The organism is Sphingobium sp. VMM (assembly GCF_056790315.1).
The window spans coordinates 1-56,872 of the sequence record NZ_JBXGSI010000022.1 but is presented as its reverse complement, the minus strand read 5'-3'; the positions used below and the strand labels follow the sequence as shown (position 1 = coordinate 56,872).

Below are 56,872 nucleotides of genomic sequence, written 5' to 3'. Positions count from 1 at the left end.
ATCGGCAAGCGCGAGCGCGGCCGAGGGGCCGGCCAGGACGCGGGTGAAATCCAGCACCCGCACCCCGGCCAGCGGCCCTGCCCATATACTCTTGTCGTGGCTGTCCATCATGCATCTTTCGGTGGGCCGTCCCATCCCAAATCCTCCCCAGGGGGAAGGAACGGCCCGCCGCGCCCGGATCAGGCCGGGCGGCTGGGCAGTTCGGCAATCGAGGTGCCGAAGGCCGAGACTTCGCCGCGATGGGTTTCCGCGCGCTGCTGGATCTCGACATATTTCTTGCCGTTCTCCTCGAACTTGCGGATCACGCTGCCGTCGATGAAGATCACGTCGCCATCGGGATTGTGGCGGCGGATCTGGCACTTGCTCTTGTGCAGGAAACCGTCGTCGCCGATCCAGTTGGTGACCTGATGGGTCAGCCAGCTGCAGCGTTCCGGACCATAGTCATAAGCGCCGGGCGCGCCGACTTCGAGCGCGAACGCTTCGTCCCAATGGACGCGTTCCGGGCAGTCGGGCACGTTGAAGCGGTTCTTGATGCCGGTGCCGGGATGCTTCTGCTGCATCTTCCACGCCAGCTTGTTGGCGCGGATATAGAGGCCGCCCCAGCCCTGCGCGTAGCAGATGAAGCCGGTGACGGTCATCGGCCCCTTCATCATGCGCGGCAGCTCGTCGCCGACCTGCACATCTTCCCAATAACGGGGCGTGGCGCCGCGAATTTCTTCCTTCTCGTACAGCTTGTACATCTCGGCCAGCTGTTCGTCGGTGAAGGGCTCCACCCGGCCACGGGCTTCGGTATATTTGGTGCCACGCTCGCGCGCTTCGTCGCGATCGGTGCGGAACACCCAGCTGTCGCCTTCGGCGACCTTGTCGCCATGCTGGTTGAAGAAATCGACATGATAGATCTGCTGGAAGCTGCGGCCGGCAAACTTGGTCTGATGCTCGATCAGATCCTTCAAATAGGCCTCGGTGCGGATGGTGTCGTTGCGCAGCACCGGCTTGTGCCAGGTCCAGTCGGCGCCCGCCCACATCGCATGGACGCCCGACAGGCCACCGCAATAGCCCGAGATGATACGACTGGTGGTGAACAGGAAACTCGGCAGCGCGACCAGCGAACCATGCTTGGTCTTTTCGGCATAGGCCGGATCGCACCACAGCGGATTATCGTCACCGATACCATGCGCATAGTGGCGGATCGCGTCGCGCGTGGCTTCGTAATTCCACGGTTCGACGGTATTCTCGATCTTGACGCCGATGCGCTTGCGCAGGTCGTCCAGCCCCTCCTCGGTGATCTTGGGGAATTTGTTCACGGGCGCGTCGGCCAATGTTGCCATCTCTCTTCTCCTGACTTCAGTTGGCGAGTTCGACCGCCTTGGCGGCCTCACGATCTCTCAAAATCTTGCGGTGGACCTTGCCGGCCGGCGTCTTGGGCAGGTCGGTCACGAATTCGACGATGCGGGGAAATTCATGCTGGGCGAGCTTTTCGCGGGTGAAGTCCTGCAGTTCGCGGACCAGCGCGTCGCTGCCGTCCCGATTGAGGATGATGAAGGCCTTCACCACCTGGCCGCGCTTGTCATCGGGCACGCCGATCACCGCGCATTCCAGCACCGCCTCATGCTTGAGCAGCGTATTCTCGATCTCGACCGCGCTCATCGTCCAGCCGGCCGAGATGATGACGTCGTCGGCGCGGCCACAATGGTAGAAATAGCCGTCAGCGTCGATCTTCGCCCGGTCCTTGGTGGTTTCCCACCGGTCGCGGCGCCACAGCATCAGCTCGCCAATCTCGCCGGGATCGCAGGCGCTGCCGTCGGGGCGCTGCACTTCCAGCCTCTGGCCCGGCACCGCCTTGCCCAGCGAACCCGGCTTCACCATGAAATCCTGTGCGCCGGGATAGTTGACCAGCACCACGCCAATCTCGGTCGTGCCGTACATGGAACAGGCCGGCACCTTGAAATGGGCGTCGATAAACTCCAGCGTCGCCGGGTCGATCGGCTCGCCGGTGTAGGACAGCTTGTCGAAATGGAAGGCGAAATCGGCGGCCCGGCCGCTATTCTTCATCATCCGATAATGGGTCGCGGCGGCCGACATGTTGGTGATGCCATAAGCGTCCAGCGCCTGCATCAGCCGCACCGGATCGAACCGGCCGGCAAAGGTGCCCGTCGTCACGCCCAGCCCCAGCGGCGCCAGCGTGCCGTGCCACAGGCCATGGCCCCAGGCCGGCGAGGAGGGGCAGAAAAACTCGTCGCCCGGCCGGATGCCGGTGCCGTAGAGGGCGGCGAACATCAACGTCACCAGCGCGCGGTGGCTGTGCTTGACCGCCTCCGGCAGTTCGCGGGTCGTGCCCGACGTATATTGGAAGACGGCCAGGTCATTGGCCTTGGTCTTCGGGCTGTAAGTCGCCGGGAAGCGGGCGAGATCGGCCAGCAATGCGTCGTCGGCGACGATCACGCGCGGCCCGTCCATGCTGCGCGCCAGCTCCGCCTTTTCGGCATTGGTGATGAGGATGGTCGGCTTGCAGTCATCGACCCGCAGCCGCAGCGCATCCGGGCCGAACAGGGTGAAGAGCGGTACCGAGATCGCGCCGGTCTGCATCGCCCCGAACAGGCAGACATAGAAGGGCAGCGAAGGCTCCAGCATGAAGGCGATGCGTTCGCCCGGCTGAATACCCTCGGCATCGAGCCAATGGGCGAAGCGCGCGGCGCCCGCCGCGATCGCGTCGAAGCTCAATATCTCGTCCCGGCCGCCATCATCACCATTGGCGGCATGAGCGATGCGCACGGCGGCGCGGCCCGATCCGTCGGCATGGCGGGTGATGCATTCATGGGCGATGTTGAGGTCTTCGCGGTCGCCGTCGAACAGACCCCACAGCGCGGCTGAGGTCGCATGTGCCTGTGCATCGGCATAGCTGCGATAGTCGGTTAGCTTCGCCATCATCCCATCCCATCGGTCCGGCATTCAACCGGGCGAACGGGTCAAACCCCCGTCGCTGCTTGCCACAAGCGATGTCACAGCGACTCATTTGTTGTAAATGGTGAATGATGTTCTATATTTCGAATGACAGCCCATCGGTGGCGCGATAGGATGACGCCATGACCGACAGCCGCACCACGCCCCGCCCGCCCTCCACCGTCCGCAAGGTCGCCAAGGCCGTGCAGGAGAGCAAGGCGCCCGCCATCGCCCGCGCCGCCGCGATCCTGCGCCTGCTGGGCAAGAGCGACCGGCCGCTCGGCGTACAGGCGATCGCCAAGGAACTGGGGCTGGTGCCCAGCACCTGCCTCTATGTGCTGCGCGCGCTGGTGGAGGAGGAACTGGTCGCCTTCGATCCCGATACCAAACGCTATGCGCTGCAGGCCGGCGTGCTGACCCTGGCCCGCAACTGGCTGCGCCGTGACGCCTTCAACGACCTTGCCCAGCCGGTGCTCGACCGGCTGGCGCAGCGCTTCGGCCTCACCATGCTGGGGGTGCAGGCGGTGGGCCTCGATCATATGATCGTCGTCGCCATGGCGCAGTCGGGCAGCGGCTTCCAACTGAGCGCTCAGGTCGGCAGCCGCTTTCCTGCCCTCATCAGCGCCACCGGCCGCTGCATCGCCGCCTTTGGCGATTATGGCGAGAAGGAACTGAAGGCGCGGTTCGACACATTGCGCTGGGACGATCCGCCGCCCTTCGCCGACTGGATGGAGCAACTGCGCCAGACCCGCGCGCAGGGCTTCGCGGTGGACGAAGGCCAATATATTGCGGGCGTCACCGTCGTCTCCGCGCCCGTATGGAAAGGCGCGGGCCGCCCGGTCCATGCGCTGGTGGCGATCGGCATCGGCGCCGCGCTGCAACGCGAGGGGCTGGGCGCATTGCAGCAGGCGCTGGTCGAGGCGGCCGCCGCGCTCAGCGAGCAGCTCAGCGGCGACCGTCCCCTACCGGCGGCGTAGCGCCAGCACACTGCCTTCGGCGTCGCCCGACACATAGAGCGTGCCGTCCGGTGCCGCCGTCACATCGGCGAAATTGATCATCGGCCCGGCCATGTCACCGATCGGTCCCAGAAATTTGGGCGTGACGCCAGCCGGCGCGCCGACCGGCAGGGCGCTGGCGATCGTCGCGCGCGCGCCGCCCGACAGGTCGGTGGCGACCAATGTCTTGGTCCGCGTATCGACGACGAACAGCTCCCCGTCATGGATCGCCAGCCCTTCCGGCCGACCGAGGCCATCGACGATCGCCTCGCTGCGACCGCCCGCGATGCGCAGCACGCGCCCCGCCCCGGCCTCGGCAACATAGGCTGTCCCGTCTGGCGCCAGCGCCACGCCCATCGGCTTGTCGAGGTCGGTGGCCAGTTCGCTGACCGCGCCATTCTCGATCGAGAGCAGCCGGCCGGTGCCATATTCGGCAATCACCACCGCGCCGCCCGGCGCGACCGCCACACCCATCAACTGGTCGAGGCCGGTGGCGAGGAAATCGCTTTCCCCTTGCCCCGGCCGATAGCGCGCCACCGCGCCAAGGCCGGTGCTGATGATCCACTCCCCCGCCTGCGCGCCCGCTGCGACACCACGCATATAGCCGGGGCAGCCGGGGTAGAAGATCATGCCGGCCAGGGTCAGCGCCTCGCCGGACCGCAGCGTATATCCGAATGTGCCGTCAGCAACGAACAACGCGCCGTCGGCGCCCATGGCGAGACCCAGCGGCCATTGCAGTGCGCGCGGCACCACCGATCGCACCTTGCCGTCGCCCAGCAATTCGGTGATCTCGCCCGGAATGCTCGACACGAAGATGCGGTCGCCGATGAAGCTGACATTGTCGAGGCCGGGGCCAAGATCGGCCAGCACTTCGCGTGTGCCGTTCACCAGGTCGAGCCGCAGCACCTGCCCGCTGGCCACCTGGGTCGTGACGATCCGCCCCTTGCTGTCGAACTTCACCGAATCCGGCACGCCCAGATCGCCGGCCACCACCTCGGGTGCGCCGCCATTCAGATCCACCCGCCATATCTCGTTGGCGCCCATCACGGGAAAATAGAGCTTGCCGTCCGGGCCTACCTGAAAGGCGTTCGCCATCGGCACATTGTCGAGGATGACGCGCGGTTCGCCGCCATCCAGATCCAGTTCCATGATCCGCGCGCCGATCCGGCATTCGCCCGCGATCAGCCGGCCCTGATGCCAGGTGATCGGGTTGGCGACCGGAATGTCGCCGCGCACCACCCGCACGTCGCCCGATGGCGTGCGCATCGCGACCCGGCCCTCGGTAATCTCGGTCAGATAGAGGTTGCCGGCATCGTCGAACACCAGATCGTCGGGGGCGACGATGGCGCCGCCCATCGCGCTGATCGTCTCGATCGCGCCGCTGTCGACATCGATCGCGCTGACCTGACTGCCACCAACCTGCGCGACATAGAGGCGCCCGTCCGGCCCGGTCGCCAGGCCATTGGCGCCGTGCAGGCGGCTGGGCGGGGTCAGCCGCGCGAGGGACCAGCCCTCGGCAGCGATAGCAGCACTGGCGGCGCCATAACGCCCGGACTGGACCGCCATCTCAGGCGTAGCCCAACAGCGACTTCACTTCGAGATATTCGAGGAAGCCATGCTCGCCCCATTCGCGGCCATTGCCGCTGCGCTTGTAGCCGCCAAAGGGGGCATGGAAATCGAACCCGCCATTGATGCTGATCCAGCCGGTGCGCATCCGTCGGGCGACGGCACGGCACTGGTCCACATCCGTGCCGCTGACATAGCCGGCAAGGCCGAAATTGCTGTCATTGGCGATATCGACCGCATGATCGATATCCTCATAGCCGATGATGACCAGCACCGGGCCGAAGATTTCCTCGCGCGCGATCACCATGTCGTTGGTGCCGACGAAGACGGTGGGCTTGACGAACCAGCCCTTGTCGATCCCGTCCGGACGACCCGCGCCACCGGCGATCAGGGTCGCGCCCTCGTCCACGCCTTTGCGGATATAATCCTGAATGATGTTGTACTGGCTCTTCGACACGACCGGGCCCATCGCGACATTGCCGGTCGGATCGCCGACCGTCACCGCGTCCGCCGCCGCCTTGGCAGCGGCCACCACTTCATCCATGCGCGATGCAGGCACCAGCAGGCGCGATCCCGCGCTGCAGGTCTGACCCGAATTGCCCATCATGCCACCGGTCGCGCCGGCGACATTGGCGGCCAGCGCATCATCGTCCAGCACGATGAAGGCGCTCTTGCCCCCCAGTTCCAGCCCGACCCGCTTGATCGTGGTCGCCGCGTCCTTCTGGATCTGGACGCCGACCGGCTCCGACCCGGTGAAGGACACCATGTCGACATCCTCATGGGTGGAAAGCACCGTGCCGATCACGCTGCCGCTGCCCTGGACCATGTTGAACACGCCCGCCGGCACGCCCGCCGTATCGAGGATTTCAGCCAGGATCTGGGCCGAGAAGGGCGCGAGTTGTGGCGGCTTCAGGATCATGGTGCAGCCAGTGGCCAGCGCCGGGAAAATCTTGACGCAGGTCTGGTTCATCGGCCAGTTCCACGGCGTGATGAGCGCGCAGACGCCGATCGGCTCGCGCGCGATCATCGTCGCGCCATGCTGTTCGTCGAACTTGAAGTCGCGCAGCACCTCGATCGCGGTCTGCAGATGCCCGGCGCCCAGCCCGACATGGAAGCCATGGGCGAGCGAGGACGGCGCGCCCATTTCCTCGATGATCGCGTCGCCCAGCTCGGCCTGACGCCGCGCATATTCGGCCTGGATGGCGAGCAGCAGGTCGAGCCGCTGTTCGCGCGTGGTCTGCGACCAGCCGGCAAAGGCCTTGCGCGCGGCGGCGACCGCCTTGTTCACGTCGGCCACGCCGCCGAGCGAGATGGTGCCGGCCACCGCCTCGGTCGCGGGGTTGATGACATCCGCGGTCTTCGGTTCGACCGGGGCGACCCACTGGCCGTCGATATAGAAGTTCCGATAGTCGCGCATGTCGATGTCCCATCCTCTCCAAAATCCTGGCCAAAGGCCAGACGGAGGGGTGTGTCCGCCGGGGTGACACCCCTCCACCGCCCGCGGCGGTCCCCCTCCCCTTATCCGGGGAGGAAGGGCGTTTTACTGGGTGCCTTCGGCATACCAGGTGCGGAATTCGGCATATTTCGGCATTTCTTCCGAATTGGCCTTGGGGTCGATCACGACATGGACGACGCCCGGCTTGCCGCTGGCATAGGCGCGCGCGATCGCCGGCTTGATGTCCTCTGCCCTGGTCACATATTCGCCGTGGCAGCCAAAGCCCTCGCCGATCTTGTCGAAGCGGACTTCCTTGCTCCAATGGGTGCCGGTCTCTTCCGTGCCCTGGCCGAAGGTGCGCTTGTAGACGCCCACTTCCAGGCCCCACTGGTTGTCCACGCCAACGACGCAGACCAGCGGCAGCTTGGTGCGCACCGCCACTTCCAGTTCGGCAATGTGGAACATGAAGCTGCTGTCGGAGGTCAGCAACAGGCCCGGACGGCTGACGCCGGTGGCCGCCTTGTCCGCCAGCATCGCGCCGGTCGCATAGGGAATGCCGGTGCCGATATGACCGAAATTCTGATTCCAGATGACGTCGTTCGGCTTGCACTGCGAATAGGTCCACTGGAAGATCACGCCGGCACCGCCGTCGCGGATCAGGATGCCGTCCTTGGGGAAGGCCTCGGTCGCTTCCACCGCCAGACGGGCGGGATGGATCGGCAGGTCGCCGGTGCCGTCGCTCTTGGTGCGCGATTCCGCCGCCAGCTCGTCCAGCTCGGCCTGGCCGTCGCGCATGAAGGCTTCCAGCATCGGCGCAGGGGCGCGCGGCGTGTCCTTCAGCGCCTCGACCAGCTGCGGCACGACGCCGCGCAGGTCGCCGACCAGCGGCACGTCGATCGGCCGGTTGACGCCGATCGCGGTGGGGTCCTGCTCGACATAGATCCACTTGCGGATCGCTTCATTCTTCATCCAGTAGCGCCACTTGCCGAAATGGACCGGCTCGCCCAGTTCAGTGCCCAGCGCCAGCACCAGATCCGATTCCGTGACTGCCTCGATCGACGCCTTGGAGAAGACGTACTGGAAAGTGCGATCTTCCAGCCCCTTGATATAGCTGGTGCCGCCCGAGGTCTGGATCACCGGGCAGTTCATCAGGTCCGCCAGTTCCTTCACCGCCGCGCCCGAGCGCGAGGTGTGGACGGCATGGCCGACCAGCAGGATCGGGTTCTTGGCCGCGCGGATCAGGTCGGCCGCTTCCTTGACCCGGTCGATGTCGGCGCCCTGGTTGACCAGGCGATAGCGGTCCGGTGCCAGTGGCGCGGGAAGGTCCAGTTCCTCCAGGATGATGTGGCTGGGATATTCGATATAGACCGGGCCGGGGGTGCCGCCCATCGCCTTGCGAATGCCCTCGCGCACGACCTCGTCGGTCTGGTCGGCATATTCGATCGAGGCGGCATATTTGACGCTATTTTCGAACAAGGGCATCTGCTTGACGAACTGGATGCGGCCGCGACGGACGCGCTGTTCGGTGACGCGGGCGCGCTGGCCCGACAGGAAGATGACCGGCGAATTTTCGACCAGCGCGCACTGGATGGCGGGCGCCATATTGGCGATGCCCGGCCCCAGCGTGCCGATCGCGACGGCGGGCTTGCCGGTGATGCGCGACGCGGCCTCGGCCATGAAGCCGGCTGCGGCTTCATGATGGGGCGCAACCACGGTCCAGCCGCGACGCTCGGCCTCCAGGAACATGTGGACGAAATTCGGGTCGGGAATGCCGAACAGCGTGTTGATGCCTTCGGCCTCGAACAGGTCCAGCATCCGCTTGTAGACCGGAGTGCCCTTCTTGTCGGTGGCGTTCACGTTGACGGCGGGCTTGGGATCGTCATAGCTCATTTGAGTAACCTCGGTGCGCCCGTACCCATGTACGTGGCTAGGTTGCGGTGGAAATTGGTGATCTTGCGTTCCTGGTGGGGGTTGGGCAGCGGCCCGCGGAAGCCGCGCGACTTCATGCCCTTCTGCACCCACTCCATGTTCGAGAAGTCCTGGGCGAGGACGGCGCCCCAGCCCTCGGCCGTGGCTTCCGTCTCTTCCCATTCGGTGACCGGCACTTCACCTTCGGGAAAGCGCTCGATCGCGTAGGATTCGAAGATGCACATGTCGGGATCGTCGCCATAGGGACGGGTGCGGTAGCAAAGGGCGAAGGTGATCCCCTGCAGCACCGACATGTTGGGAAAGACGTGCCAGGCAAGCCCCGCCTCGGCCATCACCTCGGGCGGGATTTCCGGCCAGATGACGCCGCGCGCGGCATCGTCCGCCTTGGCCGATTTCAGCCAATGGGCGATGACGTCGCCGGCCGCCGTGCCCTCGGGCAGTTCGTCGACCAGCCGGCTCGCCGCATTGACCAAAGTCTCGGTCGAGGCGGCATAGTTCAATGTCTCGTAATTTTCGCGGATCAGCTCATAGGTGGAGCGGCGCGGATCGTCGCCCTTGCCGGCGCGGGTGACGCTGCTGCTCTGGCTCATCTGGAAGGCCGGGTCGCGCTGGTCGAAACCGCTCACCCCATGCAGGCCATAAGCCGCGCTGTATGCGTAATAATCGCCATAATCGAGCAGCTGGGTATGGGTGCCCGCGACATGATAAGGCTCCATGAAAGCCTCCAGCGCGGTCTTCCAATTGGCCGGATAGACCACCCATTTGCGCCATTTGTAGCGCATCTTGTCCATTTCGAAGTGGGACAGGATGCGGCCGGCATCGCCCAGGAAATCGATCAGCGGCTCGGCATTGAGGTCCATATGGATCCAGATCCAGCCGCCCCATGTGTCGATCTTCACATCCGACAGGCGGGTGCATTCGGCATTGAGCGCGCCCTGCCAGTCCTGCGGGTCGAGGATGTAGGTGTTGTTGCCCTCGGTATCGAAGGTCCAGCCATGGAAGCCGCAGACGAAGCTGCGCCGGTTCTTGCCGCGCACCGAATGCACGTCCTTGGGCACGTCGACCAGTTGGCGGCCGCGATGCGGACAGACATTGAAGAAGGCGCGCAACGTGTCGGGCGCGGTCCGCACGATGATGATCGACTCATCGCAAATGTCGTAGGTCATCCAGTCGCCGACATCGGGCAGTTCCTCGACCCGCGCCGCCATCTGCCAGACATGGGGCCACAGCTTTTCCTTCTCCGCCAGGGCATAGTCCTTCGACAGGAATGCCTCGGTCGGGTAGGTCAGCGGCTTGGCCAGTGCCTCCACATCGATATTGTCGATCTTGCTCATGGCATCCTCCTGCAACGTCCGCGTTGCCCGATGGGTACGGCCCGCGAGTCTGCTCGCCGGGTCCGCAAGGACAATATTTTCAACCTGCCTATCGCAACTGGCGGGAGCGTCCCAAGGGAAGAGCGGCGAGCGCCACGAACCATCCCCGGGGCGATCCGGCCCATGGCTCAGGACCGCAATTCCATGCCGTCGAGATCACCCTTCGCGCGCCAGTCCTGCACCAGTTTCTGGAATGCGCCCCAGCCCGGTCCATAGCTGCGGAACAGTGCCCAGGGCGCCTTCACCTGGCCTTCATTGGTGAAATAGCTGGGGGTGCATTCCTGCTGGAAGGCGGTCATGTCGATTTCCATTTCCTCGAAATGGCGGACATAATCCTCCTGCCCCTGCAGGGTGGTCTCGACCACCTTGGCGCCCTTATCCATCACCGCATGGATGATATGGGCGATATGCTCCGCCTGGCGGCCGAACTGTTCGGTCACGCTGGCGTTGAGGCCGCCTTGGATATAGCCGATGAAGAACTGGTTGGGGAAACCATGGGTCATGGTGCCGTGCAGGGTGCGCGGGCCATTGGCCCAATGATCGTAGATGGACAGGCCATCGCGTCCCTCGACCGCATCGATGCCCCAGCGGCGCTTCAGCTCGCTCGTCACCTCGAAGCCGCTGGCGAAGATGATGCAGTCGACCTCATATTCGACGCCGCCCGACACGAAGCCCTTATCCGTGATCTTCTCCAGCCCCTTGCTGTCGGCAACGTCGATCAGCGTGACATTGGGCCGGTTGAAGGTCGGGTAGAACTCGTTGCTCGACAGCGGCCGCTTGCACAGGAAGCGATACCAGGGCTTCAGGGCCTCGGCCGTCGCCTTATCCTCGACCATCTCGTCGACGCGGGCGCGCAGCCGCTCCATCACGCGATAATCGACCACCTCGCGCTTGGCCATGAACTGCTCGATCGACATTTCCGGCCAGCCTTCGGCTTCCAGTTCGGCCGACAGGTTGCGGGCGATCTCGGTCCAGATGTCGCAGATCAGGTCCGGCTCGCCCGGTGCGAAGGATTCCATCGCGGCGCGGTGGAAATTGGCCTGGCGATCGGCCTGCCAGCCGGGTTGGAGCGACGCCGCCCAGTCGGTATCGGTTGCCGGATTGGGCCTCTCGTCCACGGTCGATGGCGTGCGCTGGATGACATAGAGCTGCTTGGCGTAGCGGCCGAGATAGGGCACCGCCTGGATCGCGGTCGCGCCGGTGCCGATGATGGCAACCCGCTTGTCGGCCAGTTTGTCGAGCACCGGATTGGCGTAGCTGCCGCCGCTATACTCATAGTCCCAGCGGGCAGTGTGGAAGATCTTGCCCTTGAAGCTGTTGATGCCGGCGATGCCGGGCAGCTTGGGCATGTTGAGCACGCCGCAACCCATCACCACGAAGCGGGCCAGCAGTTCGTCGCCCCGACTGGTGCCGACGCGCCAGCGCTGGATCGACTCGTCCCATTTCAGCGAGGTGATGAGGGTGTGGAACAGCGCCTTGTCGGCGAAACCGAAGCTTTCGGCGATCTGGCGGCAATAGGCCTGGATCTCCGCGCCGTCGGCGAATTTCTTCGACGGCATGAAGCCGGTTTCTTCCAGCAGCGGCAGATAGCAATAGGCGTCATTGTCGCACTGGATGCCGGGATAGCGATTCCAGTACCAGACGCCGCCGAAATCGCCGCCATGGTCGATATTGCGGAAATTGGTGACGCCCTGCCTGGTCAGGTGATATCCGGCAAGCAGGCCGGCAAAGCCCGCGCCCAGCACGACGACATCCAGTTCCTCGACGATCGGATCGCGTGCGACGACCGGCATATGCGGGTCGACGTCATAGCTGTGCGTCGTGTCGTCGGTGGTCGGCTGATATTGGCCTTCCCGGTCGGCGCGCATCCGCTTGTCGCGCTCGGCGCGATATTTCTCGCGCAGGGTCGGGATATCGAATGTGTCAGCCGCAGGCGTCTGCGTCGGCTTGCAGGTCATGACCTCTCCTGGGGATCGCTGTTCTCGCCATTTTGTTAATCAACACATATGTTGACTTGCAATGGCGGAGCGGCGGGCCGGCGCTGTTAGCGCTGTGGCGATCCCTTGGCGGCCTTCTGGCCGCGACGCTGCCCCGAAAATGGGCAGTCAGCGGGAGAGGTAGTCAGTCGTCAGCTGGCGCGCCGATCAGGCGGCGCGGGCCAGCTTTTCTTCCTTGGCGACCGGGAAGGTCACGACGTCGGCCGAAACCGGCTCGGCAGCGGGGGTCAGCGCGGCGATATAACGCTCGGCGGTGACGACGTCCCGGCGATAGGCGAAATAGAGCGAGATGAGCGAAAACATAAGAACCTCAGACAAGAATATTGCTGCGTCGCAGCATCGAGGTTCATCTGGTCCTCCCCGGCTTTTTTCGCAAATGCAAAGGCGCCAAGGCCAGTTGCACGAAACGCCATCGACCGGTTGCGCGCCTTGCAACGGCAACCGGTCGATCGCGATCAGACCCGGCCAGTGATCGGGATCAGCGCGCCGGTGATCGGCGCAGCGGCGGGCGACAGCAGGAAGGCGATCACCCCTCCCAACGCCTCGGGCGAGACCCAGCGGCTGGCATCCGCGTCGGGCATGTCGGCGCGGTTGGCCGGCGTGTCGATGATGCTGGGCAGCACCGCATTCACGCGCACGCCCGCATCCTTCAGTTCTTCGGCCAGCGCTTCGGTCAGGCGCGCCACGCCGGCCTTGGACGCGGCATAGGCGCCCATGCCGGCCGCCGCCTTAACCGAGGCCGCCGCGCCGATATTGACGATCGCCCCGCCGCCATCGCGCAGCAGCGGCAACAGCGCGCGAGTCGCGATCAGCGTGGTGCGGACATTCATGCCATAGAGCCGGTCCCAGGTGGCGACAGAGCCATCCTCCACCGTCTCCCAGCTGAAACCGCCGGCAATATTAACCAGCGCGTCGAGGCCGCCCAGCGCTTCGCCGATCTTGTCCGCCGCGCCGGCCACCGCCTGCTCGTCGGACAGGTCAACGCCGCCCAGCGCCAGGTCGACGCCATCGGCCGGCACATCGCCCAGATCGATACCCGCCACCGTCCAGCCGGCCGCGCGCAGCACCTGCACCGCCGCCCGGCCCAGCGCACCGGCCGCGCCGGTTACCGCCACCACTCCCGCCATCATCATCCCCTTTCGATAGTCTGCGTCAGATCCCGGACATGCACAGATATTTGATCTCGACATAGTCCTCGATGCCATGGCGCGATCCTTCGCGGCCCATGCCCGATTCCTTGATGCCGCCGAACGGCGCCACTTCGGTCGAGATAAGGCCGGTGTTGATGCCGACCATGCCGACCTCCAGCGCCTCGCCCACGCGCCAGGCGCGCGACAGGTCGCGGGTGTAGAAATAGCCCGACAGGCCGACCTCGGTGGCGTTGGCCAGCGCCACCGCTTCCTCTTCCGTGTCGAACAGGAAGAGCGCGGCGAGCGGCCCGAACGTCTCCTCGTCGGCCAGCTTCATCTCCGGCGTGCAGCCGCTGATGATGGTCGGCTCGAAGAAGCTGTGGCCCAGCGCGTGGCGATGCCCGCCACTCACCAGCGTGCCGCCCTTGGCTAGCGCGTCGGCGACATGTTCCTCGACCTTCTCCACCGCCTTCTCGTCGATCAGCGGCCCCTGGGTCACGCCGGCTTGCGTGCCCGGCCCGACCTTCAGCTTCGCGACGGCGGCCTTCAGCTTCTCGGCAAAGGCCGGCGCGACATCGCGCTGGACCAGGATGCGGTTGACGCAGACGCAGGTCTGGCCGCTGTTGCGATATTTGGACGCGATCGCGCCGTCGACCGCCGCATCCAGATCGGCGTCGGCAAAGACGATGAAGGGCGCATTACCGCCCAGTTCCATCGACAGCTTCTTCATCGTCGGCGCGCATTGCGCCATCAGCGTCTTGCCGACCTCGGTCGATCCGGTGAAGCTCAGCTTGCGCACCAGCGGGTTGCCGGTCAGTTCCGCGCCGATCACCCGCGACGATCCGGTGACGACGTTTAACACGCCCCTGGGCACGCCCGCCCGTTCGGCCAGAACGGCGAGCGCCAGCGCGGTCAGCGGCGTCTGGGTGGCGGGCTTCAAGACCATGGTGCAGCCTGCCGCCAGCGCCGGTGCCGCCTTGCGCGTGATCATCGCGGCGGGGAAATTCCACGGCGTGATCGCGGCGACCACGCCGACCGGCTGCTTGATGACGACGATGCGGCTGTCGGCGCGATGGCTGGGAATGATCTCGCCATAGATGCGCTTGGCCTCTTCGCCGAACCATTCGATGAAGCTGGCCGCATAGGCGATCTCGCCCTTGGCCTCGGTCAGCGCCTTGCCCTGTTCGCGGGTCAGGATCATCGCCAGATCATCCTGATGTTCGATCAGCAGTTCGAACCAGCGGCGTAATATGCGCGAGCGTTCGGCCGCCGTCTTCGCCTTCCACTCTGGCAGTGCCGCCTCGGCCGCCTCGATCGCCGCGCGCGTGCCCGCCTCGTCGATCGCGGGAATGCCGGCCAGCCGCTCATCCGTCGCGGGATCGGTCACGTCGATGCTGGCGGCGCCGATCCACTGGCCGTCGACATAGCATTGTTCGCGCAGCAGGCTGGGGTCGGCAAGGGCTATGGTCATCGGATCACCTTCTTCGGCAGGATGTAGGGCAGCGGGCGCAGGGCGCACCCGTCGCTGCGTCCAACGCAGCATGGCCCCATTTCGATGCGAAGGTGGGATGCGCGGCAGGCGGCGTCAACGTGGACAGAATGTCCCCGCCCAAGGATCGACACCGCGATGCGCGCTATTGGGGAATATGCGGCGCCCGCCGGTTGACCAGCGGCCGCTGATAGGAAGGATCGCTCTTGTCCCGTGCCGGCGCACCATTGGCATGCAGGTCCGCTATGTCGCCAAAAGGTAGCGGCAGCGTCGGCACCAGCCCGGACCATTCGATCATGTTGGTGCGCAGCACAATCTTCCACTGGCCATCGCGCCGTTCCAGCCGGTCGAGATAGCGGCCCCCGGCGATCCAGTTGCTCTCGTCCCGGTTGCGGCCGACGAACAGATAATAGGTTTCGGCATGGGCGCTGTCGCCATCGATATCGATCGTCATGTTGAGCAGATTATGATGGGTCGCCACCTGCCCGCCCTCGTGCAGGGCGCTGGCCCAGGCATAGAGCGCATCGGGCGCGCCGACGAAGCTGCCCGCCGCGACGGTGGCATCGTCATGAAAGGCCGACAGGAACAGGCTGCGGTCGAACCGGTCCATGCCCCGGCTGAACCGGGTCAGGCAGTCGACAACATCCTGCCGGTCGAGCAGCGCATCCATCCGCGCCTGGCGATCCGCGGCCATCCTATGCCTCCGTCCGCGGAGCGATCGGCTGCCAGATCGGCGCGCCGCGCTCGGCCCGCAGCGACGGGATGGTCTTCCCGTCGACATCGGTGATGCCATAATCCTGTGCCAGCTCGGCGGTGATGAAGGTGCCGCCCGATCGCGCCATGATCGCCGAATCGGCCAGCAGCGCGGCAATCACCCGGCCGGGAAATTCAGGCGAGCAGCCGACCAGCGGATTGGTGACGGTCAGCGCCTTCATCGCCGGATTGGCGGCGATGTTGCGCCGGGCCCGCTCGGTCATGGTCAGCCCCTGCCATAGCGAGAGCGAGGCGACGCCATGGGGCTGCAGCTCGATCGCCATGTCCCGCGCCATCCGGTCGACCGCCGACTTGGCAGTGCCGAACACGACGCCATAGGTGTAGGTGACCCCGACATAGCCCGATATCGCCACGATCAGCCCCGATCCCTGCGGCACCATCATCTGCGCGGCATGGCGCGCCGCGACGAAGTTGGAGCGCACGCCGACATCGACCATGTCCCAGTTGGACAAAGGCTTTTCCCAGAAGCTGCCCGGCACGGTCAGATCCTCAGGGATCGCAAAGGCATTGTTGACCAGCAGGTCGAGCCGCCCCTGTTCGCGCTGCACCTGGTCGAACAGGGCCGCCACCTGCGCGTCGTCGCCATGATCGACCTGCACCGCGATGCCGCGGCCACCGCGCGCATCGCATTGCGCCGCCGTCTCGCCGACCGTGCCGGGCAATTCATGGTCGCCCGCCTTGACCGTGCGCCCGGTGACATAGACGGTCGCGCCCTGCTCGGCGAGCGCCAGCGCCATCCCCTTGCCGATGCCCCGGCTCGCGCCGGTGACGATCGCGACCTTGCCGTCCAGCGGTTTCATGATCCTCTCCCTCAGTCGGTTTCGCGCGCAAAGAAGCGCACGCTGTGATCGCCGTTCGCGCGGCCAGTGAAATGCGGCGCGCTGAACGCCATGCCCATCACCCCCTGGTTCCAGTCGGCCGATGCGCCGATATCCTGCACCCAGTCATAGAGCATGGTGCGCCGCGCGATCCGCCACTGGCCCTCGCGCCGTTCGAAAATGTCGAGATAGCGGCCGCCGATCATGACGTCGCGCTGCGCATCGCCCATGTCGATGCGATGATAGGATTGCACCTGCGTCTCGACCCGCGCCGTGTCGCCCGCCAGATCGATGACGCTCTGCCCCAGCAGATGCTGGGTGCAGAGGATCGCATCGGCACCGGGCACCACCCAGGCGAGATAGGCGTCAAAATCGCCGGCGAACACGCCATAGTCGGTGCTGCCGTCCGGCCAGCAACAGGCCCGGATCAGATCGGCGTCGCGCCGGTCCTCACCCCGCGCCAGCCGGGCGAGGCAATCGCGGATCGCCTCCCGGTCCAGCATCGCCTGCAATGGCATGGCGGCAATCTCCATCCGGCCCTCTCCTTCCCGCCCGTCATGGCGGGCTGTCTGTCCATGGGCCGGTCATAGGCGCGCGCCATGGCGCGTCGCTTGACCAATTTAGACAGGAGAGAAGCGGGCGTCCTCAGCCGCGCGGGGCGAGGCCGGCAATCAGCAGGTCGACCTGCGCCATCGCGATCGCCTCGGCGCTCATCGCGCCTGCCGGATCGCGCCAGCGCGCCGCCCAGTTGAGCGCGCCGGCCAAAGTGAAGGCCGCCAGCTTCACGTCGACCGGGGCGATCGACCCGTCCGCCACCGCGTCGGCGATCAGCCCGCGCATGGCCAGGTCGATGTCGCGCTTGCGCGATCGGAACAGGATCGCGCCTTCGGCCGACAGGCATTCGTCACCCGTCCGCACCACGCAGGCGCCAAAATCATCCATGATCACCGCGCCATAGCGGCGCAGGAAATAGCCGAGCCGGGCCAGACCATTGCCTTCCCCCGCGCGGGCCTCATCGGCCGCCGCGCGCAGCATTTCCAGGCCGCGGGTGACGCATTCGATCAGCACCTGCTCCTTGTTGCCCAGATAATGATAGATGGTCGGCTTGCTGATCCCCAGGCTCGCGGCGACATCGTCCAGCGAGGTCGCATGGAAGCCGCGCGCGTTGAACATGCGCACCGCCGCGCGCAGCACCGCCTCGCGCTTTTCCTCCCGCTCGCGCGCCTTCTCCTCCCGCGTGCGGAAGGGAGACGGGATCGCCACTGCGCTTTTCGCCGACACTCGCTGTTCCTCCATGCCGCCTGTTGACAAGAAATCGCAACAGGCGCAACCTACTCATGAGTATAGGAGAGACGCAAGGGTTTATGCTGACCGAAATCCAGAGCGCGATTCGCGATACCGTCCGGGATTTCGCCCAGGCGACGATCCGCCCGCATTCGGCCCGGTTCGAGGCGGAGGGCGGCTATCCCCGTTCGCTGTTCGAGGAGATGGCGGGCCTGGGCCTCTGGGGCATGACCGCACCCGAAGCCTATGGCGGCGCGGAGGCCGACTCGGTTTCCTATGCCCTCGCGCTGATGGAACTGGCCGCTGCCGACGGCGCCCTCTCCACCATCGTCTCGATCCAGAATTCGATCCTCGTCTCGGGCCTGCTCAAGGATGGCAGCGAGGCGCAGAAGGCCCGCTTCCTGCCCGATCTGATCGGCGGCCGCACCATCGGCGCCTTCGCCCTCACCGAAAGCGACGCCGGCTCCGACGCATCGGCCGTGCGCACCCGCGCGGTCAAGGTCGATGGCGGCTGGCGCATCAGCGGCGCCAAGCAGTTCATCACTTCGGGTAAGATCGGCGGGCTGGTGATGATCATCGCCGTCACCGATCCCGACGCCGGCAAGAAGGGCCTGTCCGCCTTCATCGTGCCGACCGACCGGCCCGGCTATGCGGTCGACAAGGTCGAACACAAGATGGGCCAGGGCGCGTCGGACACCTGCGCGCTGCGCTTCGACGACATGTTCGTCGAGGATGATCTGCTGATCGGCCAACCGGGCCAGGGCTATCGCATCGCCCTCGCCAATCTGGAGACCGGCCGCATCGGCATCGCCGCCCAGTGCGTCGGCATGGCGCAGGCGGCGCTGGAGATTGCCGTCGCTTACGCCAAGGACCGCAAGAGCTTCGGCAAGGCGATCATCGAGCATCAGGCGGTCGGCTTCCGCCTTGCCGACCTCGCCACCCGACTGGAGGCCGCGCGCCAGCTCGTCCTGTCCGCCGCCGCGATGAAGGACAGTGGCCAGCCTGCGCTCACCCAGGCGTCGATGGCCAAGCTGTTCGCCTCCGAAGCGGCCGAGGCGGTGGTATCCGGCGCGATGCAGACACTGGGTGGCTATGGCTATCTTGAAGAATTCGGAATCGCGAAAATCTACCGCGATGTCCGCGTGTGCCAGATTTACGAGGGCACGTCGGACATCCAGCGCATGGTCATTGCGCGCAGCCTTTGAAGGAGTATTTCGATGCAGGATGATCCGGTAGTCATTGCAAGCTATGCCCGCACCCCCATGGGCGGGTTCCAGGGCGCGCTCTCGGCGGTCAAGGCCACCGATCTTGGCGCGACGGCGGTCAAGGCCGCGGTCGAGCGGGCCGGCGTCGCCACTGACGCCATCGACCGCATCTATATGGGCTGCGTGCTGCCCGCCGGCCTTGGCCAGGCGCCCGCGCGTCAGGCGGCGCTGGGCGCTGGCCTCGGCCTCAATACCGAAGCGACGACCGTCAACAAGATGTGCGGGTCCGGCATGCAGGCGGCGATCATGGCGCATGAGGCGCTGGCATCGGGCGCGGCCGATATCGTCATCGCCGGCGGCATGGAAAGCATGACAAACGCCCCCTATGCCCTGCCCAAGCATCGCAGCGGCGCGCGCATCGGCCATGACCGCATCATCGACACGATGATGATGGACGGGCTGGAGGATGCCTATGAACCCGGCAAGGCGATGGGCGTCTTCGCCGAAGAGGCCGTGCGCGACTATCAGTTCACCCGCACCGATCAGGATGATTATGCCATCCGCTCGCTCGACCGCGCCAATGCGGCGATCGGCAGCGGCGCCTTCGTCCGCGAGATCACGCCGGTCACCGTATCGGGCCGGGGCGGCGACACCGTCATCGATACCGACGAACAGCCCGGCAAGGCCCGCCCGGAGAAGATTCCCGGCCTCAAGCCCGCCTTCGTCAAGGATGGCACCATCACCGCCGCCAATGCCTCGTCCATTTCGGATGGCGCCGCCGCGCTGGTGATGACCCGCCAGAGCGTCGCGGAAAAGCAAGGCCTTAAAGTGGTGGCGAAGGTCGTCGCCACCGCCGCCCATGCCCATGAGCCCGCCAAGTTCACCACCGCGCCGGTGCCCGCGATGCGCAAGCTACTGGCCAAGGCCGGCTGGTCGGTCGAGGATGTCGACCTGTTCGAGGTCAACGAAGCCTTTGCCGTGGTCGCGATGATCGCCGCCAAGGAACTGGGCATCCCGGCCGACAAGCTCAACGTCAATGGCGGCGCCACTGCGCTGGGCCATCCGATCGGCGCATCGGGTGCGCGCATCGTCGCCACCCTTTTGGGCGCGCTGGAAACGCGCGGCCTCAAGCGCGGCGTCGCCAGCCTCTGCATCGGCGGCGGCGAAGCCACTGCCATGGCCGTCGAACTCGTATAATTCTGCCGGGAGAGGACAGATAATGGATATCAAGGGACTGGCCGCCATCGTCACCGGTGGCGCCTCCGGCCTCGGCCGTGCCACCGCCACCATGCTCGCGGCGCAGGGTGCCAAGGTCGCGATCTTCGACCTCAATGAGGATGCCGGCAAGGCGGTCGCCGCCGAAATTGGCGGGCTTTATGTTGGCGTCAATGTTGCCGACGATGCCAGCGTCACCGCCGGGCTCGACACGGCGGAAGCCGCCCATGGCACCGCCCGCATCCTGGTCAATTGCGCCGGTATCGCCCCGGCCGTGAAGACGGTGGGCAAGGAAAATGTGCCTCATCCGCTCGACACGTTCAGCAAGACGATCACCGTCAACCTGATCGGCACCTTCAACATGATCTCCAAATTCGCCGCCCGCGCGGCGGCGGCCGAGGAGATGGACGGCGAGCGTGGCGTCATCGTCAACACCGCCTCGGTCGCGGCCTATGACGGCCAGATCGGCCAGGCGGCCTATTCCGCGTCGAAGGGCGGCGTGGTCGGCATGACCCTGCCGATCGCCCGTGATCTCGCCCAGCACAAGATCCGCGTCATGACGATCGCACCGGGCATCTTCCTGACCCCGATGCTGGAGGCCTTCCCCCAGCATGTGCAGGATGCGTTGGGCGCGCAGGTGCCCCACCCCAGCCGCCTCGGCAAGCCCGCCGAATATGCCCAGCTGGTCGAATCGATCGTCCACAACCCGATGCTGAATGGCGAGGTGATCCGCCTCGACGGCGCCATCCGCATGGCGCCGCGCTGATGAGCGGGTCGGGCAGCGGCGTGATCCTGACGATCGCCGACGGCATCGCCCGGATCACGCTGGATCGTCCGGCGGTCGGCAATGCGATCGACCTGCCGCTCGCCCGCGCGCTGCTCGACGCCGCAATCCGGTGCGAGGGCGATGCGGCGGTCCGCTGCGTCGTCCTCACCGGCAATGGCAAGCTGTTCTGCGCCGGCGGCGATGTCGCGCTGATGGGCGGCGCGGGCGCGCAACTGCCCACCGTCCTCACCGAACTCATCGCCACCTTCCACGCCGCCGTCACGCGCCTCGCCCGCATGGCCAAGCCGCTGGTGACTTTGGTCAACGGCCCGGCGGCGGGCGCGGGCTTCAGCCTCGCCATATTGGGCGATGTCGTGCTGTCCGCCCGCTCGGCCCATTATACCGCCGCCTATGGCGCGATCGGCCTGACTGCCGATGGCGGGCTCAGCTGGCTGCTGCCGCGCCTCGTTGGCCTGCGCCGCGCGCAGGAGATCATCCTCACCAACCGCCGCATCAAAAGCGAGGAAGCCGAAGCCATCGGCCTCGTCACCCGACTGGTCGATGATGACGCGCTGGAGGCGGAAGGGCTGGCGCTCGCCACCCGCCTCGCCGACGCGCCGACGGCCGCCTATGGCGCCGCCCGCACCCTGCTGCATGACAGTTTTGACACCGGATTCGAGGCCCAGCTCGACCGCGAATTGCGATCGATGGCGGTCGCCGGCGCCGGCGAGGCGCAGGTGGGGCTTACCGCCCTGCTCGCCAAGCGTCCCCCCCATTTCAGAGGAGCCTGACCCATGGCCGAGGCCTATATTGTCGACGCCGTCCGCACCGCCGGCGGCCGTGCCCGCAAGGGCGGGCTGATCGATGTCCATCCCGCCGATCTGGGCGCCACCATTCTGAACGCGCTGGTCGACCGCACCGGCATCGATCCCGCCGCGATCGAGGATGTGATCGTCGGCTGCGTCAGCCAGGCGGGCGAACAGAGCTTCGCCTTCGGCCGCAACCTCGTCCTCGCCTCCAAGCTGCCCGACAGCGTACCCGCCGTGACGATCGACCGGCAATGCGGCTCCTCGCAGCAGGCGCTGCATTTCGCGGCGCAGGCGATCCTGTCCGGCACCCAGGATCTGGTGATCGCGGCGGGCGCCGAAAGCATGACCCGCGTGCCGATGGGCTCCAATTTCCAGCTCCACGCCGCCGCCGGCCTGGGCGACGGCCCCTGGCCCAAAAGCATCCAGAAACGCTATGGCGTCGCCGAATTCAGCCAGTTCCATGGCGCGCAGGCGATCGCCAACAAATATGGCTTCACCCGCGAGGATATGGACGCCTATGCGCTCGCCAGCCACGCCAAGGCGGCGGCCGCGATCGACAGCGGCGCCTTCAAGGCGGAGATCGTTCCCGTCCTGACGCCCGAGGGGATTTTCGACACCGACGACGGGGTGCGCCGTGGCGGCACGATGGAGGCGATGGCCAGCGTCAAGACGCTGGAGGAAGGCGGCACCATCACCGCCGCCAACGCCAGCCAGATGACCGACGGCGCATCGGGCGTGCTGGTGGCGAGCGAAGCGGCGATCAAGCGCTTCGGCCTCACGCCGCTCGCCCGCATCGTCAACCTGACCGTCACCGCCGGCGATCCGGTCATCATGCTGGAGGAGCCGATCCCCGCCACCCGCAAGGCGTTCGAACGCTCGGGCCTGAAGCTCGACGATATCGACCTGTTCGAGGTGAACGAGGCCTTCGCCTCCATCCCCATGGCCTGGCTCAAGGCGATCGGCGCCGATCCGGCCAGGCTGAACGTCCATGGCGGCGCGATCGCGCTCGGCCATCCGCTCGGCGCATCGGGCACCAAGCTGATGAGCACTTTGGTCCATGCGCTCAAGGCACGGGGCAAGCGCTATGGCCTGCAAACCATGTGCGAAGGCGGCGGCATCGCCAATGTGACGATCGTGGAGGCACTGTGATGGCTTTGAAGACGCGTTTCACCGAATTGTGCGGCATCGAGCATCCGATCGTGCAGGGCGGCATGATGTGGGTCGGCCGCGCCGAACTGGCCGCCGCCGTCTCCAATGCCGGGGGCCTGGGCATCCTCACCGCCCTCACCCAGCCGACGCCCGACGATCTGCGTCGCGAGATCGACCGCTGCCGCACGATGACCGACAAGCCCTTCGGCGTGAACCTCACCATCCTGCCCTCGGTCAATCCGCCGCCCTATGCGGAATATCGCCAGGCAATCATCGACAGCGGCGTCAAGATCGTCGAGACCGCCGGCCACAAGCCGCAGGAACATGTCGATGATTTCAAGGCGCATGGCATCATCGTCGTCCATAAATGCACTGCCGTTCGCCACGCTTTGTCGGCCGAGCGGATGGGCGTCGACGCCATCTCGATCGACGGCTTCGAATGCGCCGGCCATCCCGGCGAGGACGATATTCCCGGCCTCATCCTGATCCCGGCGGCGGCCGACAAGCTCAGCATCCCGATGATCGCCAGCGGCGGCTTCGGCGACGGCCGGGGCCTCGCCGCCGCACTGGCGCTGGGCGCCGAGGGCATCAATATGGGCACCCGTTTCTGCGCCACGGTCGAAGCGCCGATCCACCAGAATGTGAAGCAGTTCCTGGTCGACAATGACGAGCGCGGCACCAACCTCATCTTCCGCAAGTTCAAGAATACCGGCCGCGTCGCTAAGAACAGCGTGTCGGACGAGGTGGTCGAAATCTCACTACGCGAAGGATCGGCCTTCCCCGACATCCAGCCTTTGGTATCCGGCGCCAAGGGCCGGATCGCGCTCGAAACCGGTGATCTGGACGCCGGCCTGATCTGGGCCGGCCAGATTCAGGGCCTGATCCACGACATCCCGACCTGTCAGGACCTCATCACCCGCATCGTCGACGACGCCACCGCGATTATCCAGAACCGCCTCGCCGGCTTCGTCACACCGAAACTGGCGGCAGTAGGCTGACCTAATCCTGCGCCAGCAGCAGCGCCGCATAGGGCGGCAATGCCATCCCCGGCGCCGCGTCGCCGATCGCCGCGACGATCGTGCCATCGGCCTCCACCTCATCCGGCCAGGGCGCGGGCGTCGGCGACAGGTTGAAGATGCAGGTCAGGGCCTGATCCTCTGCCACCCGGCGGAAGGCCAGGCGCTGGTCGTCGGCGCGCATGATGTCCAGGCGCCCATGGCGCAACGCCGGATTCGCCTTGCGCAGCGCGATCATCGCACGGGTGAAGTGCAGCAGCGACGCGGGTTCGCCCTCCTGCGCCGCCACCGCCCGCGCGACATTCTCCGCGCCCAATGGCAGCCAGGGCTCGCCATCGGTAAAGCCCGCCTCCGCCGCATCGACCGACCAGGGCAGCGGCGTGCGCGCGCCGTCGCGCGACAGGGTCAGCGGCCAGTTGGCGATCGCCTCGGGATCCTGCAACTTCTCGAACGGGATATCGACCTGGGTGATGCCCAGTTCCTCGCCCTGATAGAGGATGACATTGCCGCGCAGCGCCATCATCAGCAGCATCTTGAGCCGGGCGAAGGCGGGCTGATCCTCCGGCGCGCACCAGCGCGACAAGGCGCGCGGCGCATCATGATTTTCGAACGCCCAGCTCGGCCAGCCCATGCCCGGTTCGTCCGGCCAGCGCGCCAGCGTGTCCGCGATCAGGCCCGGCGTCAGCGCCGGGGCATAGAGGAAGTTGAAGCCATAGGCGCTGTTGAGATGGCCTTCGCCCGCCGTATAGGCCTTCATCTGCTGCTCGGCGAGGTCGCCGCCCACCTCCGCCACGGTGAAGATCGCGCCATAGCGATCGGTGAGGTCGCGGATGCGCGCGACGAAATCGACCACGCCGGGATGCGACTGGCTGTAGCGGCGAATCTGATAGTCGAACGGCCGGGTGCGCGGCCCTTCCCCCTCGGGCGCGGGCGGATTGTCGCGCAATTCCGGGTCGTGCATCGCGTGATTCAGCGCATCGAGGCGAAAGCCGTCGACGCCCCGATCCAGCCAGAATTGCATCGCGCCCAGCAGCGCGTCCTGCACCGCAACATTGTGAACGTTGAGCTGCGGCTGGCTGGTCAGGAACTGGTGCATATAATATTGCCGCCGCCGCGCGTCCCAGGTCCAGGCCGGGCCGCCGAACACCGACTGCCAGTTGTTGGGCGGGGTGCCGTCCGCCCTGGGGTCGGCCCAGACGAACCAGTCCGCCTTGTCATTGTCCCGGTCCTGCCGGCTCTGCGCGAACCAGGGATGGAGGTCGGAACTATGGGCATAGACCTGGTCGATCGTGACCTTGATCCCGAGTTCATGCGCCCGCGCCACCAGCGCGTCGAAATCGGCGAGCGTGCCGAAGATCGGATCCACCCCGCAATAATCGGCGATATCATAGCCGAAATCGCGCATCGGCGAGGGGAAGAAGGGCGAAATCCAGATCGCGTCCACGCCCAGCCGCGCGACATGCTCCAGCCGCGCGGTGATGCCCGGCAGGTCGCCAATGCCGTCGCCGTTCGAATCCTGAAAGCTGCGGGGATAGATTTGATAGAGGACCGCACCCTTCCACCAGGGCCGATCGCCTGCATCACGACTGTCGGGAGCCATATCCGCCACCCCATGTCCCAAGCCTGCGGCGCATCGTGCCGCAGCGCCAGTCTACACGGCGGCGCGCGCAGGTGAAGAACTATGTTGCGGCTGCGAAGAGATCAGGGCGTATGTCGGGATCGCGTCACGCTGGAGATCAGCTGGTTGATGACGCACTCATCCTGCGCGGCGGATGCACAGATACCGCACAGCCAGTCCAGACACCGAGCCAGAAATGCCATGGCCCTCTCCTTCTTCTTTATGCGCGCAGAATAACAGGATTCGCGGGCATGGAAAAGCGGGAGAAGAGGGCGGATCGGCGCCTATTGGTCGGCGCCGATCACCCGGTAGAGCAGGATGCGATTCTGCACCGCCGCCAGCTGTGTCGCGATCGCCGACTGCTGCGCGCTGTAGAGCGAACGCTGGCTGGTCAGCGAATTGAGGAAGGTGTCGATGCCCGCCCGATAGCGCTGGTCGGCCAGCGCATAATAGCGTTGGTTCGCCGTCACCAGCGCCTGCTGTGCCGCCTGCTGCCGGTCGATCGTGCCGGCCCGCGCCAGCCCGTCCGACACTTCCTGGAAGGCGGTCTGGATCGCCTTCTCATATTGCGCGACATAAAGGTCGCGCTGCGCCTTGCTATAGTCCAGATTGCCGCGCGCCGCCCCGCCGAAGATCGGCATGCTGGCCGAAGGCGCCGCCGACCAGGCAAATCCGCCATCGCTGAACAGCGAAGACAGGGCCGAGCTGGCCACACCGATCGCCGTGGTCAGGCTGATCTTGGGGAACATCGCCGCCCGCGCCGCGCCGATATCGGCATTGGCGGCTTTGAGCTGATGCTCCGCCTGCAGCACATCGGGTCGCTGCAACAGCACGTCGGAGGAGAGGCCGGCAGGCACCTTCGCGGTCGACTGCAACAGGCTGTCGAGCGATTGCGGCAACAGCGCATCCTCGACCGGCGCGCCCACCAGCAGTTCCAGCGCGTTGCGATCCTGCGCCACCTGGGTGACATTCGCCTCGATGTCGGAGCGCGCCTGCTCGACTGTCGTTTCGGCCTGATGCACGTCCAGCTTACCGGCGAGGCCCGATGTGTTCAGCGTCTGCGTCAGTTTCAGGCTGCGCTCCGCGCTCGCCAGCGTCTGGCGCGACAGCGCCAGCAACTCCTGATCCGCCGCCATCGTCGCATAGGCGTTCGCGGTCTCGGCGATCAGGGTGATGCGGGTCGACCGCATCCCTTCCTGAGTCGCCAGATAGGATTCGAGCGCCGATCGGGTCAGATTCTTGACCCGGCCGAACAGGTCGATCTCGAACGCGCTGAAACCGACATCGGCGCTATAGCTGTTCTGCCGATTGTCATTCTGGCGACTGAAGCTCGCCGCCGCGTCGCCGGTGATCGTCGGCAACTGCGCCGCCCGCTCGACCTTGTACTGCGCCCGCGCCGACTGGACATTGGCCAGCGCCACGCGCAGGTCGCGATTATTGGCCAGCGCCCGCTCGATCACGGCCTTGAGCCGCGTGTCGCCGATCAGCGCGGTCCAGGGCAGGCCAGCAGGCTCGGCACTGGCCGGGGCATAGGCCTCACCCGTCGGGAAGGCCGGCGCCACCGGCGTTTGCGGCCGGACATATTTGGGCGCCATGTCGCACCCAGCCAGCACCAGCGCCGACAGCGGCATTATCATCCATGCGGCGCGGGTCATGCGGGCACTCCGTCCACGGGCGGTTCTTGGGCCGGCGGCTCGCCACCCGGCTTCTTCTTGTCCATGCCGAACAGGCGGGCGATCGAGACGAAGAAGAGCGGGACGTAGAAGATCGCCAGCACCGTCGCCGTCACCATGCCGCCGACCACCGCCGTGCCGATCGCGACGCGGCTCTGCGCGCCCGCGCCGGTGGCGATGGCGAGCGGAATGACGCCCGCGATGAAGGCCAGGCTGGTCATCAGGATCGGACGGAAGCGTAGCCGCGCCGCCTCCAGCGCCGCCTCCAGCGCATTGCGGCCATTGCGATGCGCCAGTTCGGCAAACTCGACGATCAGGATCGCATTCTTCGCCGCCAGACCCATGGTGGTCAGCAGGCCGACCTGGAAGAAGATATTATTCTCCAGCCCGCGCAGCGTCACCGCCAGCACCGCACCGATCAGGCCGAGCGGAATGACCAACAGCACCGACAGCGGGATCGACCAGCTTTCATAAAGGGCCGCGAGGCAGAGGAAGACCACCAGCACCGACAGGCCATAAAGCAGGGGCGCCTGCCCGCCAGACAATTGCTCCTGATAGCTGAGGCCGCTCCAGGCATAGCTGGTACCGGCCGGCAGCTGCTTCTGCAGTGCCACCATCCGGTCCATCGCGTCACCCGAGCTGGCGCCCGGCGCCGACTGGCCCTGGATCTCGAAGGAGGACAGGCCGTTGAAGCGCTGCACGCTGCTCGGCCCCATCACCCAATGGCTGGTGGCAAAGGCGGAGAAGGGCACCATCTCGCCGGTCGTGCTCGACCGCACCATCCAGTTGTCGAGATCGCTCGGCAAGGCGCGATAGGGGGCGTCGGCCTGCATATAGACGCGCTTCACCCGGCCGCGATCGACGAAGTCGTTGACATAGGTGCTGCCCCAGGCGGAGCTGAGAACATCGTCGACATTGGCCTGGGTCAGGCCCAGCACGGTCAGCTTCTCGGTATCGATGTCGATCTTGAGCTGCGGCGTATCCTCCAGCGAGGCCGCCCGCACCCCAGCCAGCACCGGATCCTGCTGGGCGGACGCGATCAGCTGGTTGCGCAGCTCCAGGAAGCGCTCACGGCTGAGGCCGCCGCTGTTCAGCAGTTCGAAGGTGAAGCCGTTGGACTGGCCCAGGCCGCGGATTGCCGGCGGCGTCATCGCCAGCACCTTGGCATCGCGGATCGCGCCCAGCTGCTTGGTCGCCCGGTTGGCGATCGTGCCGGCCTCGTTCGTCTTGCCCTTGCGGTCGTCCCATGGCGCCAGGTTGATGAAGCCCTGGCCGACATTCTCGCCCTGCCCCTGGAAACTGAAGCCGGTCATGATGAAGGCAAAGGCGACATTGTCCTTCTCGTCATTCAGGAAATAGCTCTGCACCTGGTCGATCGCCGCATTGGTGCGGCTCGACTTGGCGCCGGACGGCAGCGTGACCTGCACCATCACCTGGCCCTGATCCTCGACCGGCAGGAAGCTGGTGGGCAGGCGCATGAACAGCACGACCAATATAGCCAGCACCACCACATAGAGGCCCCAGAAGATGCCCCGCTTGCCGATCACGCCCTGAGTGCGGCGGACATAGCCATTGGTCAGCCGCTCGAACCAGCGGTTGAACTTGCCGAACCAGCCCTTCTCGCGATGCGCCTTGTCGATCGGCTTCAGCATGGTGGCGCACAGGGCCGGCGACAGGATCAATGCGACCACGACCGACAACAGCATCGACGACACGATCGTGATCGAGAATTGGCGATAGATGACGCCGGTCGATCCGCCGAAGAAGGCCATGGGCAGCAGCACCGCCGACAGCACCAGCGCGATGCCGACCAGCGCACTGCCAATCTCCATCATCGACTTGATCGTGGCGTCGCGGGGCGACAGCCCCTCTTCCTCCATGATGCGCTCGACATTCTCCACCACGACGATCGCGTCGTCGACCAGCAGGCCGATCGACAGCACCATGCCGAACAGGGTCAGCGTGTTGATCGAATAGCCGAACAGGGCAAGGATGCCGAACGTGCCGAGCAGCACGACCGGCACCGCGATCGCGGGCACCAGCGTCGCGCGCCAGCTCTGCAGGAAGACGAACATCACGATGACGACCAGCACGACCGCCTCGATCAGCGTCTGCACGACTTCCTCGACCGACAGCTTGATGAAGGGCGTGGTGTCGCGCGGATAGACGATCTTGTAGCCGTGCGGCAGGTTGCCGCCCAGTTCGGCGACGCGCGCCTTCACCAGCTCGGCGGTCTTGAGCGCGTCGGCGCCCGGCGCCAGCTGCAACGCCATGCCCGATGCCGGATGGCCGTTGAGGCGCGCGCTGGTGGTATAGCTTTCATTGCCCAGTTCGACGCGGGCCACGTCGGACAGGTGGACCACCGACCCGTCGCTCTGCGTCTTCACCACGATGTTGCGGAACTGGTCCGGCGTTTCCAAGCGCGCGCGCGCCGTGACGGTCGCGTTGATCTGCTGGTTCGCCGGTGCCGGATCGGCACCGATCTGGCCGGCCGACACTTCGATATTCTGCGCCTTGATCGCTGTTTCGACGTCCGACGGCATCAGCTTGACCGCGGCCAGCTTATAGGGGTCCAGCCAGATGCGCATCGCATATTGCGACCCGAAGATCTGGGTCGCGCCGATGCCGTCGATACGGGCGATCGAATCCTGGAAATTATTGACCAGATAGTCGGCAATGTCCGCCTGGGTGGCATTGTCGGTCTCGTCATAGAGACCCACCAGCATCAGGAAGTCGGTCTGCTGCTTGGTGACCGACAGGCCCTGCTGCTGCACGGCGCTGGGCAGGCGGCTCAGCGCCTGCTGCACCCGGTTCTGCACCTGCACCTGCGCGGTGTCGGGGTCGGTGCCCTTCTGGAAGGTGACGGTGATGCGCGACTGCCCCGTCGATGTCGACGAGGAGGAGAAATACATGAGGCCGTCGATGCCGGTCAGCTGCTGTTCGATGACCTGGGTAACGCTGGTCTCGACCGTTTCGGCCGACGCGCCCGGATAGGTGGCGCTGATGCCGACGCCCGGCGGCGCGATGTCGGGATATTGGGCGACCGGCAGCGACAGCATGCCGCCCAGGCCCGCCAGCATGATGCCGATGGCGATGACCCAGGCAAAGATCGGCCGGTCGATGAAAAAGCGGCTCAGCACCCGGCCTCTCCTACTTCTTCGCCGCGACGGCGACGGGCTTTACCTTGTCGTCGGGCTGGACCTTGTCGGTGCCCTCGACGATCAGCCGGTCGCCGGCCTTCAGGCCTGCGGTGATCAGCCATTTGTCGCCGATCGCCTGCGCGGCGGTGACGGTGCGGCGCTCGACCTTGTTGTCCTTGGTCACGACCAGCGCGGTCGCATTGCCCTTGGCGTCGCGGGCGATGCCCTGCTGCGGCGCCAGGATCGCGCCGGGCACGACCGACTGCGGCGCCACGACGCGCACGAACATGCCGGGCAGCAACATGCCGTCAGGATTGGGGAAGCGTGCGCGCAGCGTCACCGTGCCGCTGTCGACATCGACGATCGGCTCGGCAAATTCGATCCGCCCTTCCAGCGGATATTCGCTGCCGTCGTCCAGCTTCAGCCGGATCGTCGCGCTGGCCGGTAGCGTCTTGCCCGCCGCCAGCGATCGCCGCAGCTGCAGCAGCTGGCTGCTCGACTGGGTGACGTCGACATAGATGGGGTCAAGCTGCTGGATCGTCGTCAGCGGATCGGTCTGGCTGGCGGTCACCAGCGCGCCGGGGGTGAAGAGGGTCCGGCCGATCCGGCCGCTGATCGGCGCGCGCACCTGGGTGAAGGTCAGGTTGACATTGGCGGTGTCGAGCGAGGCGCGCGCCTGGCCCACGGCGGCCGCTGCCTGGCGCGCCGTCGCGATCACATCGTCCCGGTCTTGCGCGCTCACCGCCTCGGTATCGCCAAGCCCGCGATAGCGCTGCGCCTTGGCCTGCGCCGCTACCGCCGTCGCCTGCGCGCTCACCAGCGCCGCCTGCGCCTCGTCGCGCGACGCGCGATAGAGCCGTTCGTCAATCTGGTAGAGCGGCTGGCCGGCTGTCACCATCGATCCTTCGGTGAACAGCCTTTTCTGGATCACGCCGGTGATCTGCGGCCGGACTTCCGACTGCATGGTCGACACGGTGCGCGCCGGCAATTCGGACGAGACGGTCACATTCTGTGCCGCCAGCGTCACCACGCCCACTTCCACAGGCCCTTTCTTTGGCGCCTTTTCCTGTCCGCAAGCGGTGATCAGGATGCATAATGCGATCGGTGCGACCCGGAGGCTCCGGAGCTCTGTGAAAATGGGCATGGCTTCACATCGTTACCGCCGGCAGGCAGCGCCGACGATCGCCTGATCGCGATTTGAGGCGTATCCTGCTAGACCAAGTTGATATCCTGACGCATCATCATGTCGCGTGACATCCGAACGCGTATCGCTTTGTATCGCCCTGTATCATCCCCGGTAGAGGCACAGACTTTTGCAATATCCGCCGCTAGAAGCGCAACATGGCTGACCTGTCCGATCCCCGCCGCAACAGCGTCATCGTCGTCGACGACGATGCCGATATTCGCGGTCTGATCGTCGATCAGTTGCGGCAGGAAAATTACGATCTGCTTTCCGCATCGAACCTGGCCGAACTGCGCCAGGCCCTGCGCGACCAGCCGGTCGACCTCATCGTCCTCGATCTCAACCTCCCCGATGGCGATGGCCTGTCGCTGTGCCGCGAGCTGCGCGCCGAAGGATCGGGCATCCAGATCATCATGGTGACGGCGCGCGGCAGCGCGATCGACCGGGTGCTGGGGCTGGAACTGGGCGCCGACGATTATCTGACCAAGCCGTTCGAGCCGCGCGAGCTGCTGGTGCGCATCCGCAACCTGCTGCGCCGCCCCCGCGTCGAGGCGCCGGCACCCGCCGACCAGTCCCGCTACGCTGTCTTCGGCCCCTGGCGGCTCGATCTGCTGCAACGCCGGCTGATCGCCCCGGACGACCGGCTTGTGATGCTGTCCTCCGCCGAATTCCGCCTGCTCTCCCGCTTCATCGAGGAGCCCAATGTCGTACTCGCGCGCGAGACGTTGCTGCCCGAACGGCGCGCCACCGCCGCCTTCGACCGCACCATCGACCTGCAGGTCAGCCGCCTGCGACAGAAGCTGGCCGGCGCCACCGGCGGCGCCGACCTGATCCTGACCGTCCGTGGCGAAGGCTATGTCCTCGCCAGCCCGGTGCGCTACGAATGATCGGCCAGCCGGTGCAGCGCGTGCGGGATTTCTTCCGCTCGATGGCGGGGCATATCTTCGTGCTGCTGACCGTCGGCATCTCGCTCTCGGCCATCCTCGCGCTCGCCGTGTCGGAACAGGGCCGCCGCCATGATTTCGAACGCGTCCGCCGCCAGCGCGTGCTGGCCAGTGCCTTCGACGTCGCCGACCGGCTGCGCCGCGATCCGGTGCGGGTCCAGCAGATGTTGGAAAATCACGGCATTGTCGGCGCTTCCATCGCCCCTGACGGCATCTCCATCAATGAGCCCGATACCGATCTCGAAGCCGCGCTCGCCCGGCGTTTCGGCCCCCGCGCCCAGCCGGAGGCGGGGCAGGTGCCGTTCGGCCTCTGCTTTCCGGACAAGGATGCCGGGCGCAGCCGCGCCGCCGGCCTGATCGACGCGCCCCGGCCCGATTGCTGGATCGTGCGCATGACCGACGCGACCGGCCAGCGCCGCGGCATGGCGCTCACCTTCCCGCGCCTCGCCCGGCCGCCCAGCTCGCTGTTCAGCCCCGCCTATCTGGTCGTCATCCTGCTCTCGGCCGCCGGTCTCTCCATCCTGATCGGCCGGATCGCCGCCAAGCCGCTGCGTCGTCTGTCGCAGGCGGCCGAGGCCTTTTCCGTGTCCCGCGACCCGGAGGAAATTCCCGAGCGCGGGCCGGAGGAGGTGCGCGCCGCCCTCTCCACCTTCAACCTGATGCAGCGCCGCGTCCGCGCCGGCTTCACCGAACGGACCCAGTTGCTGGCGGCGATCAGCCATGATCTCCAGACCCCGCTCACCCGGCTGCGCCTGCGGCTGGAACTGGTCGAGAATGAGGAACTGCGCGCCCGCCTGCTGCAGGATCATGAGGCGATGCAGCGCCTCGTGCGCGAAGGGCTGGACCTTGCCGCCAGCACCGAGACGCATGAGGAATGGTCGGTGATCGACCTCGACTCCCTGCTCGCCAGCATGGCCGAGGATGCGCAGGAACTGGGCGCCCCGGTCCAGTTCGCCGCCGGCTGCGGCGCGTCGGTCCGGGTCAAGCCCAATGCGCTGACCCGCTGCATGAGCAATCTGGTCGACAATGCCGTCAAATATGGCGGATGCGCGGAGATCAGCTGCCTGCGCACGCCCGGCCATGTCACGATCGAGATACGCGACCATGGTCCCGGCATCCCGCCGCAGGATCTGGACCAGATGTTCGAACCCTTCACCCGCGGCGCCAGCAGCCAGCCGGGTGGCCGGCACGGCACCGGCATCGGCCTCACCATCGCGCGGTCACTGGGCCTCAGCTTCGGTGCGATCGTCGCGCTGCGCAATGCACCCGATGGCGGGCTGATCGCCAGTATCGAGATGAAGGCCGCCTAAACCGCGCCGATTGCCATCAGCGCCAATGCCAGCAGCAGCCCGCCCCGCGCCAGCCGGGGGCCATAGGTCAGCGCCAGCAGCACCGCCCCCGCCATCAGCGGCAGCAGCCCGCACCAGGTGACGACGCCGATCCCGTCGGTGCCGGCCAGGATCGCGCCGATCAGCGACAGGGCAATCGCGCTCCAGCCGAGCAGCGGCAGATGCTGGGCCAGCCCATGGCGTTGCCATGGGCCAAGCAGCGCCGGTCCATGCCGCGTCATCGCCGCCGCCAATGCGAAGAAACCGATATAGAGCAGTCCCGCGACGATCATGCCGGCTGCTCCCGCATCCGCCGTCGCGCTGGCATTGGCGCATTGCGCCGCCGCACCTGCCGACGCACGATCAACGCCAGCGCGGCCGCCATGGCCAGGAACAGAAGATTGCCGGCCAGCAGGATCGGCTCGGTCGACCAGACCGGCCCCAGCACCGCCGCCAGTACACAGGCAAAGGCGAGCAGCCCCATCATCAGTGGCCAGCCGATGGCCGGACGCAGCGCCAGCCCGGCCAGCACGGCCGCCGCCGCCGTCCACAAGGCCACGGACACTTCCGCTTCCGGTCGCCCCGCCATGCCGATCGGCAACAGGCGATTGGCGATGAAATAGGCCACGGCCCCCAGCGGCACGCCGGTGATCACGCCGACATTCAGCCGTTCGAGGATGCGATTGCCGATCGAGAGCGGCTGGCGCTCGCGCCGCTTGGAGATCCACAGCACCATGCCGGTCGAGATCGCCAGCGTCAGCATCGCCCCGCCCAGCACATAGAGCCAGCGCGTCGCCATCGGTGCGAAGCGGGCCATGTGCAGGCCATAGGCGACCTGATAGGTCCGCATCGCCGGCCGCCGCTCGACCCAGCTCTTGAGCAGCCGACCCGTCGCGCCGTCGAAGCTCGCCTGCCCCCGCATATAGCCGATCGTGTCGGCATCGGACTGATAGACGGTGACGACCGATGCCGCGTCGCCGGGATTGAACACATAGACGCGGCCGACATGGCCGCCGCCAAATGCGCGCTCGGCCGCCGTCAGCATCGGTGCGATCGGCGCCAGCGACGCGGGCTTTCCGGCCGCCGGACGGGTCACCGAACCCGGCGCCAGCGCCTCGTACATCTCCATCGCCTTGTCACCATAGCCGGCACTGATCGGCCAAGGCATGTTGAGCGACGCCAGCGTCAGCAGCCCGGTAAAGGTGATCATCAGGTGGAAGGGCATGGCCAGCACGCCCGTCGCATTATGCCCGTCGAGCCAGGACCGCTGGCCCTTGGCCGGGCGGAAGGTGAAGAAGTCCTTGAAGATGCGCTTGTGCGCGATGATGCCGGTGACCAGCGCGACCAGCATGACCATCGCCGCCAGCGAGGCGAGAAGCCGGCCCCAGGGATAGGGAATTTCCAGCTCGAAATGGAGGCGGTAGAAGAATTCGCCGCCCAGCGTCTCGCGCGCAACCGGCGCGCCGGTCACCGGATCGAGCGCGCGATAGAGATAGTCGCTGCCCTGATCATAGGATGCCTCGACCGTATTGGCCCGGCCATCAGGCGCGGTCAGATACCAGCCGGTTGAACCCGGCGCATGTTTCGACAGCCAGCCGGTCGCCGCGACGATCGCGCTCTTGCTGTCCGCCTGCGCCGTCACCTCGGGCCGCATCCAGCGGCCGATCTCCGGCTTGAAGACGCTGAGCGTCCCTGCGAGGCACATGACGAACAGCACATAGCCCAGCAGCAGCCCGGTCCAGCCATGCAGCCAGGCCATCGCCTGCCGCACGCCATCCCGGACCATCGCCGATGCCCCGCTCATGCAAAGCCTCCGCTCGTCCAGACCAGCCCGGCCAGCGCGGCTGACAGCAACACAACGCCGCCGAGCGCCACCCAAGGCCCACGCGCCAGAAAGGCCCAGACGCTGACCGCCGGGGCGAACAGGTAGGAGAACATGGTCGCCACCGTGACCGCCTCCAGCCGGCCCATCGGCAGGGTGCGGGCCAGCAGCATCGCCGCCAGCGCCGCCACCGCATAGGCGCCCACCGTGCCCGCCAGCGTGCGCAGCGCGACATTGCCGCGATAACGCCAGCCGCTACGGGCACGCAGAGCGGCCGCCTTCGTCAATAGTCGACGCTCAGCGTGAACACCGCCGTGCGCGGCGCGGCATAGAAGGCCTGGCCCCACATCAGGCTGCCCAGATATTTGGTGTTGGTGACATTCTTCACGTTCACGCTCGCCCGCAGATGATCGACCACCCGGATACCCGCCATCAGGTCGAGCACGGCATAGCTCTTCTGCTTAACGACCACATCGCCCATGTAAACATCGCCGTCATAGACATCGGTCAGCGTCGTCTTGATCGCATTCTGCCAGCGCATCTGCGCGCCCAGCTTCAGGTCGTTGAGCTGCGGCACCTGATAGGTGGTGGCCAGCTTCAGCGACTTGGTCGGCAACCAGGTGCGGGTGTCGTTGCCCTCGTCATCCTCGATATCATATTGGGTATAGCCACCGCTCAGCGTCCACTGGTCGGTGATCTTGCCCGCCACTTCCAGCTCGAAACCGGTCGAGGTGGTATCGACGCCGGCATAATAGCTGCCTCCGGCCTTGCCCGGTCCATCCTCGCCAAAGGTGCCGGCATAATCGGCCAGCCCCTTCTGCTTGGCGCGGAACACGGTGGCGGTGGCATAGAGGCGATCGCCGAACCAGCTGCTCTTGATGCCGCCCTCGATGCTGGTGCCCTTGGCCGGATCCAGCTTGCGATTATTGGCGTCGACCTCGGCCTGCGGATTATAGATGTCGGTATAGCTGGCATAAAGGGTGACGTTGGGCGTCACGTCATAGAGCAGGCCGAGATAGGGGCTGATCTTGTGGTCGTCGCGCGCCTGATCGGTGCCATAGGAAGTGCCGGACGACTTGATCCACATCGCGCTGGCGCCGACCACGCCCTTCAGCTGGTCGGTGAAGTTGAGATGGGCCGCACCATAGAGGCGGGTCAGTTCGTCGCTATATTTGGCGGCCAGATATTCGCCCGGATAATCCGGCTCGGCCACTTGCGCGCTGCCCCAGTCATACACCGACGGATAGACCAGCGCGCTGTCCTCGGCGAAATTCTCCCACTCCTTGGCGTTCGACTTGGCGTAGGACAGGCCGAGCACCAGCTTGTGCTCGCGGCCGAACAGGCTGAACGGACCGGTGGCGCTGAAATCGCCCAGATATTGCTTATAGTCGGACGGGTAGATGCCCGCCATGCCATAGACGCCCTCGCCGGTCTCCTTGTCGGGATAGCCATAGGCATAGAGCAGCTTCGCATTCTCCTGGAAGCGCTTGTAGGTGAACATGCCGCTCAGCGTCCATTGGCCCATGGCATAGACCAGCTCGCCAAAGCTATTCTGGTCCTTCGTGTTCCAATAGGTCCAGTCGGCCGAGGTGGTTGCCGAGCGCGCATAGTCGATCCGGGTGCCGTCGGTGAAGACCAGCGGCATCGCCCCCCACAGCACGCCGTCGGCGTCATTTTCCTGGCGCGTGTAACCGACCGTCGCCTTGAGATCGGGCGTCACCTGCCAGGCGAGGATCGCGCCAAAGACGTCGCGATTGATATGGTTATAGTCGAGATGCGTGTCGCGATCCTCATGCGCATAGATGAAGCGCGCCGACACCGTGTCGGTCACCGGGACATTGACGTCTCCCTCGACCCGCCACAGGTCGCGCGAACCGACCTGGGCCGTGCCCTTGGCCTGAAACTCGTCGAGCGGCCGCTTGCGGACATAGTTGATCGTCGCCGACGGATTGCCGATGCCGGTCATGATCGCATTGGCGCCGCGCACCGCCTCGACATTCTCGAACAGGGCGGTATCGAGGTCGCCGAACTGGATGCCCCAGGCGAGCGGCAGGCCGACGCCATCGACCTGGAAATTGGACACGTCGAAGCCGCGCGAGTTGAAATAGGTGCGATCCGTCTCGACGCGCTCGACATTGATGCCGATCGTCTGGTCGAGCAGGTCGTTGACATTGGTGATCGCGAAATCCTCGATCCGCTCGCGATTGATGATTGTCACCGACTGCGGCGTTTCGCGCACCGATAGCGACAGGGCAGTGGCGGAACTGGACGGCTGGTTGGCGGCGGTCACGACGATGCGCGACGCGTCCTCTGCGGCGTTGTCGGCTTCTGCCGCGCGGGCGACATGCGGGATCACGACAAGGGCAAAGCCGCTGCTCAACAGGAGGCGGCGCAAGGACAGACGCATTTTGATTTCCCCGATGGCTCTCTATCTGCGCCGCGCGTTAGGCATGTCCAGAATGCGAGTCAATCGCATTAGCATTGCATGTGCGCTACAATCGCGCCACGAAGATGAAATTTTGTTCATGTCTGGAACGAAGCTGTTCGGTTTCTCCTTTGTAAACCGGCACCTGCCCGTGCCTCCTGCCCAGGGAGTATCCGACCATGACAAACGCACCGCCCCGCCGATCGATCGCCGCCCTGATATTGGGCATCGTCTTCGGCCTCATCGGGCTGGTGCTGACCGGCGGGGGGGCCTGGCTGCTGATCTCGGGCGGCTCGCCTTATTATCTGGTCACCGGCATCGCCCTGATCGTCTCGGGCACTCTCCTGGCGCGCGGGCGCAAGGCGGGCGGCTGGCTCTACATTGTCATCTTTGCTGTCACTTTGCTCTGGGCCTATTGGGAAGTGGGCCTTGATCCCTGGGCACTGGTGCCGCGCGTCGTCGCCCCGCTGGTCCTCCTGATCGCGCTGCAACTGGTCTGGCCGACGCTCGACCGCAGCGCCGGTCGCTGGCGTCGTGCATGGGTCGGTGTAGCTGTCACTTTCGCTGTCGCGATCGGCTTTTTCTGGAGCATCGCCAGCAACTTCATCCCGCCGGTGCTGCAGGGCCTGCCCGACGCCCGCTATGCCATGGCCGATCCCTCGATCGGCACCACCGGCGCCGACTGGCCGGCCTATGGCGGCACCAACAGCGCCCGGCGCTACTCGCCGCTCGCCCAGATCACCCCGGCCAATGTGGGTAACCTCAAACGCGCCTGGATGATCCACACCGGCGACCTGCCGGCCTCGGCTCAGATCCGCAACACCTATGGCGCGGAAAACACGCCGCTCAAGATCGGCGACACCCTCTATGTCTGCACGCCCAAGAGCTTGGTGATCGCGCTCGATCCCGCCACCGGCAAACAGAAATGGCGCTTCGATCCCAGGGTGTCGGACGAGGCCATTCCCTATACCGCCGCCTGTCGCGGCGTCAGCTATTATGCTGTGCCCGGCGCCACGGCCGACGCGCCCTGCGCCCAGCGCATCATCCTGGGCACGCTCGATGCCCGGATCATGGCGCTCGACGCCCGCACCGGCCAGCAGTGCCGCGACTTCGGCAGCAATGGCCAGGTCCGCATCACCGACGGCATGGGCCAAGTCCCTCCGGGCTATGTCTCCATCACCTCGCCGCCGACCATCGTGCGCGGCGTGATCGTCACCGGCCATCAGGTGCTGGACGGGCAGGATCGCTGGGCGCCGTCCGGCGTGATCCAGGCCTATGACGCAGTCACGGGCAAGATGCGCTGGGCCTGGGACATGATGCACCCGGAACGCAGCGGCCCGCCACCCGCCGGCCAGACCTATGCCCGCGGCACGCCGAACATGTGGACGATCGCCTCGGGCGACGAGCAGCTTGGCCTCGTCTATCTGCCGATGGGCAACAGCGCCGCCGATTATTACAGCAGCCTGCGCCGGCCGGAGGAAAATCGCTACGCCACCTCGCTGGTCGCGATCGACGTGATGACCGGCAAGCCGCGCTGGAATTTCCAGGCAGTGCGCAAGGATGTGTGGGACTATGATTTCGGCGCCCAGGCGACCCTGATCGACTTCCCGACGGCGCGGGGTCCGGTGCCGGCGATGCTGCTGCCCAGCAAGCAGGGCGACATCTATGTGCTCGACCGCCGCACCGGCCGGCCGCTGACCCCGATCGGTGATATCAAAGCACCGCAGATCGGTGTCGAGCCGGAGCAGCGCGCCGCCACCCAGCGCATCTCGCTCTACCATACGCTGCGCAAGCCCGACCTTACCGAAAAGGACATGTGGGGGATGTCGCCGATCGACCAGATGATCTGCCGCATCCAGTTCCGCCGGGCGAGCTACAAGGGCTTCTTCACCCCGCCCGAGGCCAACAAGCGCTCGATCGAATATCCCGGCTATAATGGCGGCACCGACTGGGGCGGCATCGCCGTCGATCCGGCCCGCGGGGTGATCGTCGCCAATTATAACGACATGCCCAATTATGTCCGGCTGGTGCCCCGCAAGGAAGCCAACAAGAAGGGCTGGGCACCGCGCGACCAGGCACGCGGCGAAATTGGCGGGGCGGAAGGCGCGGGCGATCCGCAGGCGCACACCCCCTATGCGATCGACGTCAATGCCGGCTGGCGCCTGCCCTTCACCGGCCTGCTCTGCAAGCAGCCCCCCTATGGCGGCATCCGCGCGATCGACATCGCCACCGGCAAGACCATCTGGGATCGTCCCTTCGGCACCGCGCGCACCAACGGGCCGTTCGGCATCCCCTCGATGCTGCCGCTGACGATCGGCACGCCCAATAATGGCGGGTCGGTGGTGACGGCGGGCGGACTGATCTTCGTCGCCGCCGCGACTGACAATCTGATCCGCGCGATCGACCTCAAGACCGGCAAGACTTTGTGGCAGGACGTGCTGCCCGCCGGCGGTCAGGCGACGCCGATGACCTACAGCCAGAATGGCAAGCAATATCTGGTCATCATGGCCGGCGGTCATCATTTCATGCAGACGCCGGTGGGCGATGCACTGATCGCCTATGCCCTGAATTGAGATACTCTGCCGCCGCCCTTTGCCTTACCAGGCGAGGGCGGCGGTCAGCATCAGTGCCTGCGCCTGATCCTCCGGCCGCGCCGCGCCGGAGGCATCGGCGCGCATCAGCCGGCTGCTCGCCAGTTGGTCGGGGTCGGTGAGGTGCAGGCCGACCCGCATCGGTCGACGCCCGGTCAGCGCATAATCGACGCCGGCCTCCAGCCGCAGGCCGCCATCATCCTGCATCAGCGCCGGCGCGCTGCTCTGCGCGGCAACGATCCGGCAGCGCCAGGGGCCCTGCGCCCACAGTCCTTCCAGCATCAGCTGCTGCTCCTGCACGCGGCCGCCCCGGTCCTGGCGCAGTCGCGCCATATGGTAGCGCGCCGACAGGCTGAGCGCGGACGTCAGCCGATGCTCCGCCCGCATCGCCAGCCCCCGCACATGCGCCGACCCGCGATTGACCGGCAGATAGCCGTCCTCGACAAAGGCCAGCCGGTCCTCGACCTCGCCGTCAAAGGCATCGACCGCCAATGTCAGGTCGGACGCGACCATCCAGTCGCTGCCCAGCCGCATGCGGCTGTCGCGTTCCGGCCGCAAACCGGCCTGCAATGTGCGGAACGCCTCCCGCGTCAGCCCCAGCGCGCCCGACAGGCCGACCCCGGCATAGGCCTCTATCGTCTCGCGATAGTCCGCGCGCAGGGTGACGCCGGGCGCGGCGTCATAGGCCAGCCGCCCCGTCGGCAAGAACAGGTCGCGGCTCTTGATTGCGTCGCTGCCATAGAGCGCCGTCACATTGGCCCCGCGATTGTTGAGCTTGGCGCCCTGCCAGCCCAGCTCAGCCTGCAAGCCGTCCGCCAGTGGCAGGCTGCCATGGGCGTCGACCAGCATCAGACTGCTGCGCGGCTGGGCATCGCCGGACAGGTCGGCGGGCAGCGGCACCGCGCCGATCCGACGAGCCGGCAGCGCCGCCATCCGGTTGCGCTTGCGCTGGACCGCGATGCCGATCGCCGCCGGCTCGGTCGGCGATGGCGCCAGTTCGATCGCATAGATGCGCGCCGGCTTCGCTGCACCGTCCAGCGGCGCGGGCAGCAGGGAAAAACGCAAGGGCCGTTTCAGCACAAAGCCGCCATGATCGGGGGTAATCGTCTGCGCCGATGCCGGGACCGCGAACGCCAGGGCTGCCAGCGACACCACCATCCAGCGGATCATCGTCATGACGCCACCTGCGCCAACTGGACAGCGGGCCCGGCGCGACGTTCCGGTTCATAGGCGATCATGTAACCGAAATGGTCGGACAGCGGCGCGCCCTCCACCTCCGTACCAAAGGGCACGGCCGCGTGGATGGCCCGCATCGGCCGGCCACTATCGTCGCGCGCGAACAGCCAGTCCTTGCCGCGCGCGCGCGCCTGTTCGAGATCCCGGTGCGTGCCGGCATCGGATGGCAGGCTGTCCGCCAGAGCCCGACGTGCGCCGCCCAGATGCGCCGCGACAAAGCCCATGCCCGCCCGCGCCCAGCGGGTGAAGAAGGCATGGATGCGGTTGCGATCGCCGCCGATATTAAGGTCGCCGCCCAGGATCATCGGCTGTCCGGCGGGAACATGGGCGCGCACGAAGTCGGCCAGCAGCCCGGCCTGCCGATCAAACGCCCGCTGCGACCGGGCGATCGCCACGCCTGCCGCCTTGCGCGCGTTGAGATGGGTGTTAACGATGCTGACTGGCCGGTCGAAGCCCGGCACCGCCAGATGAGCGATCAGCACGCCCTTGTTCGCCAGGCAATCGAAGCCGGCACAGGCGAAATCGGGAAAGGCCATGCGGTCGATGCCGGCGATCGGATAATCGGACAGGATCAGCAGACCGCTGTTCAGCTGCTTGGGCACCGTCTCGCCCCGGTCCCAGCGCGCCGCCTGCAGAAAGTGGCGGTCATCCGGTCCCGCCACAATCGCCGTACGCAACCCGCTGTCCGGGCCGATCGCGACATGGGCATAGCCCGCACGGCGCGCCAGTTGCGCGACCTGTGGCGAAAAGGCTTCCTGCAGCAGGACGATATGCGGCTGGCGCCCGGCCCGGCGCAGCGCCGCCAGCCTGTCGGCGATGCGGCCCAGTGCCTCGTCCCGGCCAAGGGCGATCGGCCAGGGCAGGCCCATCACATTATAGGTCATCACCGACAGCGGCCTATCCGGCTGTGGCGCGGTCGCCGCCAGCCCGGCAGTATCGCTCCGCCGGCTTTCGCCCTGCGATCCCGTGGCGGCCAACACCGCCAGGCTCGCGATCAATATGGCACGCAAAGGCTTCGCCATCCCTCATTCCCCTGCGCCGTTCATAGCGCGCGCATGAGTCATGCTCGTGTCGTTCGCGCGGCAGTGGGGTTAAATTTTTGAAGGCGGCAATCGTCATCCGACCGACGCCGGACTGTCATCATCGCCGTCAGCTTGCGGGCGGCCGGTTCCTGCTGATAGGGGAAATCCGACCCGCCCAGACGGCAATGAAGAGGACCCCATGGCCTATTTCCGGCGGCTTGATGCCCGCCATTTTACCCCGACGGAACTGGTCGGCGGCGCCTGGAACGTGACGGAACAGCATGTTGCCCCCGCGATCGGCCTGCTGGCCCATGCGATCGAGGTGGACGCCAAGGCGCGCCGGCCCGATCCGCTGCAACTGGGGCGCCTGTCCTATGATATCCTGGGCACCATCCCGCTCGATACGGTCGAAATCGACGTCAGCGTCATCCGACCCGGCCGCACCATCGAACTGGTCGAAGCGCGGCTCAGCCATGGCGGCCGGCCGGCAATCCTGCTGCGCGCCTGGCTGGCCCAGGCTTATGACACAAGCGCGATCGCCGGCGGCGGCTTCGATCCCATTCCCGGCCCGGAAACCATGGCACCCTGGGACGGCACCGGCGAATGGCCCGGCGGCTTCATCGCCAGCATCGATGCCCGCCGCCAATATGTCGCGCCGGGCCGCGCCGTTGGCTGGATCCGCACGCCCCATGCGCTGATCGCGGATGAGGCAGTATCGCCGCTCGCCCGCGCCATGGGGCTGGTCGATACCGCCAATGGCCTGGCGCCCCTGGCGTCGACCGCCGAAGCCGCCTTTCCCAATCTGGACCTCACCGCCCATATTTTCCGCGCGCCGGCAGGCGAGTGGGTGGGCTTTGATGTCTCCGTCTCCTTTGGCGCCGGCGGCATCGGCCTTACTCACAGCATCCTGCATGATCGGGACGGCGCGATCGGCACCGTCTCGCAATGGCTGACGATCCGCCCGCGCTGATCAGCCGGCGAACAGTCCGGTGTCGAACGCGGTGCGCTCCAGTTGCTCCCGGAAATCGGGATGGGCGATGGCGATCAAGGCCTTGGCCCGCTCGCCCACCGACTTGCCCTTGAGGTCGGCCAGGCCATATTCGGTGACGATCAAATGCGTGTCCATTCGCGGCGTCGTCACCGGCCCGTCCAGACGCGGGGTGATGCGGGAAATCGTGCCCTTGGCCGCGGTCGAATGGCAGGCGATGATCGATCGTCCACCACGCGAAGCATAGGCACCGCGCACGAAATCCACCTGTCCGCCGGTGCCGCTGAACTGCCGTCCATTGACGAATTCGGAATTGCAGGCGCCGTGGAAATCGACCTGCAGTGTCGCGTTCACCGACACCATATTGTCGTTGCGCGCGATCAGGAACGGGTTGTTCACATAATCGACCGGATGCGCCTCGACCGCCGGATTGTCGTGCAGGAAATCATAAAGCGCCTGGTCGCCAAGTGCGAAGGTATAGATCGCCTTGCCGGCATGGATTTGCTTGCGGCTATTGTCGACCACGCCCGACTGCATCAGTCCGGCGAGACCCGTCGTCATCATCTCGGTATGGATGCCCAGATGCCGATGGTTGGCGAGACCCGCGCACACCGCCTCGGGCAGCGCGCCGATCCCCATCTGCAGGCAATCGCCATCGCGGATCAGACCGGCGACGGTGGCGCCGATCGCGTCGTCGACCGCCGTGCGAGTAATGGCCGGCAGCGTCGGCAGCGCGACATCATGCTCGACCAGCGCCGTCACCGCCGACAGGGGGATCATGCAGTCACCCCGCACATAGGGCATATGCGCATTCACCTCCAGGATGATCCGGGTGCCCGGCTTGCGCGCCACCGCCAGCGCATAGTCGACATCGGTTCCCAGGCTGAAATTGCCGTCGCCATCCATCGGTGCGACCGTGGCGATCAGCGTGTCGACGCCGACATGCTCGACCATGGCGCGCGGCACCTGGCTGAAATGGCAGGGCAGAAAATCCACCATCGGCAGATGCGCCTCGCCATGCTGGCGATCCAGAGTCCTTTCGATGCCGCTATGGAACAGGCTCATCGGCGTAATCCGGTCGCGCAGCGCGAAGTCGAACACGTTGGCCCCGGCGATCCCGGTGCAGAGCATATAATAGATACGCAGATCAGCGACAGAACCGGACCGGGCGCGTTCGGCAAGGGCAGCGAGCAGGGCGGGCGGCTGACCGGTACCCAAAGCCATGCAGATCTTGGCGCCCGACGGGATCAGCGCCGCCGCCGCCTGCGCCGAACGCCGTATCCGCTGATATAATGCCTGGTCGCCCATTGGGGTCATGGATCGCCTCTCTCCTGTGGTCGATCCCTAACCTATAGCGGCCGGCGCGCGTTTCACCACGCGGCAAAAGGACCAAGGGCGGGTCCGGTTGCCCAGCCCGCCCTTGCCTTCTCCCCCTCAGGAGACGCGTCAGCCCATGGTAGGGATGACGAAGCTCTGGTCCAGCACCGCGCCGCCGCTCGGCCAGCGCTGGGTGACGGTCTTGATCCGCGTGTAGAAACGCACGCCGTCCATGCCATATTGGTTCATGTCGCCAAAGCCCGAGCGCTTCCAGCCGCCGAAGCTGTGATAGCTGACCGGCACCGGGATCGGTACGTTGATGCCGACCATGCCGACCTCGACATTGGCGCAGAAGCGGCGGGCGAAATCGCCATTGCGGGTGAAGAGTGCGACGCCGTTGCCATATTGATGCCTGGTCGGATAGCTTATCGCTTCCTCGAACGTCTCGGCACGCACCATCTGCAGGACGGGACCGAAAATCTCCTCCTGATAGCTTTTCATCTGCGGCGTCACGCGGTCGAGCAGGGTCGGCGCGAGGAAGAAGCCATCCTCATAACCCTGCAGCGCGAAGCCACGACCGTCGATCACCAGCTCGGAGCCTTCGTCGACCGCCATCTGGATATAATTTTCGATCCGCGCCTTGTGCGCGGCACTGACCACAGGGCCATAATGGGCATCGGGATCGCTCGGCACGCCGACGCGCAGCCCGGCGATACCTGCTTCCAGCTTGGCACGCAGCGCCACCGCGGTCTGCTCGCCCACCGGCACCACCACCGGCAGCGCCATGCAACGCTCGCCCGCCGAACCATAGGCCGCGCCCAGGATATCGGCGACCGCCTGATCCAGATCGGCGTCGGGCATGACGATGCCGTGATTCTTGGCGCCACCCATGCACTGCATCCGCTTGCCGTTCGATGCACCCCGGCCATAGACATATTGGGCGATGTCGGACGAGCCGACGAAGCTGACCGCCTTGATTGCGGGATGATCGAGGATCGCGTCCACCACCTGCTTGTCGCCATGGACGACGTTCAGGATGCCGGCCGGCAAGCCCGCTTCCATCGCCAGTTCGGCAAGACGGACCGGGACAGAGGGATTGCGCTCGCTGGGCTTCAGGATGAAGGCATTGCCGCAGGCGATCGCCGGCGCGAACATCCACATCGGAATCATCGCCGGGAAATTGAACGGCGTGATCCCCGCCGCGATGCCGATCGGCTGGCGCAACGAATAGACGTCGATGCCCGGACCTGCCCCCTCAGTATACTCGCCCTTCAGCAGATGCGGGATGCCACAAGCAAATTCGACCACGTCGAGGCCGCGCTGGATATCGCCCTTGGCATCGGAATGGACCTTGCCATGCTCGACCGACAGCAATTCGGCCAGCTCGTCCATATGCTGTTCGATCAGCGCCTTGAGGTTGAACATCACGCGGGCGCGGCGCTGCGGGTTCATCGCCGCCCAGGCGGGCTGCGCGGCCTGCGCATTGGCGACCGCTTCATCCAGTTCGCTGGGCGCCGACAGGCGGACTTGCGCCTGCACCTGGCCGGTGGCGGGGTTGAAGATGTCGCCCAGGCGCGTCGACGCCGATGCGCGATGCTGCCCCCCGATGAAATTGTCGACTATGCGCATGCTGCCCTCTCGAAACGGATCGGGTCGGCCATAAAGGAGGATCGGAAGGGTCGGAACCGGCCAGCCGATTTGATCGCGGGGACGGTGGATCGGCGCTGCGCTTGCCCGGTCGGCGCTTCTTTCGCATGGCTCGTCCATCGACAGCGGAGCGAGCATGGCCGGGACAGGAGCAGGACGGCGGATCACCGCCGCAGGATGGGACATACGCTGGGACGCCGATCAGGCAGCGCAGGCCTATGCCGATGGCTGGTGGCGATCGGACACCGCCGCCGATGCGCTGGTGAACGCCGCCCGCGACACGCCCGACCGCATCCTGCTGATCGACGGCGACCATTGCCTGACCGCCGCCGGCCTGCACGATCAGGCGCAACGGCTGGCGCAGGCGCTGCTGGCGCGCTTCCCGGTCGGCAGCGTCATATCCTTCATGCTGCCCAACTGGCAGGAGGCGGCGGTCATCTATATGGGCGCGACCCTGGCCGGCATGGTCGCCAATCCGATCCTGCCGTCGCTGCGCGACCATGACCTGCGTTTCATCCTGGCCGATGTGGACAGCCGGATGATCTTCGTGCCGGAACGCTTTCGCGGCCATGATTATGGCGCGATGCTGGAACGGGTGGCGGCGGAGATGGAAAACCCGCCGGAGATCGTCATCGTTCGGGCGGAAGATGGCAAAGTTTGCGCCTATGACGCCCTGTTGTCTTCGGCCCCGACCGGCCGGCCGCTGCCCGCGCTGGATGCCGACGAGGTGCGCATGGTGATGTATACCAGCGGCACCACCGGCCGGCCCAAGGGGGTGATGCACAGCCATAATTCGATCAATGCGCTGATCCGCCAGATCGGCCGGCACTGGCTGGTCGAACCGGGCGACCGTTTCCTGGTGCCGTCGCCGATCAGCCATATCGGCGGGTCGATCTACGCGTTCGAGACGCCGCTGCTGCTGGGCGCGACGGCGATCCTGATGGAACAGTGGAACCCGGACGATGCGGTGCGGATCATGGCCGAGGCCGATTGCACCCATATGGCCGGGGCCACCCCCTTCCTGCAGCATCTGCTGGCGGCAGCGCGCGCGGCGGATACGCGACTGCCCGCGCTCAAATTGTTCATCTGCGGCGGGGCGTCGGTGCCGCCGGCGCTGATCCGCGAGGCGGCCGGCTATTTCGAGCAGGCGGTGGTCAGCCGCGTCTATGGATCGACCGAATTGCCGGTGACCACGGTCGGCGTGATCGACCGGGCCGATGTCGCCCATGCCGCCGAGACCGACGGCCGCCCCGGCATCGCCACCGTTCGCATCGCGCCGGATGGCGAGATTCGCGCGCGCGGGCCGCAGATGATGGTCGGCTATATCCACAAGGCGGATGAGGCCGCGAGCTTCGATCCGGACGGCTATTATCGCAGCGGCGACCAGGGCGCCTGGGTCGATGGCGACCATCTGGTGGTGACCGGCCGGATCAAGGATCTGATCATCCGCAATGGCGAGAATATCGCGCCCAAGGAGATCGAGGATCTGCTGGTCGGCCATGACGCCATTGCCGAGATCGCGATCGTCGGCGTCCCCGACCCGCGCACCGGCGAGCGGGCGGTGGCGGTGATCGTGCCGCGCCCCGGCGCCACGCCGGATGTCGCAACGCTGGCTACGCATCTGGCCGGCCTTGGCGTCGCGCGCTTCAAATATCCCGAGGCGGTGGCGCTGTGGGACGCCCTGCCCAAGAATGACGCCGGCAAGGTGCTGAAGCAGCAGATCCGCGCCCGGCTGGTGGAAGAGCCCGCGCCGGCGGCGTCGTAGGACAATTGGTCCGCTGGCCGCGCGCCCGCCGATCGGGCATGGGCGCGCCATGTTGCGTCCCGCCTCCGCCGCCCTGTTACTGACCCTGAGCCTGATCGGCTGTGCCGACGATCACCGCGCCGAGCGGTTGAAGGCCGCCGGCCCCAATCCGACACTGGAAAAGCTGATGACGGTGGCCGACGCCAAGGCCGGCGCCCGCCTGTTCGGCACCTGCGCCGCCTGCCACACCAGCAGCGCTGGCGGACCCGACACCGGCGGACCCAATCTGCACGGCATTTACGGCCAGCCGATCGGCCAGCACAGCGCCCGGTTCGGCTATACCGCCGCGTTGCGCGCCAAGGGCGGCGTTTGGGACGACAAGGCGCTCGACGCCTGGATCGCCAATCCGCAACGCTTCGTGCCCGGCACCAAGATGCAGTTCAGCGGTATCCCCGACCCGCTCGCGCGCGCCGACCTGATCGCCTATCTGCGCAGCCTGTCGGACTGACCGGCCCCGCCAAAGATACGAATTTTTTGGGGTAGCTGGCGCGCCGGGGGCTTCGTACATCTGGCGCCATGACCAGCGGGATGACAGACGGCCTTTGGGCGCTGACCGAGAAGGAAAAGCAGACGCTGCGCCTGATGGTCCGGGGCCATGACGCGAAATCGATCGCGCGCAGCCTGGACCTGTCGGTCCATACCATCAACGAACGGCTGCGCGATGCCCGGCGCAAGATGGCGGTGTCGAGCAGCCGCGAGGCGGCCCGGCTGTTGCTGGAAGCCGAAGGCACGCCCGAGGCATCACCCCCCGATTTTCTGGGGGACAGGCTATTGGGGGCAGACGCAGCCCCGGTCGAAGCGGATCAGGACGAGGCGCCGGTCGTCGGCGTGGGGCCGGCCGATCGCCGGCGCCCGATCCTGCCTGGAGTGCTTCTCATGACTTTTGTCCTTGGCCTGCTGGCCCTCGCCGCCCTGCCCGATGCCGCCCCCACACCACAATCGACGCCGGCCGCTGCCCAGGCGCATAATGCCGAGGTCGTCGACGCGGCGCGCCAATGGCTGGCGCTGATCGATCAGGACAAATGGGCCGAAAGCTATCGCGGCACCGGCAGCGCTTTCCAGAAACTCAACACGGTGCAGGTCTGGACGGAGGTGTCGCAGACGATGCGCGGCCGGTTCGGCGCCCTCCAGTCGCGCAGCCTGCTGAGCCAGGAGGAACTGCCCGCCCCGCCCCATGGCTATGAAGTGGTGAAGTTCCGCGCCAGCTACGCCAATCAGGCACAGGCGATCGAGACGGTGACGCTGGATCGCGAAAATGGCGCCTGGCGCGTGGTCGGCGTGACGATCGAATAAGGCGGAAAGGGGCGCGTATCCACGCGCCCTTCATGCACCCGCGGCCGGTGGCGCCCCCAGCCGAAAGAACAGCGCGAGTTGCAGGCTTTCCGCGATCCGCTGCGCCTTGTCCTGCAAGGCGGCGGCCGCCGCCGGAACCATGACGGCGTCGGTCGTCTGCGACCAGAGATTCAGCCAATGGTCGAACAGCTCGGGCGTGATCCGGTCGCGATGCGCCATATGCACCGGGACGGGCTGTCCCTTGTAACGGCCCGACGACAGCATCACCGACGACCAGAAATCGACCAGCCGGTCGATATGCGCCGGCCAGTCGTCCACGGCGTCGTTGAAGATCGGACCAAGCCGGTCGTCCGCGCGGACGCGGGCATAGAAGCTTTCGACCAGTTGGCGCAGGCTGGCCTCGTCGATCCGTTCCGCCTTCATGGGTTCCGACTCCGCACGGGGATGCCCGATCCATAGCGCATCGACCGCCGGGGTTCGACTGGCCGGATGCGATCGGCCGGGTTCGACCTGACCGCGCGCCCTATTCCCCCGCGACGGCGCGGCCGAAGCTGTAGCGGATATGATCGACATGGCCCTCAAGCCCGAAGACCAGCGGATCCTGGCTGTCCATGATCGCGTCGATCCGGGCGCCGACATCCTCCGGCGTCCAGCTGGGCTGATAGACGCCCTTGCTTTCGGCGATGAAGGCGCGGGCGACCCGGCCGGCGATCGACACCAGCATCTCGCCGGTGACCGAACAGCTTTCATGCGCCAGCCAGGCGACGACCGGCGAGACCAGTTCCGGCCCCATCGGCGGATATTGCGAGATATCCAACCCCTCGGCCATGCGGGTGACGGCGCCGGGCACGATGATGTTGGATTTGACCCCTTCGGCCTCCCCCTCCAGCGCGAGCACATTGTTGAGGCCGATCATGCCCGATTTGGACATGCCATAATTGACGCAATCGCGATTGCCATAGAGGCCGCCGATCGAGCTGGTGAGGATGATGCGGCCATAGCGCGCCTTGCACATATGCGGGAAGGCAGCGCGCGCGACATGGAAGGCACCGCGCAGATGAACGTCCAGCACGGCATCGAAATCCTCCTGGCTGAGCGCCTGCATCGAGCCGTAGCGGACGTTGCCGGCATTGTGGATCAGCCCGTCGATCCGGCCATAATGGTCGAGCGCCGCCTCTATGATGGCGCGGCCGCCCTCCGGCGTGGCGACGCTGTCGGTCGAGACGATCGCGTCGCCGCCCTGCGCCTTGATCGCGGCCACCACTTCGGCCGCCGGGCCGGCATCGATCCCCTCGCCGCGCACGGCGCTGCCCGGATCATTGACCACGACCCTGGCGCCGCGTGCGCCGAGCAGTTCCGCATAGGCGCGGCCAAGCCCCCGCCCGGCACCGGTGATGACGATGACGCGATCGTCGTAGCGCAGTTCGGACATGAGCGGGCCTTTCGCTGGATTATGCAGATGATGGCGCAGGGGTGACGCGGCGCGCGCGCGGGTTCAAGCCGGGGCGGCAAGGCATCGCCATGGCGGTTCGCCGATGCCCGGCGAAGCGGATAAGAGCGGGGCAGGACAGAGTAGAGGACAGGATAGATGCAGGTAGCGATCATCACCGGGGCGGGCAGCGGCATCGGGCTCTGCACGGCGAAGATGCTGCATGACGCCGGCATGGCGATCGTCGGCGTCGGCCGCGATCCGGCCAAGCTGGCGACGCTGGAGAGCGAAATCGGCGAACCGGCGCGGGTCGCCACCCTGTCGATCGACGTCACCGCCGACGATGCCCCGGCGCAGATCGTCCAGCTGGCGCTCGACCGGTTCGGCCGGATCGACTTCCTGGTCAACAATGCCGGCGCGGGCAGCCCCAAGCCGCTGCACGAAACCGACGACGCCACGCTGGACGGGTTCCTGGACCTGATGCTGCGCGCGCCCTTCCGCCTGGCGCGCGAGGCGATCGTCCATATGGGCGAGGGCTGCGGCATCGTGAACGTCACCTCCACCTATGCGGTGATCGGCGGGCGGCGCGGCGGCGCCTATTCGGCGGCCAAGGGGGGGCTGGACGCGCTGACCAAGCATATCGCCTGCGACTATGGGCCGCAGGGCATCCGCGCCAATTGCGTCGCGCCGGGCGTCACCATGACCGACATGGTGCGCCACCGGTTCGAGGACGAGATGTTCAAGCGGGTGAATGTGGAGACCACCCCCTTCCCGCGGCTGGGCGAGGTGGAGGATGTGGCCAGCACCATCGCCTTCCTCTGCTCGCCCGGCGCCGCCTTCATCAACGGACAGACGATCGTCGTGGATGGCGGCTGGACCTCGACCAAATATCTCTCGCCGCGCGCGCTGACGACGACATGGGTCGAGGCGGAGTAAGACTACTCTTTGGCTCGCCGCTCGGTTAGGGCGGGCCATGGCCGATGCCCCGATCCTCTATTCCTTCCGCCGTTGTCCCTATGCGATGCGGGCGCGGCTGGCGTTGCTGGTGAGCGGGCAGGCGGTGGCGCATCGCGAAATCCTGCTGCGCGCCAAACCGGCGGCGATGCTGGCCGCGTCGCCCAAGGGGACGGTGCCGGTGCTGGTGCTGCCCGACGGCCGGGTGATCGACGAGAGTCTGGCGATCATGCGCTGGGCGCTGGGGCGGCATGACCCAGAGGCGTGGCTGGCGGGTGACGACGCGGCGCTGATCGCGACCAATGACGGGCCGTTCAAACGGCATCTCGATCGCTACAAATATGCCGAGCGCCATGGCAGCGACCCGGTCGCCCATCGGACCGAGGCGGCCGGGCTGCTCGACGCGCTGGAGGCGCGGTTGCGGGATAAGGCCCAGCTTTGCGGCGCGGGGCGGACATTGGCCCACATGGCGATCTTTCCCTTCGTGCGGCAATTTGCGGCGGTCGAGCCGGACTGGTTTGCCGCGCAGCGCTGGGCGGCTTTGCGCGGCTGGCTGGCCGGACATCTGGAGTCCGAGCTGTTCGCCCGCGCCATGGTGCGGCACCCGCTATGGGTCGAGGCGGACGCCGGCTAGGCCGGGCCGCAACAGGCGTCGAGGCAGATCTGGCGCAGCAGGGCGATGACGTCGCGGCGCTGTTCGACCGGGATGGCGCGACCGATCCGCGCCTCATGCGCGTCGAACGCCGCACAGACCTGGCCGTGCAGCGCTAGTCCCTCCGCCGTCAGCGTCAGCGGGATCGCACGGCCCTTGCCCGCGCCCTTTTCCAACAGGCCAGACAGCGCCAGCTTGTTGATGAGCGGCACCAGATTGGCCGGCTGGGCGCGCAGCGCACGGGCAATGTCGCTCTGGCTGCACCCCGGATTGGCGCCGATCAGGCGCAGCAAGGTCGCTTCGCCCGGATTGAGGCCAAGCGGGGCCAGCGCCTCGCCCAGCGCGCCGGTCACCGCCGCCGCGGTGCGGCGCAGATGGAAGCCCAGCATCGCGTCGAGCGGATCGGTGAAGGCGCTGTCGGGATCGATCGTCACCGCGCCGATCTAGCCCCCTTGCCGCGCCCGCTCAAGTCGATATCTTATATACCATAATATAAGATGGAGAGGAACGATATTCATGACGATGCGATTCGCCTTGCCGCTGACCCTGCTGGCCCTGGCCGGGACGGCACCGGCCCAGACGCCACAGTCCGATAGCCCGGCGGCTTCCGGCGCGATCGAGCCGGATGGCACGGTCCATGTCCCCGGCTTTCGCCTGCCGCCCTCCATCTATCTGAGCGAGGCGGCGAAGAAGGCGCTGCCGCGCACGCCGACCGATCCCGAAGAACCGATGATGCGCGCGGTCGCCGCCGGGCAGGCCGGTGCGCTGCGCCAGCGCATGCCGCAACTGGTCGCGCCGCGCATCGACGCTTTGAAGGCGATGTACAAGGTGGCGACGCGCGAGGAACAGATCGCCGGCATAGCGGCCGTTCGCGCGACACCGGCGGCTGGCGTCGCACCGGGCAACCGCAGGAAGATATTGCTCAACCTGCCGGGCGGCGGCTTCATCATGGGCGTGGCCGGCGGCACCGGCATGATGGAATCGATCCCGCTCGCGGGGCTGGCCGGGGTCGAGATCCTTTCCATCACCTATCGTCAGGCGCCCGAAACCATCTGGCCGGCCGCGACCGAGGATGTGACCAAGGTCTATCGCGAACTGCTCAAGGCCTACCAGCCGCAGGATATCGGCATCTTCGGCTGTTCGGCCGGCGGGCTGCTGACGGCCGAGGCGATCGCCTGGTTCATCCATGAGAAGCTGCCGCTGCCCGGTGCGATCGGCATCTTCTGCGCCTCGGGCGATGCGCGCTGGGGCGGCGACAGCCAGAGCTTTGCCCGGCCGTTCCAGGCGCTGCCCCCGCGCGACGATGTCCGCGCCTATTTCAAGGGTATCGACCGCAGCGATCCGCTGGTGTCGCCGGCGCTGTCGCCCACAACGCTGAAGCAGTTTCCACCGACGCTGCTGATCACCGCCACCCGCGCCTTCGAGATGAGCGCGACCGTCAACACCCATCGCGAACTGGTGAAGGCCGGGGTCGATGCCGACCTGCATATGTGGGATGGGCTGGGCCATGCCTTTTTCTACGATCCCGCCCTGCCGGAATCGCGCGAGGCCTTCGACGTCATGACCGCCTTCTTCCGCGATCGACTGAAGCTGGCGCGCTAGACCGCGATCGCCCGGCGGCAAAATTCCCATATCTCGACCGCCAGTTCGGATCGGCGCTGGCGGTCGGGAATGGCGGCCTCCTCGGCAAGCAACTGGCTATGGACGGTGGTCGAGACCAGATTATAGACGAGCAGCGCCATCCACGACGGCGGTCCTGCGCGGACCTGCCCCTCTGCCATGCCCTCGGACAGGATCGTGGCGATCAGGTCGATGAGCGGGCTTACCGCCTTTTGCAGTTCGACCGGGCGCGCCTCCGCCAGGCGCAGATGCTCGCGGCTGAGCGCCGCGCTCCGGCGCTGGCCGCCTTGCCAATCGCCATCAATGGCTGCGCGACCGATGACGATGGCCGTCACGATATGATGCAAGCGCGCCAGCGGGTCCGGCAGGTCGCGCACCTGTTCGCCGAACTGTTCCGCTGCGCGACGCAACGTATGGGCAAACACCGCCAGGACCAGATCGTCCTTGCCCGCAAAGCGATCGTACAGCGCCCGACGGGCGAGCCCGGTGCGCTGCAATACGGCGCGGATCGTCAGCCCTTCCAACCCCTCCTCGTCGAGCAGATCATAGGCGGCGGCGACGATCTGGTGGTTGCGATCGTCCAGTTCCGCGATCGCGTCGTCGGTTTGCTGCGCCCGGTACATGTTCGGCGATCCTCTCTGCAATAATCGCTTTCCATCTAGCAGCCCGCGACTATAGTGCCAGCATTGAGAACATTGTTCTCATCACGAAGATATATGGGAGAGCAGGATGGCGACGGTCCTCTTTGTCCAGGCCAGCGGTGCGGAGCATCGAATCGATGTGCCGACGGGCGAGAATCTGATGCGCGCGGCGCTCAACGAGGGGCTCGACGGCATGGTCGGCGAATGCGGCGGCGGCCTCGCCTGCGCGACCTGCCATTGCTATGTCGAGGAGGATTGGGCCGACCGTCTGCCCGCGCCTGCGCAGACCGAGCTGGACATGCTCGAATGCACCGCCAGCGAGCGCCGCCCGAGCAGCCGCCTTGGCTGTCAGATCATCGTCAGCGATGCGCTCGACGGGCTCGTCGTCCATCTGCCCGCCGCGCAATATTGAGGAGCCCGATCATGGCAACCGCCCAAGCGACGCCCGTTATGGACATTCCCGCCCATGTCCCGCCCGAACTGGTGCGCGAGATCGGCCTCACCACGGGCCCGGAATTTCTCGCCGCGCCCCATGCCTTCATGGCCAAGCTGCACGAAACGCATCCGCCGATCTTCTACAGCGTCAATCCGCTGATCGGGAACAGCTGGTGCACGATCAAGCATGAGGATGCCTTTTTCGCGCTGCGCCACCCGGAATATTTCACCACCGCGGGGGCCACGCCCTTCCCGCGCGATCCGAATAATTATTTCCATTTCATCCCGCTGGAGATCGATCCGCCGCATCATCGCAAATATCGCGCGATCCTCGATTCGACCTTCTCGCCGCAAAGCGTGTTGCGGCTTGAAGCCTATATGCGCCGCCTGTCCAATGAACTGATCGACGGCTTCATCGATGCAGGCGAAGTGGAGTTCACCACCGCCTTCGGCCGGCCGCTGCCGGTGTCGATCTTCCTAGACCTGATGGGCCTGCCGCAGGAGATGCGCGATACCTTCGTCGGCTGGGCGGTCGACCTGCTCCATTCGCAGGATCGCATGACCGCCGGCCTCGCCATGCGCGGGATCGAAGCCTATCTCGCGCAGGTGATCGTCGAGAAGACGGCGAGGCCCGATGATGGCGTCATCAGTACGATCATCCAGGCACGGCCGGGTGGCGAACCGCTGACCGAGCGGGAGATTTTCGGCTTCACCTTCTTCCTGTTCATCGCCGGACTCGACACGGTGTTCGCGACGCTCAACAATATCTGGCTGTGGCTAGCGGAAAATCCCGATCGGCGGCGCGAGATCATCGCTCATCCCGAGCAGATCAATGCCCAGGTGGAGGAATTGCTGCGGGTCTTTTCCGTCACCTTTTCCGGTCGGACCCTGACCCAGGATCTGGAAATGCGCGGGGTGCAGATGAAGAAGGGCGACAAGTTCAACAGCATCCTGCCCGCCTGCAACTATGACCCGGATGTCTTCCCGGATCCGACGCGCGTGGATTTCAACCGGCCACGCAAGCCGATTTTGGCTTTTGCCGGCGGTGTTCATAGCTGCATTGGGGCGCATTTGGCGCGTTTGGAGGTGAAGGTGGCGTTGCAGGAGTGGCTGCGGCGGTTGCCGGACTTTGCGGTTCGGTCTGATGCGCTGATCAGCTACTGGCCTGGCGGCGTGGTTGGGCCCAGGTCACTTCCGCTGTTTTGGTAGGGCGCGGGCAT

The 56,872-nt window shown here is 66.3% G+C and carries 50 protein-coding genes (1 of these 50 cut by a window edge); 19 read left to right on the top strand and 31 right to left on the bottom strand.

All coding sequences use genetic code 11. From position 1 onward, the window contains the following. The 3 genes from ACUCV3_RS22750 to ACUCV3_RS22740 form a co-directional block, all read right to left on the bottom strand. Window positions 1–111: the beginning of a CaiB/BaiF CoA transferase family protein gene (locus ACUCV3_RS22750; RefSeq protein ID WP_279728852.1), read on the bottom strand. The gene continues 1,107 nt to the left of window position 1, outside the view; the window shows 111 of its 1,218 coding nt (coding positions 1–111); it begins with the start codon at window positions 109–111; the stop codon falls past the left edge of the window. A gap of 68 nt (window positions 112–179) precedes the next feature. Continuing rightward, window positions 180–1,328, bottom strand: coding sequence for an FAS1-like dehydratase domain-containing protein (locus ACUCV3_RS22745; protein ID WP_279728851.1), 1,149 nt, complete (start codon window positions 1,326–1,328; stop codon window positions 180–182). A 16-nt stretch (window positions 1,329–1,344) separates the two neighbouring features. Further along, a complete protein-coding gene (locus ACUCV3_RS22740) occupies window positions 1,345–2,928 on the bottom strand; it encodes an acetate--CoA ligase (RefSeq protein ID WP_482241165.1) in 1,584 nt (527 codons plus the stop codon). Window positions 2,929–3,083: 155 nt separating this feature from the next. Here ACUCV3_RS22740 and ACUCV3_RS22735 point away from each other — a divergent pair, with 155 nt between their 5' ends. After that, window positions 3,084–3,917 carry an IclR family transcriptional regulator gene (locus ACUCV3_RS22735; protein WP_097384860.1) on the top strand — a complete coding sequence of 278 codons (834 nt, stop codon included), beginning with the start codon at window positions 3,084–3,086 and terminating at the stop codon, window positions 3,915–3,917. On the opposite strand, the gene ACUCV3_RS22730 is transcribed toward ACUCV3_RS22735, so the two are convergent. From ACUCV3_RS22730 to ACUCV3_RS22675, 12 genes are all read right to left on the bottom strand, one after another. Then, window positions 3,903–5,501: an SMP-30/gluconolactonase/LRE family protein gene (locus ACUCV3_RS22730; RefSeq protein ID WP_279728850.1), complete on the bottom strand. Its 1,599-nt coding sequence runs from the start codon at window positions 5,499–5,501 to the stop codon at window positions 3,903–3,905. The genes ACUCV3_RS22735 and ACUCV3_RS22730 overlap by 15 nt on opposite strands. A 1-nt stretch (window position 5,502) precedes the next feature. Further along, on the bottom strand, window positions 5,503–6,918 hold the full coding sequence (locus ACUCV3_RS22725; RefSeq protein WP_482241164.1) for an aldehyde dehydrogenase family protein: 1,416 nt from the start codon (window positions 6,916–6,918) through the stop codon (window positions 5,503–5,505). Window positions 6,919–7,041: 123 nt separating this feature from the next. After that, window positions 7,042–8,826, bottom strand: coding sequence for a thiamine pyrophosphate-binding protein (locus ACUCV3_RS22720; RefSeq protein WP_279728848.1), 1,785 nt, complete (start codon window positions 8,824–8,826; stop codon window positions 7,042–7,044). Next, window positions 8,823–10,199 carry an aromatic ring-hydroxylating oxygenase subunit alpha gene (locus ACUCV3_RS22715; protein WP_048939217.1) on the bottom strand — a complete coding sequence of 459 codons (1,377 nt, stop codon included), beginning with the start codon at window positions 10,197–10,199 and terminating at the stop codon, window positions 8,823–8,825. The genes ACUCV3_RS22720 and ACUCV3_RS22715 overlap by 4 nt, the downstream gene beginning before the upstream one ends. A gap of 167 nt (window positions 10,200–10,366) precedes the next feature. Next, window positions 10,367–12,196: a flavin-containing monooxygenase gene (locus ACUCV3_RS22710; protein WP_279728847.1), complete on the bottom strand. Its 1,830-nt coding sequence runs from the start codon at window positions 12,194–12,196 to the stop codon at window positions 10,367–10,369. Window positions 12,197–12,382: 186 nt separating this feature from the next. Continuing rightward, entirely contained in the window at window positions 12,383–12,553 is a 171-nt protein-coding gene (locus ACUCV3_RS22705; protein WP_155276487.1) for a hypothetical protein, read from the bottom strand. 137 nt (window positions 12,554–12,690) lie between these two features. After that, window positions 12,691–13,368, bottom strand: a complete 678-nt coding sequence (locus tag ACUCV3_RS22700) for an SDR family NAD(P)-dependent oxidoreductase (RefSeq protein WP_482241163.1) — start codon at window positions 13,366–13,368, stop codon at window positions 12,691–12,693. 19 nt (window positions 13,369–13,387) lie between these two features. Continuing rightward, window positions 13,388–14,836: an NAD-dependent succinate-semialdehyde dehydrogenase gene (locus ACUCV3_RS22695; protein WP_279728846.1), complete on the bottom strand. Its 1,449-nt coding sequence runs from the start codon at window positions 14,834–14,836 to the stop codon at window positions 13,388–13,390. 163 nt (window positions 14,837–14,999) lie between these two features. Beyond that, on the bottom strand, window positions 15,000–15,548 hold the full coding sequence (locus tag ACUCV3_RS22690; protein ID WP_279728845.1) for a nuclear transport factor 2 family protein: 549 nt from the start codon (window positions 15,546–15,548) through the stop codon (window positions 15,000–15,002). A gap of 1 nt (window position 15,549) precedes the next feature. Then, window positions 15,550–16,428 (bottom strand): SDR family NAD(P)-dependent oxidoreductase, encoded by an 879-nt coding sequence (locus ACUCV3_RS22685; protein WP_279728844.1) that lies wholly within the window; start codon window positions 16,426–16,428, stop codon window positions 15,550–15,552. Window positions 16,429–16,439: 11 nt separating this feature from the next. Next, window positions 16,440–16,979: a nuclear transport factor 2 family protein gene (locus ACUCV3_RS22680; protein ID WP_279728843.1), complete on the bottom strand. Its 540-nt coding sequence runs from the start codon at window positions 16,977–16,979 to the stop codon at window positions 16,440–16,442. 112 nt (window positions 16,980–17,091) lie between these two features. Beyond that, window positions 17,092–17,727 (bottom strand): TetR/AcrR family transcriptional regulator, encoded by a 636-nt coding sequence (locus tag ACUCV3_RS22675; protein WP_048939218.1) that lies wholly within the window; start codon window positions 17,725–17,727, stop codon window positions 17,092–17,094. 83 nt (window positions 17,728–17,810) lie between these two features. On the opposite strand from ACUCV3_RS22675, the gene ACUCV3_RS22670 reads away from it, so the two are divergent. The 6 genes from ACUCV3_RS22670 to ACUCV3_RS22645 are packed head-to-tail and all read left to right on the top strand — an operon-like array spanning window position 17,811 to window position 23,872. Further along, on the top strand, window positions 17,811–18,935 hold the full coding sequence (locus tag ACUCV3_RS22670; protein ID WP_279728842.1) for an acyl-CoA dehydrogenase family protein: 1,125 nt from the start codon (window positions 17,811–17,813) through the stop codon (window positions 18,933–18,935). Between the two features lie 12 nt (window positions 18,936–18,947). Continuing rightward, window positions 18,948–20,132 (top strand): acetyl-CoA C-acyltransferase, encoded by a 1,185-nt coding sequence (locus ACUCV3_RS22665; RefSeq protein ID WP_010336219.1) that lies wholly within the window; start codon window positions 18,948–18,950, stop codon window positions 20,130–20,132. Window positions 20,133–20,154: 22 nt separating this feature from the next. Continuing rightward, window positions 20,155–20,916, top strand: coding sequence for a 3-hydroxyacyl-CoA dehydrogenase (locus tag ACUCV3_RS22660; protein WP_279728841.1), 762 nt, complete (start codon window positions 20,155–20,157; stop codon window positions 20,914–20,916). After that, the gene (locus tag ACUCV3_RS22655) at window positions 20,916–21,707 is read left to right on the top strand and encodes an enoyl-CoA hydratase/isomerase family protein (protein WP_279728840.1); all 792 of its coding nucleotides are present in this window, start codon (window positions 20,916–20,918) and stop codon (window positions 21,705–21,707) included. The genes ACUCV3_RS22660 and ACUCV3_RS22655 overlap by 1 nt, the downstream gene beginning before the upstream one ends. Window positions 21,708–21,710: 3 nt before the next feature. Beyond that, the gene (locus ACUCV3_RS22650) at window positions 21,711–22,874 is read left to right on the top strand and encodes an acetyl-CoA C-acetyltransferase (protein ID WP_037508496.1); all 1,164 of its coding nucleotides are present in this window, start codon (window positions 21,711–21,713) and stop codon (window positions 22,872–22,874) included. After that, window positions 22,874–23,872, top strand: coding sequence for an NAD(P)H-dependent flavin oxidoreductase (locus ACUCV3_RS22645; RefSeq protein ID WP_279728839.1), 999 nt, complete (start codon window positions 22,874–22,876; stop codon window positions 23,870–23,872). Before ACUCV3_RS22650 ends, ACUCV3_RS22645 begins: the two co-directional genes overlap by 1 nt. 1 nt (window position 23,873) lies before the next feature. Here ACUCV3_RS22645 and ACUCV3_RS22640 read toward each other — a convergent pair whose 3' ends face one another. The 4 genes from ACUCV3_RS22640 to ACUCV3_RS22625 all read right to left on the bottom strand — a co-directional run bounded on the left by ACUCV3_RS22640 (window position 23,874) and on the right by ACUCV3_RS22625 (window position 31,465). Then, window positions 23,874–25,490, bottom strand: a complete 1,617-nt coding sequence (locus tag ACUCV3_RS22640; protein WP_279728838.1) for an alpha-amylase family glycosyl hydrolase — start codon at window positions 25,488–25,490, stop codon at window positions 23,874–23,876. A gap of 302 nt (window positions 25,491–25,792) precedes the next feature. Beyond that, window positions 25,793–27,163, bottom strand: a complete 1,371-nt coding sequence (locus ACUCV3_RS22635; RefSeq protein ID WP_279728837.1) for an efflux transporter outer membrane subunit — start codon at window positions 27,161–27,163, stop codon at window positions 25,793–25,795. Then, window positions 27,160–30,321, bottom strand: coding sequence for an efflux RND transporter permease subunit (locus tag ACUCV3_RS22630; protein ID WP_279728836.1), 3,162 nt, complete (start codon window positions 30,319–30,321; stop codon window positions 27,160–27,162). Before ACUCV3_RS22630 ends, ACUCV3_RS22635 begins: the two co-directional genes overlap by 4 nt. 10 nt (window positions 30,322–30,331) lie before the next feature. After that, on the bottom strand, window positions 30,332–31,465 hold the full coding sequence (locus ACUCV3_RS22625; protein WP_026109107.1) for an efflux RND transporter periplasmic adaptor subunit: 1,134 nt from the start codon (window positions 31,463–31,465) through the stop codon (window positions 30,332–30,334). A gap of 197 nt (window positions 31,466–31,662) precedes the next feature. Between ACUCV3_RS22625 and ACUCV3_RS22620 the strand changes: the two genes are divergently transcribed. Further along, window positions 31,663–32,391 carry a response regulator gene (locus ACUCV3_RS22620; protein ID WP_004209098.1) on the top strand — a complete coding sequence of 243 codons (729 nt, stop codon included), beginning with the start codon at window positions 31,663–31,665 and terminating at the stop codon, window positions 32,389–32,391. Then, on the top strand, window positions 32,388–33,758 hold the full coding sequence (locus tag ACUCV3_RS22615) for a HAMP domain-containing sensor histidine kinase (protein ID WP_279728834.1): 1,371 nt from the start codon (window positions 32,388–32,390) through the stop codon (window positions 33,756–33,758). The genes ACUCV3_RS22620 and ACUCV3_RS22615 overlap by 4 nt, the downstream gene beginning before the upstream one ends. Here ACUCV3_RS22615 and ACUCV3_RS22610 read toward each other — a convergent pair. The 4 genes from ACUCV3_RS22610 to ACUCV3_RS22595 are packed head-to-tail and all read right to left on the bottom strand — an operon-like array spanning window position 33,755 to window position 38,005. Further along, window positions 33,755–34,069 (bottom strand): DUF3325 family protein, encoded by a 315-nt coding sequence (locus ACUCV3_RS22610; RefSeq protein WP_279728832.1) that lies wholly within the window; start codon window positions 34,067–34,069, stop codon window positions 33,755–33,757. The two genes, ACUCV3_RS22615 and ACUCV3_RS22610, sit on opposite strands and share 4 nt — an antisense overlap. Beyond that, on the bottom strand, window positions 34,066–35,580 hold the full coding sequence (locus ACUCV3_RS22605; protein WP_279728831.1) for a PepSY-associated TM helix domain-containing protein: 1,515 nt from the start codon (window positions 35,578–35,580) through the stop codon (window positions 34,066–34,068). The genes ACUCV3_RS22610 and ACUCV3_RS22605 overlap by 4 nt, the downstream gene beginning before the upstream one ends. Continuing rightward, a complete protein-coding gene (locus ACUCV3_RS22600) occupies window positions 35,577–35,885 on the bottom strand; it encodes a ketohydroxyglutarate aldolase (protein WP_279728830.1) in 309 nt (102 codons plus the stop codon). Before ACUCV3_RS22600 ends, ACUCV3_RS22605 begins: the two co-directional genes overlap by 4 nt. Beyond that, window positions 35,882–38,005 (bottom strand): TonB-dependent siderophore receptor, encoded by a 2,124-nt coding sequence (locus ACUCV3_RS22595; RefSeq protein ID WP_279728829.1) that lies wholly within the window; start codon window positions 38,003–38,005, stop codon window positions 35,882–35,884. Before ACUCV3_RS22595 ends, ACUCV3_RS22600 begins: the two co-directional genes overlap by 4 nt. A 197-nt stretch (window positions 38,006–38,202) precedes the next feature. Here ACUCV3_RS22595 and ACUCV3_RS22590 point away from each other — a divergent pair, with 197 nt between their 5' ends. Then, window positions 38,203–40,596 (top strand): membrane-bound PQQ-dependent dehydrogenase, glucose/quinate/shikimate family, encoded by a 2,394-nt coding sequence (locus ACUCV3_RS22590; RefSeq protein ID WP_482241162.1) that lies wholly within the window; start codon window positions 38,203–38,205, stop codon window positions 40,594–40,596. 24 nt (window positions 40,597–40,620) lie between these two features. Here ACUCV3_RS22590 and ACUCV3_RS22585 read toward each other — a convergent pair whose 3' ends face one another. Together ACUCV3_RS22585 and ACUCV3_RS22580 are read right to left on the bottom strand one after the other, a co-directional pair. Continuing rightward, complete coding sequence (locus ACUCV3_RS22585; protein ID WP_279728827.1) at window positions 40,621–41,790, bottom strand: TonB-dependent receptor domain-containing protein; 1,170 nt, start codon at window positions 41,788–41,790, stop codon at window positions 40,621–40,623. Beyond that, complete coding sequence (locus tag ACUCV3_RS22580) at window positions 41,787–42,872, bottom strand: endonuclease/exonuclease/phosphatase family protein (protein WP_279728826.1); 1,086 nt, start codon at window positions 42,870–42,872, stop codon at window positions 41,787–41,789. The genes ACUCV3_RS22585 and ACUCV3_RS22580 overlap by 4 nt, the downstream gene beginning before the upstream one ends. Before the next feature lie 199 nt (window positions 42,873–43,071). Here ACUCV3_RS22580 and ACUCV3_RS22575 point away from each other — a divergent pair, with 199 nt between their 5' ends. Next, entirely contained in the window at window positions 43,072–43,842 is a 771-nt protein-coding gene (locus ACUCV3_RS22575; protein WP_279728825.1) for a thioesterase family protein, read from the top strand. Here ACUCV3_RS22575 and ACUCV3_RS22570 read toward each other — a convergent pair whose 3' ends face one another. After that, entirely contained in the window at window positions 43,843–45,177 is a 1,335-nt protein-coding gene (locus ACUCV3_RS22570) for an acetyl-CoA hydrolase/transferase family protein (protein ID WP_279728824.1), read from the bottom strand. Window positions 45,178–45,306: 129 nt separating this feature from the next. Further along, window positions 45,307–46,806, bottom strand: coding sequence for a CoA-acylating methylmalonate-semialdehyde dehydrogenase (locus ACUCV3_RS22565; protein ID WP_482241161.1), 1,500 nt, complete (start codon window positions 46,804–46,806; stop codon window positions 45,307–45,309). Between the two features lie 154 nt (window positions 46,807–46,960). Between ACUCV3_RS22565 and ACUCV3_RS22560 the strand changes: the two genes are divergently transcribed. The 3 genes from ACUCV3_RS22560 to ACUCV3_RS22550 all read left to right on the top strand — a co-directional run bounded on the left by ACUCV3_RS22560 (window position 46,961) and on the right by ACUCV3_RS22550 (window position 49,921). Further along, window positions 46,961–48,589: an AMP-binding protein gene (locus ACUCV3_RS22560; RefSeq protein WP_107917535.1), complete on the top strand. Its 1,629-nt coding sequence runs from the start codon at window positions 46,961–46,963 to the stop codon at window positions 48,587–48,589. A gap of 49 nt (window positions 48,590–48,638) precedes the next feature. Then, entirely contained in the window at window positions 48,639–49,076 is a 438-nt protein-coding gene (locus ACUCV3_RS22555) for a c-type cytochrome (protein WP_010336197.1), read from the top strand. Between the two features lie 68 nt (window positions 49,077–49,144). After that, window positions 49,145–49,921, top strand: a complete 777-nt coding sequence (locus ACUCV3_RS22550; RefSeq protein WP_048936845.1) for a helix-turn-helix domain-containing protein — start codon at window positions 49,145–49,147, stop codon at window positions 49,919–49,921. Between the two features lie 30 nt (window positions 49,922–49,951). On the opposite strand, the gene ACUCV3_RS22545 is transcribed toward ACUCV3_RS22550, so the two are convergent. After that, window positions 49,952–50,344 (bottom strand): group III truncated hemoglobin, encoded by a 393-nt coding sequence (locus tag ACUCV3_RS22545; protein ID WP_048936846.1) that lies wholly within the window; start codon window positions 50,342–50,344, stop codon window positions 49,952–49,954. 100 nt (window positions 50,345–50,444) lie between these two features. Next, window positions 50,445–51,353, bottom strand: a complete 909-nt coding sequence (locus ACUCV3_RS22540) for an SDR family NAD(P)-dependent oxidoreductase (RefSeq protein WP_004209116.1) — start codon at window positions 51,351–51,353, stop codon at window positions 50,445–50,447. Between the two features lie 156 nt (window positions 51,354–51,509). Here ACUCV3_RS22540 and ACUCV3_RS22535 point away from each other — a divergent pair, with 156 nt between their 5' ends. Continuing rightward, complete coding sequence (locus tag ACUCV3_RS22535; RefSeq protein ID WP_279728823.1) at window positions 51,510–52,286, top strand: SDR family NAD(P)-dependent oxidoreductase; 777 nt, start codon at window positions 51,510–51,512, stop codon at window positions 52,284–52,286. A 37-nt stretch (window positions 52,287–52,323) separates the two neighbouring features. Next, window positions 52,324–52,938 carry a glutathione S-transferase gene (locus ACUCV3_RS22530; RefSeq protein WP_482241160.1) on the top strand — a complete coding sequence of 205 codons (615 nt, stop codon included), beginning with the start codon at window positions 52,324–52,326 and terminating at the stop codon, window positions 52,936–52,938. On the opposite strand, the gene ACUCV3_RS22525 is transcribed toward ACUCV3_RS22530, so the two are convergent. Continuing rightward, on the bottom strand, window positions 52,935–53,390 hold the full coding sequence (locus ACUCV3_RS22525; RefSeq protein WP_279728821.1) for a MarR family winged helix-turn-helix transcriptional regulator: 456 nt from the start codon (window positions 53,388–53,390) through the stop codon (window positions 52,935–52,937). The genes ACUCV3_RS22530 and ACUCV3_RS22525 overlap by 4 nt on opposite strands. An 82-nt stretch (window positions 53,391–53,472) precedes the next feature. On the opposite strand from ACUCV3_RS22525, the gene ACUCV3_RS22520 reads away from it, so the two are divergent. Continuing rightward, window positions 53,473–54,558, top strand: a complete 1,086-nt coding sequence (locus tag ACUCV3_RS22520; protein ID WP_279728820.1) for an alpha/beta hydrolase fold domain-containing protein — start codon at window positions 53,473–53,475, stop codon at window positions 54,556–54,558. Here the strand turns inward: ACUCV3_RS22520 and ACUCV3_RS22515 are convergent. Beyond that, entirely contained in the window at window positions 54,555–55,199 is a 645-nt protein-coding gene (locus ACUCV3_RS22515; RefSeq protein ID WP_279728819.1) for a TetR/AcrR family transcriptional regulator, read from the bottom strand. The two genes, ACUCV3_RS22520 and ACUCV3_RS22515, sit on opposite strands and share 4 nt — an antisense overlap. 106 nt (window positions 55,200–55,305) lie before the next feature. Here ACUCV3_RS22515 and ACUCV3_RS22510 point away from each other — a divergent pair, with 106 nt between their 5' ends. Both ACUCV3_RS22510 and ACUCV3_RS22505 read left to right on the top strand, forming a co-directional pair. Beyond that, entirely contained in the window at window positions 55,306–55,629 is a 324-nt protein-coding gene (locus ACUCV3_RS22510; protein ID WP_279728818.1) for a 2Fe-2S iron-sulfur cluster-binding protein, read from the top strand. 11 nt (window positions 55,630–55,640) lie between these two features. Then, on the top strand, window positions 55,641–56,861 hold the full coding sequence (locus ACUCV3_RS22505; protein WP_279728817.1) for a cytochrome P450: 1,221 nt from the start codon (window positions 55,641–55,643) through the stop codon (window positions 56,859–56,861). The last annotated feature ends 11 nt before the right edge of the window (window positions 56,862–56,872 follow it).

Excerpts from the sequence above, each read along its gene's own strand:
- ACUCV3_RS22745 (WP_279728851.1), bottom strand. The coding sequence starts at position 1,328 with ATGGCAACATTGGCCGACGCGCCCGTGAACAAATTCCCCAAGATCACC.
- ACUCV3_RS22740 (WP_482241165.1), bottom strand. The coding sequence starts at position 2,928 with ATGATGGCGAAGCTAACCGACTATCGCAGCTATGCCGATGCACAGGCA.
- ACUCV3_RS22735 (WP_097384860.1), top strand. The coding sequence starts at position 3,084 with ATGACCGACAGCCGCACCACGCCCCGCCCGCCCTCCACCGTCCGCAAG.
- ACUCV3_RS22730 (WP_279728850.1), bottom strand. The coding sequence starts at position 5,501 with ATGGCGGTCCAGTCCGGGCGTTATGGCGCCGCCAGTGCTGCTATCGCT.
- ACUCV3_RS22725 (WP_482241164.1), bottom strand. The coding sequence starts at position 6,918 with ATGCGCGACTATCGGAACTTCTATATCGACGGCCAGTGGGTCGCCCCG.
- ACUCV3_RS22720 (WP_279728848.1), bottom strand. The coding sequence starts at position 8,826 with ATGAGCTATGACGATCCCAAGCCCGCCGTCAACGTGAACGCCACCGAC.
- ACUCV3_RS22715 (WP_048939217.1), bottom strand. The coding sequence starts at position 10,199 with ATGAGCAAGATCGACAATATCGATGTGGAGGCACTGGCCAAGCCGCTG.
- ACUCV3_RS22710 (WP_279728847.1), bottom strand. The coding sequence starts at position 12,196 with ATGACCTGCAAGCCGACGCAGACGCCTGCGGCTGACACATTCGATATC.
- ACUCV3_RS22700 (WP_482241163.1), bottom strand. The coding sequence starts at position 13,368 with ATGATGATGGCGGGAGTGGTGGCGGTAACCGGCGCGGCCGGTGCGCTG.
- ACUCV3_RS22695 (WP_279728846.1), bottom strand. The coding sequence starts at position 14,836 with ATGACCATAGCCCTTGCCGACCCCAGCCTGCTGCGCGAACAATGCTAT.
- ACUCV3_RS22690 (WP_279728845.1), bottom strand. The coding sequence starts at position 15,548 with ATGGCCGCGGATCGCCAGGCGCGGATGGATGCGCTGCTCGACCGGCAG.
- ACUCV3_RS22685 (WP_279728844.1), bottom strand. The coding sequence starts at position 16,428 with ATGAAACCGCTGGACGGCAAGGTCGCGATCGTCACCGGCGCGAGCCGG.
- ACUCV3_RS22680 (WP_279728843.1), bottom strand. The coding sequence starts at position 16,979 with ATGGAGATTGCCGCCATGCCATTGCAGGCGATGCTGGACCGGGAGGCG.
- ACUCV3_RS22670 (WP_279728842.1), top strand. The coding sequence starts at position 17,811 with ATGCTGACCGAAATCCAGAGCGCGATTCGCGATACCGTCCGGGATTTC.
- ACUCV3_RS22665 (WP_010336219.1), top strand. The coding sequence starts at position 18,948 with ATGCAGGATGATCCGGTAGTCATTGCAAGCTATGCCCGCACCCCCATG.
- ACUCV3_RS22660 (WP_279728841.1), top strand. The coding sequence starts at position 20,155 with ATGGATATCAAGGGACTGGCCGCCATCGTCACCGGTGGCGCCTCCGGC.
- ACUCV3_RS22655 (WP_279728840.1), top strand. The coding sequence starts at position 20,916 with ATGAGCGGGTCGGGCAGCGGCGTGATCCTGACGATCGCCGACGGCATC.
- ACUCV3_RS22650 (WP_037508496.1), top strand. The coding sequence starts at position 21,711 with ATGGCCGAGGCCTATATTGTCGACGCCGTCCGCACCGCCGGCGGCCGT.
- ACUCV3_RS22645 (WP_279728839.1), top strand. The coding sequence starts at position 22,874 with ATGGCTTTGAAGACGCGTTTCACCGAATTGTGCGGCATCGAGCATCCG.
- ACUCV3_RS22640 (WP_279728838.1), bottom strand. The coding sequence starts at position 25,490 with ATGGCTCCCGACAGTCGTGATGCAGGCGATCGGCCCTGGTGGAAGGGT.
- ACUCV3_RS22635 (WP_279728837.1), bottom strand. The coding sequence starts at position 27,163 with ATGACCCGCGCCGCATGGATGATAATGCCGCTGTCGGCGCTGGTGCTG.
- ACUCV3_RS22625 (WP_026109107.1), bottom strand. The coding sequence starts at position 31,465 with ATGCCCATTTTCACAGAGCTCCGGAGCCTCCGGGTCGCACCGATCGCA.
- ACUCV3_RS22620 (WP_004209098.1), top strand. The coding sequence starts at position 31,663 with ATGGCTGACCTGTCCGATCCCCGCCGCAACAGCGTCATCGTCGTCGAC.
- ACUCV3_RS22615 (WP_279728834.1), top strand. The coding sequence starts at position 32,388 with ATGATCGGCCAGCCGGTGCAGCGCGTGCGGGATTTCTTCCGCTCGATG.
- ACUCV3_RS22610 (WP_279728832.1), bottom strand. The coding sequence starts at position 34,069 with ATGATCGTCGCGGGACTGCTCTATATCGGTTTCTTCGCATTGGCGGCG.
- ACUCV3_RS22605 (WP_279728831.1), bottom strand. The coding sequence starts at position 35,580 with ATGAGCGGGGCATCGGCGATGGTCCGGGATGGCGTGCGGCAGGCGATG.
- ACUCV3_RS22595 (WP_279728829.1), bottom strand. The coding sequence starts at position 38,005 with ATGCGTCTGTCCTTGCGCCGCCTCCTGTTGAGCAGCGGCTTTGCCCTT.
- ACUCV3_RS22590 (WP_482241162.1), top strand. The coding sequence starts at position 38,203 with ATGACAAACGCACCGCCCCGCCGATCGATCGCCGCCCTGATATTGGGC.
- ACUCV3_RS22585 (WP_279728827.1), bottom strand. The coding sequence starts at position 41,790 with ATGACGATGATCCGCTGGATGGTGGTGTCGCTGGCAGCCCTGGCGTTC.
- ACUCV3_RS22580 (WP_279728826.1), bottom strand. The coding sequence starts at position 42,872 with ATGGCGAAGCCTTTGCGTGCCATATTGATCGCGAGCCTGGCGGTGTTG.
- ACUCV3_RS22575 (WP_279728825.1), top strand. The coding sequence starts at position 43,072 with ATGGCCTATTTCCGGCGGCTTGATGCCCGCCATTTTACCCCGACGGAA.
- ACUCV3_RS22570 (WP_279728824.1), bottom strand. The coding sequence starts at position 45,177 with ATGACCCCAATGGGCGACCAGGCATTATATCAGCGGATACGGCGTTCG.
- ACUCV3_RS22565 (WP_482241161.1), bottom strand. The coding sequence starts at position 46,806 with ATGCGCATAGTCGACAATTTCATCGGGGGGCAGCATCGCGCATCGGCG.
- ACUCV3_RS22560 (WP_107917535.1), top strand. The coding sequence starts at position 46,961 with ATGGCCGGGACAGGAGCAGGACGGCGGATCACCGCCGCAGGATGGGAC.
- ACUCV3_RS22555 (WP_010336197.1), top strand. The coding sequence starts at position 48,639 with ATGTTGCGTCCCGCCTCCGCCGCCCTGTTACTGACCCTGAGCCTGATC.
- ACUCV3_RS22550 (WP_048936845.1), top strand. The coding sequence starts at position 49,145 with ATGACCAGCGGGATGACAGACGGCCTTTGGGCGCTGACCGAGAAGGAA.
- ACUCV3_RS22545 (WP_048936846.1), bottom strand. The coding sequence starts at position 50,344 with ATGAAGGCGGAACGGATCGACGAGGCCAGCCTGCGCCAACTGGTCGAA.
- ACUCV3_RS22540 (WP_004209116.1), bottom strand. The coding sequence starts at position 51,353 with ATGTCCGAACTGCGCTACGACGATCGCGTCATCGTCATCACCGGTGCC.
- ACUCV3_RS22535 (WP_279728823.1), top strand. The coding sequence starts at position 51,510 with ATGCAGGTAGCGATCATCACCGGGGCGGGCAGCGGCATCGGGCTCTGC.
- ACUCV3_RS22530 (WP_482241160.1), top strand. The coding sequence starts at position 52,324 with ATGGCCGATGCCCCGATCCTCTATTCCTTCCGCCGTTGTCCCTATGCG.
- ACUCV3_RS22520 (WP_279728820.1), top strand. The coding sequence starts at position 53,473 with ATGACGATGCGATTCGCCTTGCCGCTGACCCTGCTGGCCCTGGCCGGG.
- ACUCV3_RS22515 (WP_279728819.1), bottom strand. The coding sequence starts at position 55,199 with ATGTACCGGGCGCAGCAAACCGACGACGCGATCGCGGAACTGGACGAT.
- ACUCV3_RS22510 (WP_279728818.1), top strand. The coding sequence starts at position 55,306 with ATGGCGACGGTCCTCTTTGTCCAGGCCAGCGGTGCGGAGCATCGAATC.
- ACUCV3_RS22505 (WP_279728817.1), top strand. The coding sequence starts at position 55,641 with ATGGCAACCGCCCAAGCGACGCCCGTTATGGACATTCCCGCCCATGTC.